This is a genomic window from Desulfothermus naphthae (assembly GCF_054657475.1).
Map to the genome: position 1 here is coordinate 576,716 of NZ_BAAHYQ010000001.1, position 57,244 is coordinate 633,959.

The window sequence follows — 57,244 nt, forward strand, 5'->3', positions numbered from 1 at the left end:
AGTTCTCTAGCCTTTTTTTGATCAAACACCCGCCCCCTTGGAGAGAGCAAGATTATCTTGCCTGGATCAGGTATGTTTTTAATGGACAGGTAAAGGGGCTCTACCATCATCACCATCCCAGCTCCGCCTCCATAGGGTCTGTCATCTACACTTCTATGTCCATCAGTGGCAAAATCCCTTGGATTTATAAAAGAAAAAGAAATTAATTTCTTTTCAATAGCTTTTTTTAAAAGACTTGTGTTTAAGGGGGATGTAAAAAACTCAGGAAAGATAGAAATGATATTAAAATGCATAAAATGGCAACCCAGGTGCAAGATGAATAGATTTTAATTTTAAGGATTAAAACCGTATAGTTCAAGGAGACCTGCTGGTGGGTCAATTATTATTTTTTCATTTTCCACATCTAACTTTAGTACGAATTCATCTATTGCTGGAAATAATATTTCATTTTCATCTTTGTCTTGAATCTCCCATATTTCCTGGGGATATCTTTTGACATCCTTTACAACACCCACAAACATACCGTCTGGTAAATACACATTACAGCCAATTATATCTGCAAAAAAGACTTCATCTTCTTCTTTAGGCACATCTTCTCTTAAAACAAGGAGTTTGGCCCCACGCCATTTTTCAGCTTCGTCCCTATTTCTAATGTCCTTAAGTTTTAAAAGGAGAAATTTTCCGTGTTCCCTGACCTTAAATATATAAAATTCCTGTGGCATTCTACCATCTATCTGGAGAAAAATCCTCCTTAACTTATTAAAAACTAAAGGGGAGTCAGTGTAGCTAGTTACACTGAGTTCCCCTTTTAGTCCATGGGGCTTTCTCACCCTACCCAGAACCAAATATCTGGATCTGGTTTGTTTTTTCATAACCTATTCCAATATTTCCAAAACCACTCTTTTTTGAACCTTTGTTGATACTGCACCTAAGATAGTTCTGATAGCTCTTGCAGTACGTCCCTGTCTTCCAATCACCTTGCCAAGGTCTTCCTTGGCCACGCGAAGTTCAATTACCGATGTCTGTTCCCCTTCAATTTCAGTAACTTGTACTGCGTCAGGGTTGTCAACCAAAGCCTTTGCAATGTACTCAACTAATTCTTTGAACATAACCTACCTCCACTCCTACTTCTCAAATTTAACAAAAGGATTACAAAAAACAACTAAACCAAAATTTGAAATTTTTAATTTTCCCTGTAAAAACCAACCTTTCTGAGTAATGATTTAACTGTTTCAGTGGGCTGTGCACCCTTGGAAAACCAGAACTTCACCTTTTCTAAATCAACTTTAATCTCTGCTGGATCTACCATTGGATTGTAATACCCAAGATACTCTAAAGCTCTACCTTCCCTCTTACGCAAACCATCAATAGCAACAATCCTGTAAAAGGGTCTTTTTTTTGACCCCATTCTCATTAACCTAATCTTCACTGCCATATCTATTCTACCCTCCAAAAAATAATGAATTTATAATATAATCATTTTCAAACCAAAAGGCAACACCAACAAACCCTCATTTTCTTATTTTTTCTTTCTGGCCTTTCTTTTTTGTTTTTTCTTTTTCTTTCTTTGCTTTTTCTTTTTTGTGAAAAAGCTCTTTGGCAAAGTATTTCCACCCTCAGCTCCAGGGAAGGGATTTCCAAATGGATTTGCGCCGATTCCTGGAATTAAACCTTTGTTTTTGGTCTTTCCAGTGAGTTTTTTCATCATCTTTTGCATCTGTGTGAAATTTTTCAAAAGCTTATTCACATCAGCCACAGAAGTTCCGCTTCCCTTGGCTATTCTCTCTTTCCTAGAATTATTTATAATTTTAGGATTTTTCCTCTCTTCAATGGTCATTGAGTTTATAATAGCCTCTACTTTCACAAGTTCCTTTTCAGGCATCTGGGCCTGTTTTAGCTGCTCCCTTACTTTACCCATACCAGGGATAAGTTTCATAATCCCTTCAAGGGAACCTAATTTTTTTATCCTCTTAAGCTGTGTTCTAAAATCTTCTAAATCAAATTTGGCCTGTAAAAATTTTTCTTCAAGGCCTTCAACATCTTCATCAGCAAAGGCCTTTTCTGCCTTTTCAATAAGGGTCAATACATCACCCATACCAAGGATCCTGGAAGCCACCCTATCAGGGTGAAATACCTCAAGATCCTTTAATTTCTCTCCAACTCCCACAAATTTTATTGGTTTATTTATAATGAATCTAATAGAAAGAGCAGCTCCACCCCTGGCATCTCCTTCAAGCTTAGTTAATATTACCCCACTAATATCCAATTTTTCATTAAAACTCTGGGCAATATTCACAGCATCCTGGCCAGTCATTGCATCAGCAACAAGCAAAATTTCCTGAGGTGATACTGCTGCCTTTATTCGCACAAGCTCATCCATTAAGGCTTCGTCAATATGGAGTCTTCCAGCAGTATCTATAATCACAACATCCAGAAAATTCTTACTGGCATGAGATACTCCCTCCTTTGCAATATCCACAGGGTCCATGTCTGAAGTGGATTCAAAACAAGGGACATCCACTTCTTTGGACAGCTTAAATAGCTGATCTATAGCCGCAGGTCTATACACATCTGCTGGAACTAAATATGGCTTCTTTTTTTGAGACTTTAAATAAAGGGCAAGCTTGGCAGCAGTTGTGGTCTTACCTGAGCCTTGGAGACCCACTAACATTATCACAGATGGGGTCTTGGTGAGATTAAGGGGCTCAGCAACTCCTCCAAGGAGTTCTATTAATTCCTCATGGACGATCTTTACTATTTGCTGGCCAGGTGTAAGGCTCTTTAATACTTCTTGACCAAGGGCTCTTTCTCTGACTTTTTCTATAAAGTCCTTAACAACCTTGTAATTAACATCAGCCTCTAAAAGTGCAAGCCGAACTTCCCGCAGACCCTCCTGGATATTTTTTTCATCCAGAGTGCCCTTACCCTTTAGTTTAGAAAAAATTCCATCAAGTCTCTCTGATAAGCTATCAAACATATTTTATCCACTTTTTTAATTCTATTATACAGAGGTGTAAGTGAAACTGCTTAGATTAAGTCTAAAAAAGGCTTATTAAATCAAATAAAAATACATGTCAAGGTAGTGTTCAGTTATATATAAATCAATATCTCCAATTGAACTAACTATATAAAAATATGAGGTCTTTTTAAAACCACTCTACAAAATGGTTCAAGTATTATCTTTGGTGCCTGTGTAAACAAAATTTTTTGAAATCATTTTAAAAAAAGACCCTTTATCTATGCCAACTGGATTTTTACACCTTGGACAAAGAATTTTCCCCTCTTTCTCATCCCATCCAAAGACCTTGGTTATCCTGTGTTTATGACATCTGAGTACCTCTCCTTTTCCGATTTTTTTGTATTTCCAGAGTTTTTTCTTACACCTGGCACATTTTATTGTAAGCATAGAGCATATTTTTACTTTTTTCTTAAAATTAAGGCAATAGGTATCAAAAACATTGTTATTGTACCAAGAAAAATAAAGGTGTCATTAAATGCCAACATGCCGGCCTGGCGCCTAACTTCCATATATATTAAGGCAAGGGGTTTTGAATCTGGTATAGGAAATTGCACAGGATAATGTAAAAAAGCAACAACTTTATGCCACAAGGTCCAAAACTCCTGTCTATAGGGCACAACCTTTTTAACTAGCAAGGTCTGATTAAACTGCTCACTTCTAGCCAGATAAGTAGTAGCAATGGCAGTTCCAAAACTCCCACCTAAATTTCTAAGCAGATTAAATATGCTGGATGCATTTCCAATTTTTTCCTTTGGAATATTTACATAGGTTGCAGCAGTAAGTGGTACAAAAAACATACCCATACCGCATGATTGCATAACCCTGGGCCAACAAAGTTCCCAGAAACCAGCGTTTAAGGTAAACCTCCCCATTAAAATAACTGAAAGAGATATTAAGGAAAGACCAAGCATAAGGATAATGTATGGTGGAACCCCTCTATTTAGCAGACGCCCCACTATAAAGATAACAATCATGGTAGCGAGTCCGCTAGGCCCTAGCACCAAACCCGCCCACATTGCAGTATAATTCATTAAATTTTGCAAAAATAATGGCAAAAGTACAATACTGCCAAAAAAACTCATAAATCCTGTAAATAAAATAAAATTTCCAGCCAAAAATACTTTATCTTTGAAAACAGAGATATCTAAAATTGGATCTTCACCATACAATTCCTGTACAATATATAGAAGAAAACTAATTAAAAATATAATGGTAAGAGTGATTATAAAATTTGATTCAAACCAATCTTCCCTCTGGCCTTTATCCAGAACTATCTGGAGACAACCAACCCATAAAAAAAGCAGAATAAGGGAAAAGTAATTAACTTTGCCCTTTTTTCTCTGTTTTATATATGGGGGATCAAAGATAAATAAAATGGTCATAAAGACAGATAAGATACCTATGGGTAAATTTATGTAAAATACCCATCTCCATGAGAGATTATCAGTTATCCAGCCACCAACCACCGGTCCAATTGTGGGTGCAAGGACCACGCCCATTCCAAATATAGCCATGGCCATGCCGTGCTCTTTTTTGGGAAAGCTCTCTAACAATATGGATTGGGAAATAGGCTGGAGCGCTCCTCCTCCAATTCCCTGAAGTATACGTGCAAGAACTAATATCTCCAATGATGGAGCACTTCCGCAAAGCATTGAAGCAAAGGTAAACAAGATTATTGATCCAATTAAATAGCGTTTTCTGCCAAGTATATTTGAGAGAAAACCAGTAATAGGAATTATTACTGCATTGGAAACAAGATAGGATGTGAGGACCCAGGTTGATTCATCTAAACCAGCATTTAATCCCCCTTGTATGTGGGGAAGAGATACATTCACCACGCTTGTATCCATTACTTCAATAAAGGTGGGCAAAATCACAGTTAATGCAATAATCCACTTGTTTACAGAGGGCGTGTCCTGTTCTCTTATAGTCTCCACGTAACTCACCTAAGGGTTTTTCCTGTTCTGTCCCTTATATCAACCTTTACTATCAATGATGACCCCAGCCTTAAAGGATTTTTTTTATAATTATAATCATCTAATTCAATTTTTACTGGAATCCTCTGAACCACCTTTATCCAGTTTCCAGAAGCATTTTCTGGGGGCAAAAGTGAAAAGACCTGACCAGTTCCTGCCCTTATACCAACAACATGACCGTAGAACCTTACATGAGGATACATGTCAGCCCTTATTTCAGCTTTTTGCCCTATCCTTAAGTTGGTGAGTTGGGTCTCTTTAAAATTTGCCTCAACATATACCTTATCAAGGGGGACGACAACCATCAGTACCTGACCAGGCAAAACCCTATTTCCCCTTTGTAGTTTAGAACCAGCCACATAGCCTGAAATAGGTGCTCTTATTTTACAATAACTGAGCTGCAACCTGGCCTCATTAAGGGCTGCCCTAACATAGCCCCTTTCCTTTTTCAAACTATTCAAAGACTCTGTTGCAGATAAAATCTTTAATTCATTTTTTCTTGCTATTGACATAGCAATTTTGGCGTTTTTTATCTTTTCACTGGACTGATGCTCCATTATCTTTAAAGAAGCAATTTTATGTGTTATGGACTCAATCTGAAACTTGATTTTATTATAGGCTGTCTCTATTTCATCAAACTTTTCTTTAGGTATCGTATGTTTTTTATATAGTCTTTTATATCTTTTATATTGTAATTTTGCCAGATAGAAATCCTGCTTTAAACTATTTTTCTGAGCTATTAATGACTTTATTTCTGTATTTATTCTATTTTTCTCATCAAGTGCCAGGCTCATATCATTTTGAGCCTTTTTTATATTCTTTTTTAAATTGTGTTTTAATATATCTAAATCAATTTCTGTACTTTTTATTTTGAAATCAAGAGATTCTAATTTATTTTGCAATTCTTCTACCTTTAATTTATATATTGCAGGGTCCAATAAAACTAAAATATCATCTTTTTTAACATAATCATCATTTTTAACATATACTTTCTCTATTGTTCCTGGAATTCTACTGCTGACATAGCTACTATCTGCATGAACATATGCATCATCAGTAGTTACAAAATTTTTCAAATAAAAAAACCAATAGAGAAAAAATATAAAGCCACATATAATTACAGATAAAATAATGATCTTAGTTCCCTTTTTTGCCCTCTCATTATTTCTATTTTCCATCTACTATTTCCTCCATCTATACTGAGATATTGCCTTTAATGCTTTGAGAAAATTTGGTATTTTCCTAAGATTTAATATTCGCCAATTGCCCTTTTTAAGGCAGCAAGAGCTATGTGATATCCGTAAAGTGCGCCATAATAGTTCAGCTCAGACTGAGTCAAATAGGTCCTTGCATCCAGGACATCTGTAGAAGTATTTACCTGTACCTTATAACCTTCATTTGTAACTCTATAATTTTCCCTTGCCTGGGAGAGTGATTTTTTTGCTGTTTCTACATTTATCTTTGCAACCATAAGGTCTTCGTAAGCCTTTTTTACCTGAACAGCTATCTGGTCTTTAAGGGCTTTTTTCCTCTCCTGTAATGACTCCGCTCTCCACCTGGCTTTTCTCACATCAAAAAATTTTTTTCCAGATTCAAAAAATTCCCATTTGGCCTTTATACCAATGCTTAAATTTTTCTCGTTTGTGAATTTATTTTTTGTTGCCCCTAAATCTTCGCCCTGTCTTTGATATTCACCAAAAATAGACACTGTTGGGAAAAACCTACTTTTAGCAAGCTTAATCCCCCACTTTGCCTGCTTAATTGCCCTGTCTATTGCAATTATCTCAGGCCTTTTTTTCATGGCCATTTTTATTAATTCATCAAGTCTCTGAGAGAAAAATGGCATTGTATCTATGTCTTGAATTTCATAGGAATAGTCCAGGATATTCTTGTTTAAAATCCTGTTTAAGTTTGATCTTGCAACAGACAAATCACTTTTTGCCCTCACTAATTTTTGTTTTGCAAAAGAGTAGGCCACTTCTGACTTCAAGAGGTCGTTTTGGGGAATTATCCCCTGTGAATAAAAACCTTTTGCATCATCTAAATGGCTTTTTAACTGTTTTACTTCTTCTTCCATTACCTCAACTTCTCTTTTGGCAAGCAATACATTAAAGTATGCCTGTTTTACCTCAAAGGCCACATCTAACTTTATGAGCTCTGCAGACAGTTTTTCCCTATCAAGTCCTAGTGTAGATATCTCATATTTTGATAAAAGTGCAAAACCAGTAAAAATAGGCTGGACTAATAAAATATTCCACGAGTATGTATTTCTATACCCTGTGACAAACTTTTTCTCTTGTGGTCCCATTTTAAAATAGACAAAGGGATCATCTCGAAGATGTAGATAATTATATTCTGCTGAGATTTTAGGCAGCATATTAGAAAATGCACTTCTTTTTTCTTCCAATGCCGCCATTTTATTAAATAAGGCTTCTTTTATTCTAGGGTTATTTTTTATTGCTAACTGGACAGCCTTATCCAGTGTAAGTAGTTGTCCAGGATGAGATATTTTTGTCCAAAAAAAGACATAGTACAATAAAATAATCAAAAGTGTTGTCTTTCTCATCTTACCTCCTGTTATAAGGGATTTTCTCTTTCAAAAAATTTTCTCTTGTTTTAAAATTTTATTCAGTTACGTATCAAATATTTCAAGATATGTTCATTTACCTGATGAACTTTTGAAGCAGGTATTTATTAACAAAATAAAGATAATCGTGTCTTACATCAAATTAGACTGATTGGCCAGTCCTGGATTTAGTGAATATTTTATTTATTATAAGGTCTAAAATTTGCCCATAAAGGGCCATTAAAAATTTTCAGTTTGTTATATTAACTGGACTTTTACTCTTAATACATATGGTATTAATATTTCTCCAGATGCTATTCATAAAATGACTAATGAACTTGGAACATACGCCTATCTTGAGGAGATTGCTCCTGATCCCAATGTTGTTCATTCTATTATTGATGAGATTTCTCAGGGCAAAAAACGCCGTCCTGTGCTTGTATTTACCGCTGACGGTGCAATGGCTCCCATAGGGACAAAAAAAGTAAACCACAATGTTGGAAAGAAAATAAAGGAGTTCGTATCTACCTTTTAGATGATGACCATATCGTACATCTTTTTAAGTTGGTATCAAATTTGTGATAAAAAACAATTTATTGAATATTTACAAGCTATTAAAGACCTAAATTTGTTTCCAAAAGATAAAGTCCGTATCTGTTGTCTCGGCGATGGGACAGAATGGATTTGGGACGCCTTTAACTCTGTGTTCCCAGATACACGTCAAATACTTGATTATTATCATTGTGCAAAACATTTACATGAATTTGTTACTTCCAAATTCGGAGATTCAGCAGCAGGCAAATCGTGGCTTGAAAATACTAAAAAAAGATTATTTTCTAATAAAATCACTCTAGTACTGACCGGATTAAGAAGGATGAAACTCTCAGGAAAGCAAGCAGAGGCTAGAGATAATCTCTATAACTATTTGTCAAAAAACAAAAAGCGTTTGGTTTATAGGAAGGCCCGGCGAAGTGGCTATCCTATAGACAGTGGAGCAATAGAAAGTGCCAACAAGTTTATAGGATATGTGCGATTAAAGCGTTCAGGTTCCTGTCGGGAAGATTGGGAGGCAAAACCATTATTATCTATCGTCAAGTAGCACTCCGATACTGGCAGATGCACCCGTTGTAGAACTTATATTGCCCTTAGGATGTCCACAAATCATATCAAATCATATTATAGTTTCTAGTCAATTTTCAAAAATATGTCCTCTTCATATTCTAAATTTTTTTTATTATATTTTTTATTCATAACATACCTAAATATTTTTTCTAAAGTCTTATACCCTATTCCCCGAACATTGGAAAGTTCTATTAACCTCTTAATATTTTTACTTTCTAATTCTGTCTTTATAATCTCAATAGAGCTTTTTGATATACCCGTTTTCTTATTATCTAATTCTCTTATTTCTTCTAAAATTTGCTCAACCTTTTTTCTAAAAAGTGATTTTAATTCATCGTAAAGATCATCTTTTTCATTTCTATCAAAATCCCAAATTTCTATTTTTATATCTCCATCTATCTTTTTTAAATAATACTCCATTATTTCTCGAGATTTTTTTTTCGAAATACCACCATTTGATGCACCTAAAAGTGGAAAGGCTATAGATTTTATTCCATTTTCTCTATATTTTTCGACAAAAGTTTCTAAACCTTGCCTTAAATATTTATCCTTCGATGGATATTTCCAATGGAATTTAGTTGGAAAATTTAATATCCATCTATCTTTTAATTTATAAAGCCATAGTATTCCAATTTTTATTTTATTATTTAAAACATATTCTTTATATTTGTGATACATTTCTGGATATCTTAATCGAAACTCATATGCAATACCTGCACCCATTACACCAACGCAATTAATGGTATTAACAATTGTTTTACATTTGGTTGTAAAAATATTTCCTTTTTTTAATTCCATAGATTATCCATTTAGTTAAAATAGTTATATTCATAATAAGAATCGAAATACATATCTTTGTCAATTTTAACTATAATATGTTGATAATCATATTTCTTAATAACTTTTTGAACAAAATTCATTATGTAAATATTTTTACACAAAATCATCTGTATATAATCCACATCTATATTTTGATACACTAATACTTCAGCACAACGAATTCGCTTACCATCATAAAATTTATGCCAGTATTTTGAATTTATACATTCCCAATTTAGTTTTTCTAATTGATTTATCGAATTATAAAAATTAGTTCTATCAGAGGCAGCATTTCCATCGGTAAATAAAGTATATCTTTTAAAAATCAATCCATTGTGTAAACACAATATAATTATATCATTTTGGATATTTTTTCTAACATACATCATTGGATTTCTTGGATTAAAATATAAAGGAACATAGTCATGTATGCTTTTCTTATAAATAGGATCACGTTTTTGCCTTCTCTTATTCACATCCTTGTTCGAAATATCTTTTTTGATTAAGTTGTTTTGATGAGCAAGGTTGTGAGATTGTAAACCATATCTTAAAATATTTTCTAAATTGTCTTTATGTGTCAAATGATATAAATAATAAATTCCAAATCTATTAAGTATATTAGTTTGATTTTTTTCTCTTTCAAGTTCTTTTTCTTTTATTTTACCAGTTTTCTCTAGTACAAGATTAGTTTCACTTTCACGATAAGTTGTTAACTTTATAGATTCATATTTAACATATTTTTGTCCTTCTTTATATTGTTTTCTATGTTTATATTTTTCTTTTATAAAAGATATTATATCTAATATTAATATAACAAAAAAGTATAATATAAATATGTAAATAAAAAAAATTTTCATTCAAATTTGTTATATATACATCTGTTATAATGAACAAACTCATTTAACTTATAAAGACAAGATAAATATCAATCAAATATGAATTTTTAAATATTATTTATTACATCAATCCATTTTTTCAATTCTTCTCTTACATCATCGGGAATATCTTTTCTGCTAATCCAGCCAAGAAAATCTTCCTTTATTTTATTTAGTAACACCGATTTTAATAAGTCTCTTTTTTCCTCCGGGAAAAGTGCCTTCAATCTACGTATAAGATCATCTTCCTGGGTTTCTTGTTGTTGCCCCGCTATTTCATCAAAAAAACGCTCAATTTCATCTTGATAATCAGGAAAACGCTTAATCAAATACTCTTCAAAAGATTTTGTGTTTCTATCTAACACAAAATCATCAAAATCAGCCATTTTTATTCCAAGGCTTCTAGTACATGCTGAACTAACAGTTTGTGGATCAATCCTTTCTTTCAAGGCTATCTTCTTTATTGCTTCGATTCTGGGGAATCTTTCCATTCGTATCAGTCGATACACCATTAATACATATTTAAGCGCTTTAGGTAATATATATTCCACAACTATACCCATGATTTTTAACGTTAAAGCTAAGTTGCCGCTATGAGCGCAGCGAAATAGCGGTCAGCTTCAGCGCCTTGTTAGAAATTTTCTATTTTCAATTTCATTTTTTATTGGGTATTTTAAATAAGTTTAAATTCTCTATAAAACGAAAATCTCTAATATTGTAAGTCCATAAACTAATATCATAACAAATAGCCGTAGAAGCTATTAAGGCATCTGGTATCTTCAGTGTATGACTTTTTGAATATTTTTCAATTAAATTTATTGCTATTTCTGTAATCTCTTCGTTTAAAGGCAATATGCTGAACTCACTTAATGCTTTTTTGATTTTGTTTAATTCTCTCTTGTTAAGTGCTCCATAATATAATTCCATTAGAGTAATAGCACTTACTGCAATATCTGCGTTTTCTAAGTTATTCAAAATATTTTTTGTAGTTTCATTGCCTTTTAAGTACTCTATAATTACATCTGTATCACATAAAATTTTTACATTCTCCATGCTTTTTCTCTTAATGTCTCTTTTGTAATATCCCTATCTTTCCAAATACCAAAAATTTCCTCTAATTTTTGTTCTTTTTTATATTTTTGAGATTTTTGAATTTTAACAAAAGGCAATTGTCTCAAAAAATTTATTAAAGCTCTTCCTTCTTTATTATTTTCAACTTCTAAAATAACTTGCATGCATCTCTCCCTATTTATCTTTTAATTTTTTCTAACGCAAAACTCAGTGGTGAGCAACCGCCGCAGGCGGGTTGCGACTCCACTGCAGACGTAATATGTTTTTCGTAAGATAGATAGAATATGTCTATTACACCATTTTACCTTCTTTTAAAGGTTTAATTTCTAATAAACCAACCAATTTCTCCCCGACCATTTTCTTACTTCTAAAACTCGGTTAATAATATTATCAATTTTATTTTCCCCATTAAACAACCTTTTTAAAAATTTTTTATAAATTTGAGTATGTTAAATCATTGTATAATTTCAGCCTTTCCTGCCTTTATCAAGACGAAAACTTGTCCAGGTGGCATAACTCCTCAATCCAAGAAAATGAATCCCTCTTTATCCGCTTTATAGAGCGTATTATCTCTTTTTTACAGAAATAAGAAATAATACATTAAATTTAAAAAATTAGCAATATTTTTAGTCTGTTAAAATAAAATACCCTCAACCACTTTTCCCGCTCCTAGCGGAGACACCCGATGAGACTTTGGTTATCATCCTCTTAAAATGCATCTTTATATGATTTCTTCGATAGAATTATTTTCTCCCACAATCACAACTGTTGGCTTGTGTGTTTCAATCTCATCTCCACTCAAATAAGTGTAAGCAGCTATAATTACTTTATCTCCAACAGACCCTTTTAAGGCTGCTGCACCATTTAGACAGATCTCACCTTCTTTGCCTTCTATTACATAAGTGGTAAGCCTGTTTCCATTTGTAGTATTATATACATCTACCTGTTCATAAACCTTTATTCCTGATGCCTTTAGTAATTTAGGACAAATACCTATTGACCCCCTATAATTGACATTGGCTTCTGTAATAGTGGCATTGTGGATTTTTGCCTGCAAAAAACATCTAAGTGCCATATTATTTTTTCACCTCCAACATAATATTATCAATCAATCTGGCTTTTCCCAGATAGATTGCAACAGCTAGTAATGCCCTATCTTTGATTTCTTGAACAGGCTTTAACTTCTCTGGATCCACTATTTCAATATAATCTATTTCGCCAGAAGGGATATTTTCCATATAACATTCAGTTAATTTAGAAATAATGGATTCACTATCTACAAGCCCTTTTTTTACCCATTTTTGGGCCTTTTGCAGTCCGTTATATATTTGTGCAGCCTCTTTTCGTTCTTTTTCTGTTAAATAAACATTTCTAGAACTCATGGCAAGCCCGTCTGGTTCCCTCACAATGGGCCTACCAACCACTTTTACTGGGATATTAAGGTCTTCTACCATTTTTTTAATAATAACAAGCTGTTGATAATCCTTTTCTCCAAAAACTGCAATATGGGGATTTATTATATTAAAGAGCTTTAAAACAATTGTACAAACACCCTGGAAATGACCGGGCCTGCTTTTCCCACAAAGATACTGGGATAATTTTGGAGAGTTTACCCAGGTACAGTGATCCTCTGTGTACATATCATTTTTTTCTGGGACAAATAGATAGTCCACCCCAACTTCTTCTGCAAGGTTTTTATCCCTATCAAAGTCCCTGGGATATCTGTTGAAATCTTCTTTTGGTCCAAATTGAGTGGGATTAACAAATAATGAAACAAAGACTATGTCTGAGTTTTCTCGTGCCCATCTCATGAGTGACAAGTGCCCTTCATGGAAATATCCCATTGTTGGAACCAAAGAGATCACTTTATCAGAGCATCTAAGTTGCATGGTAAGATCTTGTATTTGTTTTGGATCCTTTATAATTTCCATATAAAACCCCATGCGTTATTAGTGACTTTTGGAATATTACATTTATGTTATGGTTTTTAAGAGGTCAAGTAAGTTTTTTGCTGGATGTTGATTTTTTTTGGTCTAGTAGAAGAGAGCACCCTCTAAAGAAGAGAAAGGCGCAGCTATTCGCAAGCTAGTTATAGAAATTATAGGTATCCGTATAATTTTATATAATACTTAAGATATTGTTTTTCTCGAAAAAATCTTTTATCTATTCTTTTATAAAACTTTTCCTCTTTCTCGCTTTTAATCTTACTTTTATCTGTTTTTGAATTCTAGGGCATAATCTTTCAATTATATCGAATTCTGCGGGATACTATAAAAAATCTATTCATCCAATAATTGATTCTGTTCTGGATGAGTCGACCATGGATTTGTTGAGCGAACTTTTGAAGGGTAGGAGACTCAGAGACGTGAACAAAGGCATTATCTTTAGTGCGATAAGAGATGCCTCTTTTGTCAAGATGTAATTTGATGTGGTTATGACCGTTGAAATAGAACTCTCAAGGAAAGGGAATATAAGAGGAGATTTTAAGATAACAAGGTCCTTCCAATACAGCATCAAAAAAATACCTGCCTGCCAGTGCCTCGAGAATATGTGGGATTTAACTAAAGTAAGCAGGGCATAGAAATAGTGTTGTTTAAATGACAGAGTGTCGAGGCAGTTGGCAGGCGGGGATGTAATAGTGTTTTACAGGTTTTCTGCATTTATAGAGGTGATGAAAAGTCTTTTTAGTTTTATTGGAAGTTAATTCCCGAGAAGCAAAGGTAAAAACAGGTTCTTTGTCAGTGATAATACAGAAGACATGATTTTTAAATCGATTGTATTTAGAGTCAAATCTTTTGAACATACTCAAGCTTAGCACCGTTTTTCCTGCTATGGACGGAAGGCCACCACTGAATAGGGATGTCAAATTTATTAGCTTGTTTTGAGATATGAGAGTTAAATTGGCCTTCCCGCCAGTGAGTGCCCCACCAATAATATGAGGTATTTAACTAGACTAACCAGTGCAATATCAATAGGTCCTTAAAACACAGAATGTCAAGGCAATTGGCAGGCGGGTCAGTGAAAATGCGCATAACGCCATTAGAGCGTTTAACAAAACCCACAGATTTAAGGAAAGAAGCAACGCCTCCTTCATAGAAGAGGTCTAAAATGTAACCGCGAAGAATAACACGATCAAAAGATGTGGAAGAAAACTTGATATTTTTTTGAAAATTGAGCAATGAAGTTGTTGTTCACAGATAATTTTCCTGCTTATGGAGTGTTTGCTAATCACCTATTTAGGGAATTACCTGTGAACATTCAATTTTTTTTTCACACAAAGTTATGAGATTTATCAATAACTCAGAACTCATAATACAAACCAACATGCAGTTTTCGGAACTTTAGTTTGCTAAAAGAAAGGGTGGAGCGCGAGGAAAGAAAGTATCTTTGAGAAAACAAAAGCTAGCTTTTCAAAATTCTTGATGGCTTTGAAATTGTTTGAATTTAAAGTTCCTGTTTTCAGAAAATTTTATTTATGTTGTTCTCTTTATAAAACTTTGGATAAACCATTCTTCCTGAATATTTTAGATCGTATCCTTCAAAATTTTTCAAAAGATTTCTAAAATCTTTCTCATGTAGAAGACTTAACAGAGTTTGTATATGTTGATCAAAAAATCTATCTCTATCTATAATTGATAAAAAATGGGGACGAGCGAATAATGCTTAACCCACAAAGAAAAGGAACAATATCTACCCTCCCAACTTGAGGTGAAAATTTTATTCTGTTCACTGTCACTTCATAATATCCAGCACTTACAATTCAACTTGTTTTAATTTCTCCTCAAATTCCTGTATAGAATCTACTCTAATGGCCAGTTTAAGCAGGCTTTTTAAAAGCTCTCTATTTACAATTCCCTTCATTTTAACCGATAAATCTGGTTTAATAAGTCCAAATCTTTCTATCAAGGTCTCAATGACCATTTCTTGGGCCTCTAAATCATGCCTTCCATTCGTCCTTCCCTCTGTCCCTCTATCCGTCCTTCTATTCGCCCTTCCATACGACCTTGTTCTATCCATTTTTCAGCAAGTGTTGGCATAATATCTGCCCACTTTTCTATTTGTTTTATTGCCTTTTTTAAATCCTTTTCATCTATTTTGTCAGTTGCATTGGCTATATAGGAGAGAAGTGTTTCTAAATATTGAAGAGGTGTATTGCTCTCCCCAAGGTCTTATAAAGACTGAAAATTCGCTTTAGATGTTTGCCTGGTGCAGGTGTAGTAAGATATTTAAGAGCCATTAAAGTTGCTTATAATATCACCTTTCCTTTGATCTCTTCATCTGAGATAGTGGAGAGATCATAAAGTAAGTAATTAAATTCAGGTATATATATTTAGCTCTGTTTCTATTTCTCCAAAAAAATAAGAAAATCTTCAGCCTGTTCTTTATGAGAAAAGACTTCCTTTACAAAAGCATCATAGGGATTTTGAATATACCTTTTGTCCATAAATTTTTTGATAAAACACTTTTTATAAGGATGGCAAGAGGAGTTTTGTATGCTCCTTCAAATTTATTTCAAAAGGTGCGTCAGCAGAATAAATTTGTTCTCAAATCCCTGGTGGGTCTATGTAAGGTGGCATTACAAATGCCACCTTTTTATTTAATTTAAAGCCCAAAAGCTATTTGAAAAGTGAAAAGTGTGTGGTCTTTTAAAGAAGATGTCTCTTTTTCCTGATCTACAAAGGTTATTTCCGCACTAATTTTATTTGCATAGCCTTTTATGTAATAATTAAAACCAAATCCATATACCTGAGTATCTTTTTCCTTATCTACATCTATATAGCTATAATGACAAAAAGGTTGAATTTGGCCATGAATCTGTCCATAGCCTAATATTTGTGAGAAAAAATATCCAATTTTACCTGAATATATATCAATATCATCTCCCTGACCTGCATTTGTCCAGGTAATTGGATTTACTATATTATCCCCTCGAATATAGGAAAGTTGAAGAGTTAGAGCATCATCCTTTAAAGGATAATCAAAATGAACATCTCCTGTCCAGGCATAATAATCTTTTTCTTTTCCATTTAAGACAAGATCTTTTTGATAATCTCCTCCAAATCCTACTGCCAAAATTTTCTTTTTGCCAAGGTATGTTTCTGGATTAAACCAGCTCTTTTCAGGATCAAAAAAATTATAGGAAATTCTTCCAGCTAAACGAAGATTATCTTCAGGATTAATAGATTTTTCCTCGCTTCCATCTCCTATCATAAATCTATATTGTAATTTATCGTGAAGTATATTTCCCCACAAAGTTATACTATCATCTCTTCCCACATTTTGAGGATAAAATATTCCACTTCTAACTCCCCCTTGACCCCAATCCAGATCAAGAGTAAGCAAAGCCTTTGTAGAAGTTGTTCCATAATTTCTAGTAAAAGGGACATACATTCTTCCCATTTGTAACATAATATCATCGTTTAATATTTTTAACCTTACCCATGCATCCCTTATTGCTACGCCGGATCCAAGACCTTTACTGGGTTTATCTAAATCCTCTTGTCCCAGTCTATCAGCAGCAAAATGAAAAAAGAAATCAGCAAATGGAACCACCTGTCCTTTTACAGCTAGATATACCCGCCTAATCATAAAGTCATTTAAATCATCATCTTGTTTCCCATCATTGTCAGTATCATAATTTGAACAATATTGATACCAAAATTGACTCCATATTCCTAAACTTAATGAAACATTATTCTTTTTATAAACCTCTATTGCCCACACCTTAGAACCATAACCCAATACAAAAACTAAAAACAATAACAAAAAGACCCTTTTGAACATGATAAACCCCCTTTTAATTTATTTTTATTGACTCTTTTATGGCTTTTGGAATGTGCAGAATAATATCTGAAATTTGAGTAGCAGGAGTGGGATTTGCAAGAAATCCAGCTATCCTATTGGCTTTAGGAGCAAGGACACAAGACTTTTCTTCACTTAAACCTGAAGCAATAAGGGCAGATACTAAACCAGTTAGAGTATCTCCTGTTCCTCCAATTGCCTCCATTGCCTCATGCTTTGGAGAATCTATTGTGTAAAGTATCCCCTGTTTACTTGCCACGTAATCCACATCTCCTTTTACTAATAAAAATTTTGATGCGTTTTTGTGTTTATATGCTCTTTGAATAAGAGAAGGGATGTCGTTATTCCCTAGAATAAATCCTCTAGTATAAAATGGATGAGGAGCATCTTCATCAGCTAAAAACGCAAGTTCTCCTTTATCTGGAGTGAACAAGTCATACTCTTCTGATTCACCGCTCATCTTTGCCACATACATAAATCCCGCATCTGCTACCACTTTAGGTCGTGGCTTTGTCTTTTGAATTGAAAATAAAACTTTGTAGTGCAAATCAATATCAGGTTGAATATAATGAAACACAACACATTTAAAATTCATCTCAGAAATCTTTTTAGCCACATGCTCATATAAAACTTTACTCCCTTCTCCTGTTCCAATATCTCCAATTAAAAATGCATATACCTCAAATTTATCCAAAACCTCTTTGACTTTGAGAGAAGCGGCAATTAAAGCACCAACACCTCTTTCTACAAAAACATTCTTATCTTTGATATAAATCTTTTTGTTTTTATATTTTGCTATTCCTTCTGTAAGAGGGAAACTTTTATTAGGCACTGTCCCAACTATTGCGAGCATATCCGTATCACCTCCTCCAAAGCTTTTTGAAGGGCATAAGCACATAAAGTATGACCTATATCCTGGGGAGCAGGAGCTTCTTTTAAAGTTTTTCCCACCATTTTATGACCTAAATAGGGCACATCAGGACATCCACCACCTGATATATTTACAATTTTAAGAGTTCTTTTATCCACAGTAATCTTCATATTCGCTGCTCTAACCATTAAGTATTCTCCAAAGTCTTTCTTATGATAAAGACTAACGGGCTCTAGAAGTGGAGAATTAACAGGAACTACATCTATTGGCTCAATATCATTAGATTTTAAAATCCTTAATATCTGGAGTTTCTTCACAATTGGAAACACAATTACCAAATCGCATCCTTTTTGAATTTCAGCAGGAGGACCAGCTACTTTTAAATGAATAGAATGATCTTTTAAAACTTTTTCTGCACGAATCACCTCTGATGTATTCTCAAAAACAAGAAAACCTTTATCTGCAGTTAAAAATTCTTTTCTTTTTAAAATTTTCTTAAATATCCTGCCAAACATTGTCCAAAGTCTCATATTTTAATCTTTATGTATTATTATTTTGTAATCTGTACCTTGGGAAAGTATTTCCTTTACCTGCCATCCAGAAGATGTAACAGATCGAATAACATTTTCTTTAGCCGTGTCAGTATCAACTAAGATCTCTAACTTGCCTTTTCCTACCTTTTTAATAGCTTCCAATGTAAGAAGAACAGGCTGAGGACAAGAAAGTCCTCTTGCATCAACAACAGAAGAGTTCATAATTACACCTCCTTTTCATGGTAAAGCCAATAAATATACAGACCAAAAAACAAATTATAAGTGCTTCTATGCTGTGCGGGCCTATCCCTTTAGGTGAACTCGCAAGCCCAAAATTGTGAGAAATAGCTCCTCCTGCTATCATACCTAAAACAAATATAGCTGCATCAGCATCTCCTTCTCCTGCTAAAAATAGTTGTCTTCCTGGACATCCTCCGGCCAAGGCAAAGGCAAGGCCAGCTACAACCATTCCAGCAAAGTTCCAAAATTCCATTGAATGTGCCACAGGTTGATTTGAGAAACTAAAATGAAATTGGTTAAGTAAAAGGTTTGTAATGAAAGCAAAAAATAGAAGCGAAATTACTCCAAGAAAAAGATGAAAATGTTTAAATAGTATTAAATCTCTGAAAGCACCCATAGTACAAAAACGGCTCCTTTGAGCAATAAATCCAATAAATAATCCCATACCAAAAGATATAAGAAGAGGTGCATGCATTGAACCCGGTCCCTTTATACTGTAAAAAAGGATTTTATTTTTTATTTGTCCTGGTATTGGAGGAAAGATTATTCTTAAAATTAAAAGTCCTATTATTATAAGTGGAAAAATCCACCCTACAGAGTAGTGGGTAGGTAAACTGCGATCAAGTGTGTATCCTTTTTTAAAAAAGAAAGTCCCTATCCATATACCAACAACTAAACCCATAAGTCCAAATATTGCATTTGCGTCTCCACCTGCTAAACGCAAAAGGGCCCTCCAAGGACATCCTAAAAATACCAAAGCACCTATCATGGCAATTATGCCCAACACAAATCTTACTAAAGGAGCAGAACCAGTCCTTGAACGAAATTCCTTATAAATAAGAGATGCTACAAGGGATCCAAGGACAAATCCCAATATTTCAGGCCTTAAATATTGAACAACAGATGCCCTGTGAAATCCTAATGCACCAGCAATATCTCTTTCAAAACAAGCCACACATATGCCCATATTCCCAGGATTACCCAATTTTTGAAGCACAGGAGCTAATATTCCTATCAAAGCTCCAACAATAATTATCCCTTTTTTTGTGGCAAAAAAGTTTTTTAAACTCATAAGATATCCTCCTGAAATTTGTTTAAAATGGCTCTCTAGTTAAAATTTCTAATTTTTTAGAAATAGAGTTGAAACTTAGATTTTATTACACAAACAAAGATCTAATTGTAAAATAAAAAAGCTAAATATTTAAAAGATGATTTGATTGAGAATTCTAATAATTTGGCGGGGAAAAAATCTTGATTGAAAGGACCTTACATTGAAGGCATGAGCCTGTTTGAAAAAGAAACTTTTTAAAGAGACTCCATAAGAAGATTCAAAAAATGAGAGTATTCACTTAAAGATAAATAAAAATCTTTACTGATATTGGGCAAAAATTTCAGGATCAGTTAATGCATGCCATAATTTCATTGATGCATGAACTATTTCTTCCTTTTTAGATACAACTTTCGTTCTACCTGTCATTCGTCCAAGATAATGTCTGTATTGCTATTATCTCTTTCTATTTTGTCACTGTTTCTCTTTTCCCTATTACTTGACGCTCTCGCGACAATACTTTCTTAAGCAGAAGTGCGTAAAGATTTATAATAAATCTTGAATATTTTTTTAAAGGATGATATCCTGATGAAAGATTTTTTGGAGGAAGATATGATCAGGGTACAACTATCAGATGATCATAAAAAATTTTCGTCGTTAGTCCTCATCAAAAGATTCCGAAAAAGCGATGATGGTATTTTTAAATGCTGAGGAGAAATCTGCTCATGAGATAGCTAAGCTACTTAAGCGTCATCCTCACACTGTTTGAGATTGGATTAAGCGTTACATAGTCCATGCTTAAAAAATATATAATTTACTAAAAATACTTTACAAAATGTTTGGAATAATGTAATATAAATGACCAGAAAATCTTTAAAAGAGGTAAAAAATTGGTTGAAAAAAACAAAAAAATGGAAGGTAATTTATATGCAGACATGTATTCATAAGCGTAGAATACCCCATTTGATATGTGGAGATTTATTAGTTTTTATTAATCCTGATGATCCTTTGATAATTTTATCTAAAAAAATTGCATGGAAAGAATTTGATAAAGCATTTGCGAGTAAATATAGTAAGCGTGGTGGTCTTGTCAAATCTATTAGATTCATGGTTGGACTTTTAATGTTAAAACACTTGTATAATTTAAGTGATGCAAAAGTAGTGCAGATGTGGACACAGAATCCATATTTTCAAGTTTTTTGTGGAGAAAGTAGATTTAGATGGTCTCCTCCCTGTGCTCCATCAGAGCTTACACATTTCCGAAAACGCATAGGAGAAGATGGTGTAAAGAAAATATTTGAAATATTTGCTCAATTACATAAAAAGAGATAGTTGTAGATACTACAGTTCAAGAAAAAAATATTACATTTCCAACAGATACAAAGTTAATGTGTAAAATTATTTCCAAATGTAGAAAAATAGCTAAAGAAGAAGGAATAGTTTTATGTAGAAGTTTTAGAAGAGAGTTGCCTGAGTTGTTAAAAAAATAAGATTTAACAAGAGGTCAAAGGATAAGAAAAAAGTTAAAAAAGCCAGAAAAAGGATTAAGACTATAGCTGGGATATTGATTAGAGAAATAAAACGTAAATTGCCAGAAGATGTTTATCCCAAGTATGTAAAACAAATAGAACTATTTGAAAAAGTGCATTCTCAAAAGAAAAAAGATAAAAATAAAATTTATAGTCTTCATGAACCAGGAGTCTTTTGCATAAGCAAAGGTAAAGAACATAAGAAATATGAATTCGGTTCAAAGGTAGCTATAGCAATGACAAAAAATAGTGGAGTAATAATTGCCACAGTAAATTTTGAAAGAAATCAATATGATGGTCATACATTGCCAAAAGTGTCGTGTCAAACAGAGGAGATAGTAGGCAAAAGACCAGAGGTGGCCATTTGTGATAGGTATAAAGAAAAAATTAGACAGTTTAACTGTTAGTAGGAGAGTAATTGTATGTTTGAAGCATGGCACTTATGGATTATTGCAGGCATTTTTTTTTGGATCTTTGAAATATTTACATCAGGTTTTCTATCTGGAATTTTAGGCACTGCATGTTTCATTGTTATACCTTTTGCTTATGCTAATGTTTCTTTTGTTATACAATTGCTGGTTTTCACTGTTGCTACAGCACTTATGTCTTTGTGGGTTAGGCCCATCGTGACTAAACTTCTTTATCCCCAAAAAATCGAAAATAGTACAAATGTTGACGCACTTATGGGTATGTCAGGAATTGTTGTTGAGCCCATAGATAACGTTGCTGGAACAGGAAGAGTTAAAATAGGAGGTGAAATATGGCGTGCAATAACAAAAAATGATGACACAATTGATATTGGTCAGAAAGTAATTGTCTTATCAGTAGAAGGTTGTAAAGTTATAGTCACACAAAAAAATAAGGAGGAGGCATAATATGAATTTGTCCATCAGTATACCAATAGTAATTATTTTTTTGTTACTTTGTTTAGTTATTTTTTTTGCAATAAAAGGTTTTAAAATTATATCTCAATCAGAAACCATGGTTATTGAACGTTTAGGGCGTTATCACCGAACATTGTCTCCTGGAATTAATATTATATGGCCTTTTTTTGATAAGCCACGAACTATCGAATGGAGATTCATTAAAGAAGATATAGATGGAAAAACAATAATTCGCAGAATAACAACTGAAAAGATAGATTTGAGGGAAACTGTATATGATTTTCCCAAACAAAATGTAATTACGCGTGATAATGTGGCAATTGAGATAGACGCATTAATATATTTTCAAATTACTGATCCTAAACGAGCAGTATATGAAGTATCTAATCTCCCTGATGCAATTGAAAAATTGACACTAACTACCCTCCGTAATGTTATAGGTGAACTTGATCTTGATCAAACACTTTCATCACGAGACACCATTAACCAAAAATTACGTACTATACTAGATGAGGCTACTGACAAATGGGGAGTTAAAATTAATAGAGTGGAACTTAAAGATATTATTCCTCCTGAAGACATTAAAAATGCCATGGAAAAACAAATGAAGGCAGAACGTGATCGTCGTGCTGCCATATTAGAAGCTGAGGGGAAAAAACAGTCACAAATACTTGAGGCTGAAGGTATAAAACAAGCTGAAATTAATAAAGCTGAAGGAAAAAAACAAGCTTTAATATTAGAAGCTACTGGAGAAGCAGAGGCAAAAATTAAAATTGCTGAAGCAGAGGCAGAGATGGTAGAAAAGATATCTAAAGCAATAAAAGAAGTGGGAGGGGACCCTACACAATATTTAATAGCTCTTAAATACATTGAAACTATGCGTGAAATGGTAAGTGGAAAGGACAACAAAATTGTCTACTTACCTTATGAAGCCTCAGCATTGCTTGGTTCCGTGGGGACTTTGCGAGATATGTTTGTAAGCAAATAATCTATTGTGAAAAAAGCAAAATGGATAGAACATAATAAAACAAACAGGAGCGTTAAGTATTAATAACTGTATTTTATTTAGCCCTAGCTGGATAAATTTTAAAAGCGCTTGTTGGTTTAAAATTTATGTAGATTTTTTATAATAGGAGAAGAGGAGGAGGAAAGGAAAAATAATGAAAAAGTGTCTTGCCTCAGACCGAATTGGAACTTTCCTTAAAGTATGTTAGCAAAAATTAAACTTTGAGGAGGAGAGTTATGAGTAAGAAAAGAAGACATTACACCCCACAAGAAAAAGTGATGATTTTGAAGAAAAATCTACTGGAAAATGTGCCCCTATCAGATGTATGTGATGAATATAATATACATCCTACACTTTTTTATAGATGGCAGAAGGAATTTTTTGAAATAAGGAAGCATGGTCTTTGAAAAAGAAAAAAAGAGGTCATATTTCTAGATTAGAGAAGAAGATTGCTGCTTTAGAGGACAAACTTTCTCAGAAGAATGAAGTGTTGGCTGAGCTCATGGAAGAATATGTAAGTTTAAAATAAATTTTTGGGGGAATTTAAATGATATGTGGGTAGCACCCGATATTAGAGATAATGTGGTGGATTTTGTTAATTATTGGTCCCAAAAAACTGAAATCAAAATCAGTGATGCCAGGAGAATAGTAGGTGATTGTGTAGAATACTACAATTCTAAACGTCTTCATAGTGCCATAGGAATATAACGCCAAAAGTAAGAGAAATGCCCATAAAGTAGGCATTATTTGCCTGACACCTTTTCAATTCGTCTAGTTACCTGTGCGTGCGTATAGGGAATCCTATTGGAGTGTTATTTTATTGTTATCAATTTTTTGTAAACAACTCATACAATAATTTTCCTGATTATAGGTTACCACATGTGTTTTTAGGACTTGTTCTCCACATTTTGCACATTTCACATATAAACTAGGAAATTCAATAAAATGTTTATTTATTCTTATATCTTTAACTTTAAAGAGTTCGTTAAGCGGTGTGTTAAAGATATGTTTTATACGCTCATCCAATAACCTTTGAAACATCACTACCTCTTCAAAAACAATTTGATTTTTTGAAAGTTTTTCTTCTAGCATATTGAACTGGTCTTCATTTTTAAAATTTAGTGTTTTTAAACTGATCTTTATTCCCATTTTATGAGTGGGGAATACAACAGTATAATTATGCTTACCTAAATCAACTATGTATAAACGCTGATTTCCTAAAGTGGTTCCCAGAAGTATTTGAATAGCATCAATGGCTGAAGTAGAATTCTCTGCAATAATAGAGATGGAAGCAGGTTCTATGCTTTTTAATGGCGTTAATTCCTTAATAAGCTCACAAACCCTCACCCCTATAGCCAAATCTGGACAAAGATGGCCATGAAAATCAACTACCCTTTTTAGATACATATTTACTAACATTTTTCTTTCCTCCACTAAAGACCTCTTCAATTCTTCATCTTTCAGTATGCGAAAACTTAGTACCCAACTACCTTGATTAATAAAAACTTTTGGATTGAAATTATGATAATGAAAATATAAGAAAAAAATATCTTCTTCTGCGCATACTAGATATCCATTTGGAGGATGATCCCTTCTTATCTTAAAACGTCCTATAGTTTTCTCCACCACATATTTTTTATTTTGGAATACAAAAGAAATTGGCATTTGAAGAAAATTATCAAAATCCACTTTTACTTTTTGTTGAATATATTCAACTAAATCAAATTCTATTGACCTTAAAACTTCAGCAATATTCATCGCTCCCCCCTTTTTTTAATATATATTACGTTAAATTATTTTAATTATAAAGTCAATATATTTTTTTAAAAAAAATAACACAAAAAGATAAAGTTTTATAAATTGAGATGTGATTCCACCAACATCTTTTTCTTTTTTTCAAAAAAATATGAAATTATGGGTTTTAAGAGAGGCAAATATTTAAAGGATTTGTCAGGAAGCAGCTAGAGGATTGACTAAAAAAGAGGTTATTTGCCAGCAATTCTCGGTAAGTTTGAGAAGGCAGGGTTTATGGGGTAATACAAGAAAAATGATATTTATTTTTCGCAAAGTTGGAGAGTTATAGATTTTGGGAAGAAAAATATTTGACTAGGTTAGATGGCTCAGAGTATTTTAGTTCAGAAAAGATATGCTGTCCTGGGTGTCTTGTAAAGAGATCTAAGAGAGGTAAAGTTCGTTATTACCATCAGATTTTACAGGCAGCTTTAGTGCATCCAGACCATAGAGAGGTAATTGTTTTAGCGCTTGAACAAGTTAGGAATACAGATGGAACAGATAAGTAGGATTTTGAGATAAATGCAGGCAAAAGGATATTAATAAGATTAGACGAAATCATCCGAAATTAGGGATTATAATAGTGGGAGATAGTCTTTATTCAAAGCAGTCATTTATTGGGGAGCTTAAAGTAAAAATATGAGTTATATTCTAGTAGCCAAGCCTAAGGATCATAAGTTGATGATGGAATGGGTATTAGAACAATAGAGAATGGTGAATGTATCGAGAATGGAATACAAGGATAAGAAAGGCCGTAAGCATGTATATGAATGGATAAATGAGGTACCATTAAATGGCTATGATAATACAATTTGGGTAAATTATTTTGAATATAAGATTATAGGAGAATAGAAAATTAATTAACACAATAGTTGGACAACAGATATATCCCTTGATTGAAATAATATAGATCATTTAGTAAGGGGAGACAGATAGAGATGGAAGATAGAGAATGAGACCTTTAATACCTTAAAGAATCAAGGACATCACTTAGAACATAATTTTGGTCATGGTAAGAAGAATTTATCAATAATTTTTTTTTCTTTTAAATCTATTAGCATTTTTTGTGCATCAGATATTAAAATTAACAAATTTATTATATCAGAAATGTAGAGAGAAATTTAGTTCACGTAAGGAATACTGGAAGAATTTGCGGGTGACATTTCGGATTTTGTCATTTGAGAGTTGGGAGGAATATCTGAAGTTTTTTTACTCGCCTCCATAGTAAAAAATGTTTTGAGAGAATATTTTTTGAATTTATGTAAATAAGTTTGAGGGAGTAGTGTGTCCAAAAAGAGATTATAAGAGGATATTTTTACTAAAGAGAGGGGCTATTTATATAAATTTTCTTAAATTTTTAATAAAAGTAGTTTTTTGAATCTGAAAAAAGGATATAAAACATCTAAAATGGTCTAATTTGTCCCTCACCGAAAATTGCTCGAAATTACACAAAATTATTGGCACAACTAAAATCTCTTTAATTTCAGGCAAACTAATTTTGCATTCTAAAATGGGCATAAGGCATTCTCCTTCCCTTTTCATCTTCTAAAGTAACAAACATCACTCCTGTACCATTTTGGATTGGAGGTGTATGTACTAAAATTACCTGTCCCTCCTATTTTCACTTTTATATTACTTCTTAATTTTGAAAGAACATTTTCACCAACGCTAAATCCTATTGAGTTCAGAGTTCATCTGGAAGAGTAAAAAAAGAGTGCTTTCATTAGTTTTTGTAAAAGATGTAAAAGAGAGGAAGGAAGTTATATCAGAAGCATGGAATAGGTTATGTAAAAAAGTAAGCTTTGCTAAAAGCTGGATAGAAAAATTTTTAAAGGGCACCCCATATTATATGAAATTGTGCGGATAACTATAATCAAATTCAACTTTAATGGTTTAAGTATAACGGGAGGTCCCCTAGCGATGGTTTTTGAAAATTCCTGCAGCATATAAAACCATGAATAAATGGCATCATAGTCATTCTTAAAATGCAAGTCTAATATTTTATTGATCTTTGAACAAATATTCATCATAAGAATTTTTCCTTTCCATATATTAAAACACTAGTGCATTAAAAAAATTTCAAGTTTAATTCTTTTTAAAATAACCTTCTATCTTAATTATACATTCCTTAAATGCATTTACCACGACAGGACAGAATTGTGTACCACTATTGCTTAATATCTCTTGGACTACTATCTCAAATGGCATAGCTGGACGATAAGGCCTTGCTTGTAACATGGCAGATATTGCATCTGCCACTGCTACAATCCTTGCACCTAAAGGTATGTTCTTGCCTCTTAAACCTAAAGGATACCCCTGTCCATCAAATCTCTCATGATGATAAAGCACTATATCTATAAGTTCACTACTAAAACATTTCTTAAGAGGTAATATAATGTTTGCTCCAATAACAGGATGTGACTTAATTACTTTCCATTCGTGCCTATTTAATGGTTCAGACTTTTGTAAAATGTTATCTGGAATTCCAATTTTACCTATGTCATGTAGATGTCCTGCAATGTGGATCAGTTCGATCCGTTCCTTACTAAGCCCCATTTCACTTGCGATAATAGAGCTTATATCTGCAACTTCAATTGAATGATAATATGTATTTTTGTCTCTTGCATCTAGTGCCAGTCCTAGGGATTTAAAAAGAGGATGCAATATATTAGGTAAACATTTCTTTCTATTGTTACAACTACTTATTTTTACGGTATTAAACACTGGATTTGGGGTAAACACATATTCCTCCTAAATTTAATTGGTCTAAAATCTATTTATTAATATTTATTTTTTGTAGCTAAAACATAAATTTCTATTACTACAACCTACACACTCATTTAATATTTCTCTTTTTAAATCTCCAATTCCCAAAATTTCTGTACCCTTTATTTTGAGCAATAAATAGCAACTAAAGAAAAATATTCCTATTCCCACAATCCATATCATTGTCATGAGAGGATGTAATTTAAATGTAGCAATTTGATAAAAAATAGTGGATACTGACCATGCTAAAGTAACCGTATATATTACAATAAACATGGCCCATCTAAAATTAGCTTCCCTATAAATTGCAGCAACAGCTACAAGACATGGAATATAAAGGAGAACAAATAAAAGATATGCAAATGCCCCAATCTTACCATGAAAATGGTTACGCATAATCTCTAATGCAGTGGGCTCTACATCTTCAGGCGGCTCTTCTGCAGCAGAACCTATTCCAAAAGGATCTGTAATTGTTGATGCAAGTCCAGATAGATTCTCTGGAATTGATGCAAATGCATCTTTTATCCCTTGCAATAGACTAAAAGACTCTTCCTCTGTCTCGGTATTTGCCTTTAATTCTGCACCATAGAGGGAGTTAAGTGTACCTACAACTGCCTCTTTTGCAAATATACCTGTAAATAGTCCAACAGTGGCTGGCCAATTGTCCTTTTCTATCCCTAAGGGATGAAGGATTGGGGTAATGGACTTACCTATCTTTGCCAAAACTGATGATCCACTATCCTCATGCCCAAAGGTGCCATCAGTGCCAATAGAATTTAAAAAACTCAACACAACCACTATTGCAATAATGACCTTACCAGCCTTTATAAGAAATACCTTTAATCTATCATAGGTATGGAATAAGACCCCTTTAATAGTTGGCATGTGATAAGGGGGAAGCTCCATGACAAAAGGAGAAATCTCTCCTTTTAACACAGTGTTTTTTAATAAGATTCCTGTAAGAATAGCCATTAAAATTCCTATTAAATAAAGCAAAAATATTAAATTACTTGACCCTGTTCCAAAAAATGCTGCTCCAAATAGGGCATATACAGGAAGTCTTGCCCCACAAGACATAAATGGATTCATAGCAATGGTGAGAAGTCTATCTTTTTCATTTTCTAAAGTTCTGGTTGCCATAATAGCTGGGACATTGCAGCCAAACCCAACCAGCATGGGGATAAAGGCCTTTCCAGGTAATCCAATTGCCCTCATAAGCCTATCCATAACAAAGGCTGCTCTGGCCATATATCCTGAATCTTCTAAAATGGACAAACACAAGAACATAAATCCAATTGGAGGAATAAATGTAGCAACGGTCTGGATACCACCCCCAATTCCATTGCAAAGTATTGTAATAAGCCATTGAGGTGTCTTTAAATTTTCCAGAAAATGAGAAGGACCATCAACAAATAATGTGCCAAATAATATATCAAAAAAATCAATAAAAGAGCCACCAACATTAATAGTAAACATGAAGGTAATATACATTGCTAATAAAAATATAGGTATACCTAAATATCTATTTAACACTATTGAATCAATGGTATCTGTAATGGTCTTTCCAATCATTTTTGGCTTTTTAATTGCTTTTTTACACAAATCTTCTATTGCCATATATCGAGATGAGGCAACAAATGCATCACTGTCCATACCTGTTTTTTCTTTTATACTTTCCTTGACTTCATCTAATTCACTACCAAGATCATACTTAAAGCGAGATATAATTTCATCATATCCTTCTAATAATTTTAATATTATCCATTCTTTGTTAATGTTATTTACATCATTAGGTAAAGAACATTTCAGTTTTTCAATTGCCCATTTGATTGGAGGATTATAATTTATTTGAAAATTTTCTTTTTCCATGTTATTTGTCATTTCATCAATTTTTTCTTTCAATACATCAATACCTTCACCCTTTTTTGCTATTATCGGAACAACAGGACATTTTAATGTTTCACTTATAGTTTTGATATCAATAGAAATACCACTATCTTTTACAATATCCATCATGTTTAATGCAATAATTACAGGAGCACCCATCTCTAACAATTGATAGGTAAGATACAGATTTCTTTCCAAATTAGATGCATCCAATATATTTATTATAACATCTGCCTCTTGAGATAATACATAGTCCCTTGCGATCTTCTCATCTAATGAACTAGCAGATAAGGAATATATTCCTGGAAGATCTACTATATCTACTTTTTTTCCATTAAACAGATATGTACCTGTCTTTTTTTCTACAGTAACCCCTGGCCAATTCCCTACTTTAAGGTTTGCACCAGTAAGGTGATTAAACAGAGTAGTTTTGCCGCAATTTGGGTTCCCAATAAGTGCAATAGTAATGTTCTTCATTTTAATCCCTCCTCTCTACAAGCAGGATGTCTGCTTCTTGTTTTCTTAAAGACAAATTAAATCCTCTTACATTGATCTCTACAGGGTCTCCTAGGGGAGCAATGCGTACTATTTCAAATTCGGTCCCTACAGTCAGTCCCATAGAAAAAATTTTGTCTAGATACTGCTTTTTCCCTGAGCCATAGCCCACCACTTTGCCTTGCTCCCCAACCTTCATTTCACTTAATTTTAACTTCATAAACTTTCCTCCTAGTTTAATTAGATTTCTTTAATTAAATTAGATAAATCTAAGTTAAAAAGTAAAAAAATACATAATTTATTTTGTCACCTATTATTAACAGGACCATCTAAGTTAAGATTGTCTTAAATTATTTGATTAGTCTAATTAAATTAAATAAGATTAATTGTCAAGTTTTTTATATTGACTCACAAAAAAAATAAATATAAATGATTGAAAAATTTGAGTTTAAAAAATAAGGTTCGGATATTTTTTTGGCTTAAAAGGCGAGGTGACACTCAGTTACAGCCCACGGCTGTGATCACGAGAACTGGAAAATGCCTTGTGGATTAAAGGCCAGGAAAAGCGCAGTTTCTCCCGTCGAATTTTCCAAAAGGGCACCTTATCAACAGGGAGAAGGAGGATTATCCTTTGAGTCAGAAGACCTATCTGAACAAGAACTATCATTTACTATGAGGTAAAAGTTTATTATTAGGGAAAAAAACAGGAAATCTCTAAATGACTTATTTTATTTTAAACTATGAAAGAATATAGCTTTAAAATTTTAATTTTTATTATTGTAATTTTAGCAGCATTCTCAGTTTATGGTAAAAAAATAATAGGTCTGTCAGGTACAGTTATAACTCTCCCTTTTCACACAAAAAGGATAGTTTCCCTTGCACCAAGTATAACAGAATGTCTTTTTGAAATAGGGGCAGGAGATAGGATAGTAGGTGTTACTCAATTTTGCAATTATCCAGAACAAGTAAAAGACCTGCCAAAGGTAGGTTCTTATATATCTCCAAGTATTGAGAAGATAATTGCGCTAAAACCGGATTTGTGTATTGGCACTAAAGATGGCAATCCCAAAAGCATTATATTTAAACTTAAAAAACTTGGAATAAAAGTCTTTGTTGTAGATCCAAGAGATATGGAGTCTTTATTTTCTACAATGATTGTTCTTGGGGAAATCGTTGGATGTGAGAAACAGGCCAAAATAGTTGTAGAAAGATTAAAGAAAGAGGTGTTGTTAGTTCAAAAAAGAGCTTCCTTGTATATAAACCCCCCAACAGTATTTTTTCAAATAGGAGTGGATCCAATGGTTACAGTTGGTAAAAATACACTCATAAATAATTTAATAAAGATAGCCGGGGGTGTAAATATATTTGAAAATTTTAAAGGATATCCAAGGATATCTGTTGAACAGGTTATGGCATTAAATCCAGATATTATAATCATAACATCAATGGTACATTCAGAACACAATTTAAACAACCTAAAAAAATTCTGGGAAAAATACAAAGACATCAACGCAGTAAAATATTCAAATGTATATGTTGTAAATTCAGATTTTTTCAACCGTCCTTCACCTCGCGCCATTGAAGGGCTAAAACTTCTGTCTATGATTATAGAAAAATCATTTAAGAAAATTATGCCTAAAAAAAATTAACAAAACTACAAATTAAAATTTTGCAGTACAATATTTTTTAAATATTATAAAACAGGTATACAACAAATTTATATTTTTTTAGGAATAGTGGTTAAGAGAAAATGGAGTATATCAAAATTATGAATTTAAAAAAAATTGGGATTATAGTTATGTCGTTATTATTATATACATCTGTTTCATACTCTTATAAGGTAAATTTTTTCGATGATGCTAAAAATTTTATAGAATTAACTGAAAAGCCCAAAAGAATCGTGTCTCTTTCTCCATCTATTACTGAAATTTTGTATGAAATAGGAGAAAGAGAACATATTAAAGGAATAACATATTATGACGAGTATGAAATAGATGATGCATATATAGTGGGAGGTTTTTTATATCCCTCAGTAACAAAAATAAAAGAAATAAATCCTGATATAATTTTTTGTTCAAAAAAAAATATAGAAGCTATAAATGAATTAAAAAAAGATGGTGTAAAGATAGTTGTCTTCGAGCCAAAGGATATTAATTCTTTATATAAAACAATTAAAATTTTATCAAATATATTTGAGAAAAAAGATGATGGTTTAAAGTTAATTAATAAAATTAAACATCAATTAGACCATATTCAAAAAAAATTAAATCATATTAAAAAACAACAAAGATTACGGGTTATGAGGATAATGGGCAGGAATGTCTTAATGACCCCTACTGTAAACTCCTTTCAAAACCAACTCATCAGATTGGCAGGAGGTATTCCACCCTCCTTTCAGGGAGATGGTGCAATTGTTGAGGTAAGCAAAAAAGATTGGATAACCTTTAATCCTCAAGTTGTGTATTTTTGTGGCGGGGATAGTAAATTGATAAATAAGATAAAAAGTCTTCCAGAATGGAGTGCTGTATCGGCTATAAGAAATAATCGCATTTATTCATATCCATGTGCCTTGACCTGTCGTCTCTCTGCACATACTGGCTATTTTGTATCCTGGCTGGCATCTGATATATATTCTAAAGAATTTTTAGATGAGAGATATTGGGTAAACAAAGATAAAATAATATCAAAAAGAAAAATACCTGTATCTCTTGATTATATTAAAAATGTGTACTTCATAAAATCATCTATATTTGACTTTATAAATAAAACAATACTCATAACCTTTAAAGCACCAATGAACATAATATCTACATTAGAAGGCCCTAGATATAATATAATAAATATTGGCAATCATTATACACCTCCTCCTTGTTGGAGAATTACCCATCACCTGGGATTAAAAAAATCCAGAAACAGGATATATAAAGCTCTACAACTTAAAAAAGAGAATTCCAGTTTCTTGTTTACAGGAGCAGATATGGATAATCTGGCCATGATCAAAAAACAATACAAAGATTTACTCGTATATGTGTTTGCAACTGCAGGGGTTCAGACCAATGCTATGAGAATGTCTAAGGATGTAGGGAATTATTATGAAATTGACCCAGGTACAATCAATATGATAATAATGACAAATGTAAAACTCACTCCCCGGGCAATGACCAGAGCTATAATTACTGCAACAGAAGCAAAGAGTGCGCTATTAAGTGATCTTGATATAAGAAGTTCATATAATCCACAAAGATATCAGGCAACAGGCACAGGGACAGATAATATAATCATTGTTCAAGGAGATGGAAAATTTATTTTAGACAATGCTGGCGGACATTCAAAACTAGGAGAATTAATTGCAAAGGCTGTATATGATGCAGTAAAAATTGCTATAAAAAAGCAAAATAAACTAATAAAAAATAGATGCATCTTTAAAAAATTAAATGAAAGACACATATCTATATTTGACATTGTTAATAATAGTGAACTTATATCAAAAAACAAAAAGGAATTTTTTGTTAAACAATTAGAAAATCTTCTTTTAAATAAGAAATATGCATCTTTTATGGAAGAATTTTTTATCTTATCTGATGAATATGAAAAAGGCAATATAAAAGATATCTCTTCTATTTTTAGATTGGGAGAGCTTGTATTAAGTTCAATATCAGGAAAGGAAAATGTAAAAATAAAAACATTTATTAAAGATAATAATATCCCTGAAGTCCTAAAAATAGGACTAAACTCATTTCTAAGTGGAATAGAAGAATCAATGAAGAATCAATAAAAACACATTTTCATTCTAATTTATTAGTTTAATTTTATGGGGAAATTTATATTGCTCTTTAAAAACTTGGATACCTACGAAGGGATCTTGACAAAGGAAAGTTTATTTTTTTAAGATATCCTATATTAGAAAAAGATTGTATCTACCTTTGGAAGCCATTACATGGCGCGATTTTGTGAGCCTACTTAAGAATGAGAGAGTTTTGAATAAAGGATGTTTTAAAAAGAGGAGTCATAATGAACATATATTCTGTCCAATCTAGTGATATTTATTTTGGTATACCAACAAATAACAAAGACCCTTCTGAAAAAAGCCTAAATGTTCAAAATAAAATGGATAAAAAAAATAATGAAAATAGCCAGCCTCCCACCTCAAATAAACCCAATGAGGAAACCAAATCTTCAGAAAATAAAGATGGCAAATTAAGCCTCAGTAAAAACAACAAATCTGACCCAAAAAAAGAGCAAGAGATTCAAAAATTAAAAAGGATCGATGCCCATGTAAAGGCCCATGAACAGGCCCATATTGCTGCTGGTGGCCCTTATGTGAGAGGAGGTCCTCAATATTCTTATGTCATTGGTCCAGACGGAAATAGATACGCTGTTGCTGGAGAAGTAAAAATAGATGTTTCACCTGTACCAGGTAATCCAGATGCAACCATAAGAAAGGCACAGGTGATAAAAAGAGCAGCCCTTGCACCTTCTGATCCCTCCCCTCAAGACAGGGCCGTTGCTGCCAAGGCAGACCAAATGGCTTTAAAGGCCAAAATTGAAAAATACAGAAAACAGGTTGAAGAAATGAAAAAATTAGTGGAAAAAAATGACCACCCAGCGAATATGATTTCTCCCCCTTTTGACGAGAATTCATCTCCAAGTCTTACTGATATTATCCAGCCTGTGACATCAACTCTTAAAAAAAGTAACATTAAATTCAAATATGGTTCCAATAACTATATCCATTCCATTATCCATAAAATTGCCTAACCCAAAATTAAAATCTCGCCCTATTGTTGCCTTTTAAATCCCTTTAGCATCTTTACTCCATCCCAGGATATCCATATGCAATAGCTTCTTGATACTTAAAAAATGCCTGTTCTAAAAAATCTGGAGTTTTTGGAGTAAAGTTATATAAACTCTTTAATGCTGAAGAAATAGCAGACAGGACAAAAAGGAGGTCTCCAAAATCCACATCACCCATATGACCTATCCTTATTATCTTGCCCTTTAAATGGTCTTGTCCTCCAGCTATATATAAATTAAATTTTTTAGCCAAAAACTTAACAAACTCCTGCCCATCTACTCCTTGAGGAAGTTTTACACTGGTAAGTCCCCAGGTGTAATTTTTCTTTGCAAAACACTCGAGCCCTAAAGCACTTACTCCCCATCTGGTCATCTGGGTGAGTGCCCAATATTTTTTATAAGTCTCTTGTAATGGCTTTTTGAATAATATCTCCATTGAAGCCTTTAGACCATAAATAAGATTTACAGGGGATGTGTATAAATTCTGGCCTGTTTTAATCTTTTCCCTCTCTCCTAAAAGGTAAAAATAAAAATCCTCCCTTTTTACATTTTTTGCCTTTTCCCATGCCTTATTACTCAGACTGATTAATGACAATCCTGGAGGAACCATCAACCCCTTTTGGGAACCTGTTATAAGACAATCTATGTGATATTTATCCATTGGAAGAGGAGAGATGCCAACTGCTGAGATACCATCAACAACCAACAATATATTTTCATCTTTAGTTAATTTACCAATCTCTTCTACTGGATGTAATATTCCTGTTGAAGTCTCTGATGCCTGTACGAGTATTCCTGAGATGTCTTTATTCTTTTTTATTAATGTATGTAATTTATCTATATCTACAGCTTCTCCCCATGGAATTTCCATTAAAATAACGTCCAAACCCTTTATTTTTGCTATTTCATGCCACCTTTTACCAAACTTTCCCCCATGTATTACAATTACTTTTTCTCCTCTATTGAATAAATTATAGACAGCTGCCTGCATTGCACCTGTTCCAGATGAAGAGAGGATCAATACTTCATTCTTTGTTCCAAAAAGGAGTCTTAGTTTTTCCTGGAGCTTAATCATTATAGATTTAAATTCTTCTTTTCTGTGGTGTATAACATGCTTTGCCATTGCAAGTTCAATCTCTTGAGGGATCATAGTGGGGCCAGGTGTAAGTAGTCTATATTTGCAATACATTTTAACTCCTTGATTTTTTTAATGGGCCTCTGCCCAGTTTTCTCCAATGCCTATATCAACCACAAGGGGGACTTCTAATTCCCAAACTGATGACATAATTTCTTTAATAATAGTAGCAGCATCTTGACCATGACTTTTCTCACATTCAAATAAGAGTTCATCGTGGATCTGTAAAAGGAGCTTAATTCCCATATCTTTAAGGTCTTTGTTATTGGCAATCTTAATCATAGCAAGTTTTATAATATCTGCAGCACTACCCTGGATCTTTGTATTGATCGCTATCCTTTTTGCCTGGGATACTAGGTTGTTATTTCTGGAATTGATATTTGGCAGGTGCCTTTTTCTTCCACAAAGTGTGGTAACACAAAGATTCTTTTCTGCTTCAGCTTCTACCTGTTCAAAAAATCTTTTTACCCCTGTTAATTTGCTAAAATATTTTTTTATAAAATTTTTTGCCTCTGTTATAGAAATTCCAAGTTCATTTGAGAGTTTTTTAGGACCCATACCGTATATCAGGCCAAAATTTATTGTCTTTGCCCGCCTCCTCTCATCTCTTGTAACTTGTTCAGGAGATTTGTCAAAAAGGGCAGCAGCAGTAGAGGCATGTATATCCATGTTATTTAAAAATGCATTGACCAGATATGGATCCTTTGAGAAATGTGCAAGGACCCTGAGTTCAATTTGTGAATAGTCTGCAGAAATCATGACATTGCCATTTTCTGGAATAAAACAGGACCTCATCTTTGGGCCAAACTCGCCCTTTATGGGGATATTTTGCAAATTTGGATTTGATGAAGAAAGCCTTCCTGTTGCTGTGGCTAATTGATTAAAGGTGGTGTGTATCCTGGAATTTTTGTCTGCTAAATCAGGAAGGGGTATTAAATATGTTGATCTGAGTTTTTCTAATTTCCTGTATTTTAGGATATCCTCTATAATTGGATGCTGATTTTTAATTGATTCCAGGACCTCACTAGCGGTTGAAAAATCCCCTTTAGGGGTTTTTTTGCCTGGCTTAAGACCCATTTTTTTAAAGAGAATATGGGCAAGTTGTTTACTTGACCTTATGTTAAACTCTTCTTTTGCATAAAAATAAATTTTCTTTGTTAACTTTTCCAGCTCACTTTGCACTTCCTCTAAAAAATCCATAAACTTTTGTTTGTCTATCTTAACCCCATTTTTTTCCATGGAAATAAGGATTGGGACAAGGGGCCGTTCTATATCCTCATATAAATCAAATAAATCACTTTTTTCTAATAAATCAAAGATATATTCTCCAATATCAATTATCGCCCTACCACCAGGTCCTATATCTTTGTTTGGTAAAAATCTTGAGGCAAGACTTTTTAAGGAGTAGTCTCGTAGTTCTGGTTCTATTAAATATGCACCTAAGGATAAATCTAATAGATTGGTCAGAGAAATCTCATCTTTTTCAAGTTTATAAATAAGTTCTTTTATTGAAAGAACATATACCTTTTTGGCTTTATCTATTATTTTTAAGATATCTTCTTTGTGTTTAACAGGAGATTCATATTTTTTTGTTGAAACACTAAAAGATTTATTTATAGATACAGAAATAACATCTCCCTCTGCCAGTTGTTTAAACTCCTGTATCTGGATTTTTGTAGGATGTGTATTTAAGTCCTTTTTGTTTTGATCCTTGTTTTGTTTTAGATCTAATTCTTTTATAAGGCTATAAAATTCATATTTTTCAAAAAATGGCCTGAGTTTTTCAACATCTTTTTTCTTTACTTTATAAAAATTAAGGTCAGTTGAGATGGGTACGTTTTTTTTTAAGGTAGTGAGTTCTAAAAATCTCTCTACATTTTCTCTTTGATTTATCAGTTTTTTGTGTATTTTAGGAGGAAGTTTATCTAAATTATTAAATATTTCCTCTAGAGAGGAAAATCTTTTTAATATTGTGAGTCCTGTTTTTGGTCCTATGCCTGGTATTCCTTTTATATTATCGCTACTATCTCCAATAAAGGCTTGATATAATGGCCACAATTTAGGTGAAAATCCCTTTTGTTTAATAAATTCATCTGGAGTTAATATCTTATCCTGTTTTCCTGATGGGTCCCAGATAAATACATTGTGGTCTAAGAGCTGGAATAGATCTTTGTCTGATCCAACTATTATAACAGGCATTTGTTTTTTAAAGAATTCGCACATTGAAGCAATGTAGTCGTCAGCTTCAAAATTTTCTGCCACCACTGTATTTATTCCCAGTAGATTTGCTCCTTCAAGAATAGGAGGAATCTGCTGGATGAGGGGCTCAGGCATCTTGAGCCTATTGGCCTTATATTGGGTATCTATCTTGTTGCGAAAGGTTGGTCCTTTTCCGTCAATAACAAAGCATGCATATTGAGGTTCTTCCTGTTTTAAGACCTTTAAGAGTATTCGCAAAACAATAAACAATGCATTTGTAGGAAATCCCTCCTTGGTCTTTAAGTCTGATAAAGCATAAAAGGCACGATAAATGTAAGATGAGCCATCTATTAGATAGATGGGAGGTCTTGATAGTTTAAGTTTATTAGAGAGCTCTTTCATTTTTTTCTTTTTTCTTGAGTTTTTTCAGGATTGTACACCCTTCCATCCTATCCCACAAAAATTGTTGAGGGTGTTCATTTATTTTTTCCATATCTACTTCAGCCCTGGCCATTGCCTTATGTCCCCCAGCACTTCCAACGTCTCCGAAGAGTTTTTTGGCAAGATTCCCCATGTTGTGCTTTATCCCATCTCCCCTGAAAATCGCAATTAGTTTGCCATCAAAGATTCCAGTTACTATGTCCCAGGAAATATCATGGATCTTCATGAAAAAGTCTGCCAAGATAACCAGAATATCAGAAGAATCCACCTCACCCATAAACACAGTAAGTCCATCTCCAATCACTCGCACTTTTTTTAAGGCCTGGGAAAAATATTTAAGCCACTCTAATTTATATTCACTGCGCACTATTTTTCTTAAGAGATTCTGGTGGGCAAGCTTACTCAAATACCTGAATGCCCGCATATCAGCATCATGGAAATTGTTTTCAAAACTATGGGTATCTGTCTTTATTCCATAGAGCAGTGCAGTAGCCAAAAGTCGTCCAGGTCTAAGCTTTAAATTGTATAAAAACTCTGTGAGTATTGTACAATTTGCACCATATTCTGGCTGAATCTCTACAAAGTCTGCCTCCACAGGATTTTCCTTTGAGATTGGATGATGATCTATAACAATACTGAATTTAAAGTTTGAAAATTCAGGATTGTGATGGGGCTGAGAATCCACAAGTGCAAATTTGTCATATTGAACAGCAAGGGGCGGAGTTAATTTTTGGATAGGTATCTTTAGGTACTTTATCATGGCCAGATTATCTGGTCTGGTTACCTCATTTACCATTGCAATGCCCACATTCTCTACCTTTCTCACCAATATTTTTTTTAAGGCCATAGCTGATGCCATGGCGTCGGGGTCTGCAACGCATAAGATCAGCCATCTCTGTTTTTTATTTAAAAGCTCATGGAGTTGATCCAATTTTTGATTTAATTTCCTAAAATAAGACATAATTATAATCCTGGTTATCATCCCCTTTTAAAGGGTCACTACACAATGACATGAAAAAGTCAAGGGGTGTTAAAAAATAAGCAATTTTGAGTGAATTTGTAAAGCAAGAATTTATAATATCACCAAATCTTGACAAGGAACAAAATTATATCTCTTAAATATTTTCAATTTCTATATCCAGCTCACTCTCATCTTCAATAATCTCAAAAAAATTCAAAAGGTTCACCAAAGAAAGAGTTTTCTTTACTGCTCCTGATGGATTTAATAAATATAATTTTTTGTTTTTTGTTTTGTTTACATTATTTAAATGTACCAAAAATCCTATACCAGAGCTATCCATAAAAGAAATATCTGATAGATCAAAGACCAAAGACTTCTCATTGTCACATTCATTAATAAATTTTGAAATTTCTTCTTTTAATTCTTCTACAACATCCAGGGTCAATTCTCCTGAATATTTTATAATGTTATACTTTTTTTCTTTTTTGAAATTTAAAGTTCCCATACTGGATCTCCTGGCTTAATCTATGTTGTTGAAATTTTATGCAAATTATTATTTTTGAACCTTATCCATAAGGCACTTCTATCATCTCTATACATTGGAGGAAGTTCTAATTGATTATTTAAATAACCTTCCAGCATATCAAGATAAAATTCTTTTTCTCTTGTAAAAATCTCCTCTAAAAATTTTTTGAAATTATTAAATCCCCAGATATTATTTCTATCCAAGTTCCATTCATAATATCCATCAGTTATAAGTAAAATACCTTTGCAATCTTGAATTGATATTTTTTTTATATGAAATTCTTGAGCAAAGAATCCAAGAATACTATAATCTGCCTCTAATAAAATTATATCACCTTTTTTTGTTACCAACATCCCCGGACAATGGCCCGCATTAATATATAAGAGCTCTCTATTCTTCACATCAATATCAGCAGCAAATAGAGTAACAAAGTCTATATCCTCCCCCATCACCTCTATGAGCTCATTATTTATAGTACTAAGTAGTTCATCTAAGGGCATAACTATTTTCTTGGACACGCGAACTAATGCCCTGACCATTGACATTATAAATGCAGCCTTTGAACCATGGCCTGATACATCCGCTATAACAGCACGTAAAATATTTTCTTTTACAGGGAAGAAATCAAAATAATCTCCACTTGCCCTATCAGATGGTTCATAAAAAAAATCAATAAACACTCCAGGGAATTCAAGTGTTGATTTAGGCAAGAGTTTTTTTTGTAAGATACTTACTGTTTCAATTTCTTTTGATAGTCTATTATATGCAATTGTTAATTGCTTATACAAAATCGTGTGTCTCTTTGCCACATTTAATCTTGAAATTATCTCCTCTTCTCCATAAGAGAAAGGTTTGATTAAAAAATCATCTGCTCCCTGGTTTAAGATTTCTTCTTTTAGTTCAAACTCAGACTTATCCAGTATAACTAAAATATATACATCAGAATCATTTGCTTGATTTCTAATATAATTAATAACTTCAACAGAAAATTTATATGAGTCAACTACAATTATATCTGGCCTTACTTTATAATAATCTTCTAAAAAATTATCATCACTTTCACTGTATTTAATTTCTACTGAACCTGCTTCAAAAAATACCTTGTTTAAGGCGTGGGCTAATAATTCATCCTTATTAGAACAAAGTATCTTTATTAAAAAAGAACTTCTCATAATTACATAAAGTCACTGTCTAGAATTAAAGTTACTGGTCCAGAGTTACACAAATTAATGTCCATATTTGCGCCAAAAATGCCCTGTTTAACCCTTCCTGGCATTATCTCATCTAAATCTTTTATAAATGCATTATAAAGTTCTTTTGCCTCTTTATAAGGGGCTGAATTTGTAAAAGATGGTCTTTTTCCCTTTTTCATATCACCATACAGAGTAAATTGGGAAACAACCAATATTTCTCCATCTACATCCATCAAACTAAGATTAAATTTACCATCATCATCTGAAAATATCCTGAGCTCTGGAATCTTTTTTATAATTTTATACCATAAAGAGGATTTATAGATCTCTTTGTCCTTATTTGAAAATCCAACTAGCAAAAAAAGTCCTTTTTCAATTCTTGCTACAGACCTTTTTTCAACCATTACTTCTGCAAATTTGACCCTTTGAATTACTATTCTCATAGCTCGTTTTCACCCTCCATGTAAAAGGCCCAGCTGCCAATATTCTCAGCAACACCCACCTGTTCAACCTCAACGTTTCTATATGGCTCAAGTTTTTTTTCCATCTCCTTGTAGATATACTTAGAAAGATTCTCAGAAGAAGGATTGATCTTATCAAAAGGAGGAACATTATTCAAATGAACATGGTCTAGTGGTTCAATGATTTCATTTAGCATCTTTTTAAGTATTTTAAAATCTATTAAGTATTCAACATCTTTGTCTAACTCATTGCCCTTTACAACTACTTCCACAACAAAATTGTGGCCATGGAGATTTTCACATTTTCCATTATAATTTCTTAATTGGTGGGATGAACTAAAATGAGTTGATATCTTCAGCTTGAAGATTGATTTTTTTTTCATAACAAAGGCTCCCAGTTCAATGTGTAATCCATGTGTTATTTTTCCACTGGCTTATTTCTTTATCAAATTTATCTGTTAATGCAATACAAAATTCTGGACCTAATTTTATTTCACAGATGGCATTATCACACAATACCTTTAAATGAATGGGATTAGGCCCTGGGTTATTTTTAATTATGTTTTTTAAACTATCAATATTAGTATTGGTTAATAATGATTTTTCTACTTCAATTATAAAAGGTGTGTCCTCGTCTATTCTAACTTGATCTAACAGATTTACATCAAGACACACAAAATTAACCTTCTTATAATTATCCTCTTCTGAGGATGGATGTTCTATCTCTTTTAGGTCTGTCTTCACCTTGCACAAAAGGGGAATATCTCCCTCTAAATAATTTTTTATCTTCTGATACATATCGGGAAACAATACCATCTCAGCAATCCCTGATAGGTCTTCTACCTGGCAAAAGGCCATTTTATCGCCCTTTTTGGTCAACTTTTCTTTAACTGCAGTAACTATAACTGCAATATTTGTTTCACTATTATTTGGAAGTTCCAAACATCTTTTAATTGGAGTTGTGTGAAGTAAGTTAATTTTATTTTTATATTTTAACAGGGGATGGGAAGATACGTAAAATCCTAGAGCCTCTTTTTCATACCTCAATTTTTCCTCCTCTTCCCACTCCTCTCTATTTAGCTCCTCAATTTCTTCCTCATCTTGTAAGGATTCATCTAAGATTCCCTTAGTACATAGAGACAGGGTGGGCACAACAATACCTGGTCTTTTTTTCTTTCTGGCCTTTTTTTGCAACTTACCTACTATTTTATCCAGACTTTCAAACATACCCCGCCTGGTATAACCAAATCCGTCAAAGGCTCCGCTTTTAATTAAATACTCCAATACCCTTTTTGTTATTTTTCTTAAAGAGACCCTGTTGCAAAAATCTTTTAAAGATCTATATGGACCATTTCTATTGCGTTCTGCTATAATCTCCTTAACTGCATTTATTCCAACATTTTTGATTGCACATAGTCCAAACAAGATTGAGTTCTCTTTAACTGAGAAGTATTCAGAACTTTTATTTATATCTGGTTTTAGGACTTCAATTCCCATTTCCCTGCAGGCATTTATATGAGTTATAACTTTATCAGGATTTCCTACTTCAGATGTGAGCAAGGCTGCCATAAACTCTACAGGATAATGGGCCTTCATGTACGCAGTTTGATAAGAAATTAAGGCATAGGCAGCACTATGGGATTTGTTAAATCCATATCCTGCAAATTTTTCCATTAAATCAAATATATAATTGGCAACATCCTCATCTACTCCATTTTGTTTTGCACCTTTTAAGAATTTGTTCCTCTGCTCTGCCATTACCTCAGGAATCTTTTTTCCCATTGCCCTCCTTAAAATATCACCATCTCCAAGGGTGTAATTGGCAAGGTCAGATGCAATCCTCATGACCTGCTCTTGATACAATATCACCCCATAGGTCTCTTTTAAGATTGGCTCTAATTTTGGATGGGGATAGGTTACTTCAACCCTTCCATGTTTCCTCTCAATAAAATCATCCACCATCCCACTATCCAAAGGACCAGGTCTATACAAAGCCAAAAGCGCAATTAGGTCTTCAAAACAAGTAGGTTTTAGTCTGATTAAAACATCTCTCATGCCTGAGCTCTCTAACTGAAACACACCATCTGTTTCACCCTTACATAATAGTTCAAAGGTCTCTTTATCATCTAAAGGAATATCTTCTAAATCTATATCAATCCCTCTGTTTTCTTTTACAAGCCTAACTGCGTCACTAAGAACAGTTAAGGTCTTAAGCCCCAGAAAATCAAATTTAATAAGGCCAACCTTTTCAACCATTTTCATATCATACTGGGTAACTACTTCACCCCTTTTTCCGAGATATAATGGAAGATACTCTATCATTGGTTTGTCAGAGATAACTATCCCAGCAGCGTGGGTTGATGCATGTCTACACAACCCTTCCAATCTTCTGGATACTTCTATCAATTCCTTTACCTTTGGATCTGTTTCTACCTTATTTTTTAATTCAGGCTCCATTTCTATGGCCTTATCAATAGTGATTTTTGGGTCATTTGGTATGAGTTTGGCTATATTGTCTGTTTCCTGATAGCTCATGCCAAGTGCCCTGCCAACGTCTTTTACTGCTGCCTTTGCCTTCATGGTACCAAAGGTGGTTATCTGGGCTACATTAGTCTTGCCGTATTTTTTTGTTACATACTTTATTACCTCTTCCCTTCTATTATAGCAAAAATCAACATCAATATCTGGAAGGCTCTCTCTCTCCACATTTAAGAATCTCTCAAAAAGCAAATTATATCTTATTGGGTCTAAATTGGTAATTTTCAGGGCATAGGCAACAAGCGACCCTGCTGCAGATCCCCTTCCTGGTCCAACTGGTATCCCCTTAGACTTTGCCCATGTGATAAAGTCTTGAACAATTAAAAAATATCCAGGGAAGCCCTTTTTACATATAACCTCTATTTCCTTTTCTAAGCGATCGTAATATTCCTTTTCATTAACAGGATATTTAAGTTGTTTAAGCCTTTGTTTTAAACCCTCTCTTGCCAATCTCTTAAATTCTTCTTCCAAACTTCTACCACCTTTTGGGACATAGACAGGAAAATGAGGCTCACCAAGCTTTAATTCTAAATTGCATTCCCTGGCAATTTTTACGCTGTTTTCTAAAGCTTCAGGCACATGAGAAAATTCTTTCAACATTTCCTCTGGAGATTTAAAATATAGGTCTTGAGAACCAAAACGCATTCTTTTTGCATCGTCAAACCGAGAGTTGGTTTGAATACACAATAAGATATCATGGGCATGGGCATCATCTCTGGTTAAATAATGACAATCATTTGTTGCAACTAAAGGCAGTTTAGTTGCTTTTGATAGTTCAATTAATTTGTCGTTTAATTCTTTCTGCTCTTCAAGACCATTTGCCATTAGCTCAAGGTAAAACCTGCCATTAAATAAATCAGAGTATTTTTTTGCAACAGAAATAGCTCTGTCCATCCCTTGTCTCATCAAGACATAGGGTATTTCTCCTTTTAAGCAGGCAGAGAGTGCAATTAACCCTTCATTATATTTTTCAAGTAATTCAAAATCTATCCTGGGTTTATAGTAAAATCCTTCTAAATATCCAAGACTTACTAATTTAATCAGGTTGTGATAACCGACCTTATCTTTTGCCAAAAGCACAAGGTGATATCCAGCATCACCAATAGATCCACCCCCTTTCTTTTTTCTGTGTTCAGGAGCTACATAGACCTCACATCCTATGATGGGTTTAAGGCCATATTTTTTTGCAGTTAAATAAAATTCAAGGCATCCAAACATTGCTCCATGGTCAGTAATAGTAACTGTATCCATGCCAAACTCTAATGCCTTGTCACATAAATCTTTTATTCTAATAGCGCCATCTAAAAGAGAATATTCTGTATGGCAATGTAGGTGCACAAAGTCCATCATAAGCTCCTTTTTATTAAAATAAAAAGGGCAGGATGGCCTGCCCTGTTTTCCAGATTATGAAAAATATCTTTTATAACATTGTTGCAACCTTTTTTGTGAGTCTTACAAGCTGATTTGAAAAACCAGATTCATTGTCATACCAGATAATGAGTTTGGCAAGTTTTCCATCTATAACTTCAGTAAGTAGCCCATCTACAATGCCTGCATAGGGAGTTGATACATAATCTACAGATACAAGTGGAATTTCAGTATAATCCATAATTCCCTTTAATTCATTTTCTGATGCCTTTTTAAGAGCATTATTTAAATCTTCTTTAGTGACCTCTTTTTCTAATTCAACAGTCAAATCTACTAAGGATACATTTGGGGTTGGAACCCTTATTGCCATACCATTTAATTTACCTTTTAAAGCTGGAATAACTTCAGTTACTGCCTTTGCTGCGCCTGTTGTGGTTGGGATCATGGACATGGCAGCTGCCCTGGCACGCCTTAAGTCCTTATGAGAGCCATCTAAGATCCTCTGGCTCATTGTGTATGAATGAACAGTGGTCATAAGGCCGCGGACAATTCCAAAATTTTCATGAATAACCTTGGTTGGTGGTGCCATACAATTGGTTGTACATGAGGCATTGGAGATTATGTTATGGTCAGGTTTTAGTTCTGAATCATTAACTCCCATAACTATTGTAATATCAGGATTTTTACCTGGAGCACCAATCAAGACCTTTTTTGCACCGCATGATAGGTGTTTTTCACAGGACTCCCTGTCCCTGAACTTTCCTGTGGTCTCAAGCACAATATCAACTCCTAGATCGCCCCATTCCCACTCCCCTGGACCTTTTCTTGTGACCTTTATCTGCTTTCCATTTAATAAAAATCCCTCATCATTTGGCACAACTTCACCTTCAAATTTCCTGTGCACAGAATCATATTTGAGTAAATGGGCTAAAGTATTGTTGTCTGCACGGGCGTTTACTGCAACTATTTCAACATCCTGATCATTTGCCAGCAGCCTGGTCACATAACGCCCTATTCTACCAAAACCATTTAAACCTATCTTTACAGCCATCTTAAGTCCTCCTTTTTAAATTTTTAAAATATGTCATTTAATCACAAAACACAATAAATCCTATTCAAAAAAATTCAATACAAAAATTTCTGCAAAAAAAAGCTTTACCCTCAACGCCTTATAGATTAGTCAAAAAAACAAAAATAATCTGTATCTTGTCTTCCATTGTATCCAAACTAACTATCCTAAACCAACACAGATTTCAAGTATGGCAAAAAATAGATTAAGGGCAGACCAACTCCTGGTTGAAAGGAAACTTTCAGAAAGTAGAGAAAAGGCAAAAAGGCTAATTATGGCTGGCCTTGCATTTATTGAAAAAAAAGGAGAATTAGAAAAAATTAAAAAGCCAGGACAATTAATTGAAATTACAGAAAAAATAATTATAAAAGAACAAAATAGATTTGTCAGCAGGGGTGGATTTAAACTACTTAGTGCTATAAAAGGGTTTCAAATAGATTTTAAAGACAAAATTGTTCTTGATGTTGGAGCCTCTACTGGTGGATTTACTGACTGCTCTCTAAAATATGGTGCAAAAAAAGTATATGCTGTTGATGTAGGGTATGGCCAGCTCCACTATAAATTGAGAAAGGATCCAAGGGTGATAAATATTGAAAAAACAAATATTAGATATATAGACCCAAATTTAATCCCAGAACAGGTAGATATTGTAACAATTGATTGTTCTTTTATCTCTCTGACAAAAGTAATTCCACCATCCCTTCAATTTTTAAAACCTCAAGGAGAACTTATTTGTCTTATAAAACCACAATTTGAACTCAGTAAAAAAGAGATTGGAAAAGGCGTTGTAAGGGATTACATGCTACAGCAAAAGGCAATTAATAAAGTAGTTGAATTTGCAAAAAACCACTTAGAAATGATATTTCTAGGTGTAGTTCCTTCAAAGATTAAAGGTCCAAAGGGAAATCAGGAATATCTTGCTTATTTTAAAAAGAGATAATATTTCCAAGTTCATGTAATTGAATTTTTATTTTTTTGAATTCACAATCAGGTTTGAGAGTTGGGAATGAATGATTCCATTTGATGCTAATATATTGGGGGAATATAGAGAAATGGGATTTTCAAAATAATCAGTAACCATTCCTCCAGCTTCTTTTACAATAAGCAGGCCAGCTGCAATATCCCAGGGCTTTAATCCCTGTTCAAAGAATCCTTCAAATCTACCGCAGGCCACATATGCAAGGTCTATTGCTGCGGCCCCCATTCTTCTAAGTCCCTGACAGGAGATGAGAACAGACTTAATTGGAGGAATGACCTCATCTATTTTGTCTTTTATATTGTATGGAAATCCAGTGGCTATTAAGGAATTTTTTAATTCTTTTTCTCTGGATACAGTAATTTTTTTTGAGTTTAAATATGCCCCTCCCCCTTTATAAGCTGAAAACACCTCACCAATTATGGGTAGATTAATAACTCCTAAAACAACTTCTCCCTCCCACCACAGGGCTACTGAGGTGGCAACTATGGGGAGTGAGTGGGCAAAATTTGTAGTGCCATCTAAAGGGTCTACTATCCATATAGGTTGGGTCCCTAATTTTGTGGATGAGGCAGATTCTTCTGCAAGAAAATCTACATCTACTATTTTTCTAAGTTCTTTTTTTAATTTGTTTTCCACTGCTACATCTATTTCTGTGACAAGGTCAATATCTCCCTTATGTCTTATATCTAACTCTTTGCCAAAAGAACTTTTTATAAATTTTCCTGCAGAAACAACAACTTCTATAGTCCTTTGTAAAATAGATTTTAATTTGTTTGCATCCATAATTATTTTTCTCTATTTTTTACCTAATTGATGAAGACCTGTGCATAGGCTTTTTCATTTTCCATTGCTATACCTGTGCCTCTAACAACGGTTGTTAAGGGATCCTCATCAACAACAACGTTGATATTGGCCCTTTTCATTATTAATTTATCAAGGCGTCTTAAGAGTGCTCCACCGCCAGCTAATAAAATTCCGTTTTGAGCTACATCTGCTACAAGCTGGGGAGATGTCTTCTCAAGTGCCCTGATAACCGAATCCACAATTATGTCCACTGGTTCCTTTATACAATGGGCTATTTCCTCTTCTGTTAATTCAATCATGGAAGGAGCACCATTCATAATATTTTTTCCTGTGACCTTCATAACCTTCATCTCTTTTGAGGGTTCATAAAAGGCACATCCTAGGTTTATTTTGATCTGTTCTGCTAGATTTTCTCCTATTAAGACTTGATATTTTTCTTTTAAATATCTCTGAATTGCCTCATTTAATTCATCTCCAGCCACCCTAACAGATTCTGCATATGCCACTGCAGATAGGGAAATAACAGCCACTTCAGTAGTACCTCCACCAATATCAACAACCATATTTCCCTTTGGCTTTTCAATTGGAAGTTGAGCGCCTATTGCAGCAGCCATTGGTTCTTCTATTAGTTTTACTTCTCTGGCCCCTGCTTGCTGAGCCGATTCTATAACAGCTCGCATTTCTACCTGTGTGATCCCTGTGGGCACGCAGATTACCATTTTAGGCTTAACCAATTGAAGACCTTTAATCACCTTTTTTATAAAATAGGAAATCATTATCTTGGTTACCTCAAAATCTGCAATAACCCCATCCTTTAAAGGTCTTACTGCCTTTATCCTCTCAGGGGTCCTGCCCAAAAATTCCTTTGCCTCATAGCCTACAGCCAGCACTTTTGCAGTCCTTGCATCAAGTGCCACTACTGAGGGCTCATTAAGCACAATTCCATCTTTTGCAGTATACAAAAGGGTGTTGGCTGTCCCTAAATCCATGGCCAGATCTTTGCCAAAAAAATTGATAATTTTTTTTAAAAACATAACTACCTACCCTTTTTTCGTCCCCTCAATTTATTTTTGAGATAGAGATTTTCCAGAAAAAGAGACAAATGATCAATTAGGAGCTGAAAAAATTCAGACAAAGATTGTGTAATGACCCTTTTTTCCCGATCTAAAAAAATCAGCACCCCTCTAGTCTTTAAATTAACTATTATGGGCAAACATACTATTGTATTGAATTTTTCCCCTTTAAGAGGACTACCCACAAGGGCACCAACTGGCCGCTGGTTTAGATCGTCGCTTAAAATAATTGCTTTGTGATTTTTAAAAACCCAGCCAATAAGCCCGCCATTTATACGGAATTTCCTCCCTTGATATCCTTCTAAGCCAGTTATAATATTATTCATCTTTTCCAGATAATACCCTTCTCCCCTCTCATCTCTTGTTGCAAAAATACAATATAAAAATCCTGTATATAAACACAATATCTTTAACAAATTATCTAAATATTCATCCCATTTGGGATATTTTTGTTTTAAACTGGAGATAAGTTTTAGACAATTATAAAATTTTTCTGTTTCTGAATAATTAATAAATCTATCCCGTTGTTCCAAAAAAACAGAAACCAATTCAGCAAATTGACCAAGTATTTTTTGATCCTTTGGAGAAAATGTGTATGTCTTTTTGCTATCAACACAAAGAACTCCTCTTTTATTTGCCAGGGGAGTACTCATAAAGGACTTTATTGTCTTGTCCTCTCCATTCAAATAATAACAGAGCCTTCTTTTTTCCCTGGAAAAATCATTAATAACCAGGGCCTTTTTATTTTTTAAAATCCAGCCCAGGATACCCCTTCCTTCCTCTACCACTGATGTCTTATCTACCTTGTCTCCCAGGCTAAAATAGGAAACCATTTTATAATGAGAACTATCATCCTTTAAATAGAGAACACTTGTATACCCATCAAATACATTGCTTACACATTTTAGCAAACATTCATAAAAAGATGAAGGGTTCATTATTTCTTAAACCTTCTCTGGAAATAAAACTCAATACTTCTATTATAGGTCTTTTCCTCCTCTTCTGTAAAATAACAGGCAGGAAGTTCTCCTCTTTCTCTATGATATCTAATACATTCGCAGCAAATTCCACGTCTTGGGCAGGAGGAGTAAGTGCAGTTGCATGACTCTAAGTTTAGTTTGTATCTGGGGCACTTTTCTTTTTTTTCCATGTTTCATTCTCCTTTTTTCTTAAGTAATTAGTCAAAATAGAACTCTCCCCTACTTCATTGTTATAAAAGGTAATAAAATTTTTAAGGGATTAACCAAGCAGGGTCAAGGTGAAAATCCTGCTGTTGCCTTTACTTGAAATTGGAGGTTTTGCCTTTGTGTTTTAAGTTTAGACAACATGAATATCCCATAAGTTGCAAATAAGTTGGGAAAAAATTTAACTACCTTTCCTTCTTCTTCCTGATGGTATGTACTGATGTGTATTTCTCTCTCAATCTTGAAACCAAATATTCTACAAAACCTCTTAAAGTCTGTAATACCAATCCTCCTGATATTTGGAGTGTCAAACCACTCATAAGGAAGCTCTCTGGAAATTGGGGCACGACCTTTTAAAAAGAAAAAGATCCTGTTTTTGTAATAACTATAATTTGGAAAACTCACAATTCCCTTTCTTCCTACTCGGAGCATCTGTGATATGAGCCAGGCTGGACGAGTCACCTGTTGTAAGGTTCTAGATAAGATCACATAATCAAAGGTTTGATCACCATAATCTAATATTTCCTCATTTATATCACCCTGGATCACATTGACACCTTTTAAAATCCCAATTGTCACTTTTTCTTCGTCTTTCTCTATCCCAGTGCCCTTGACATTTTTTTTATGTATCAAATATTCCAGTAATACACCAGTATCACATCCTAAATCCAGCACTCTACTTCCTGGCTTAACCCATGTGGCTATAGTTTTTAAGTCAAATCTCATTTTTGACTATCCATTTTTAAGTTAAATTTCAGAAAAGAGATTTTCTAAAAATGCCTTTACCAAACTGGATAATTTTGGATTGGGAACTAAAAATGAATCGTGTCCATAGTCTATCTGGATTTCACAAAAGTTTACTTCGAGTCCATTTTTCTTCATGGCCTTTACCATTTCTTTTGACTGATAAGTGGGATATAGCCAGTCAGAACTAAAGGAAACAACTAGAAATTTTGCCTTTGCCTTTGAAAGGGCAAGGACAAGGGACCCATTTCCATGTGATTCTGCAAGATTAAAATAATCTGTTGCACGGGTTAGATATAAAAATGAATTTGCATCAAATCTATTTACAAATTTTTCTCCTTGATATTTAAGATAATTGGATATCTGAAAATTGGTTTCAAATATAGTGGTTGAATTAAGTCCTTTTTGAATATTTCTATTAAATTTCTTTTTCAGTGCTGCCTCTGATAAATAAGTAACATGTCCTATCATTCTGGCAACTGCCTGTCCGTGCACAGGAGGAATTCCATTATAATAATCACCATTATTCCAATTAGGATCGTTCATAATTGCCTGTCTGGCCACTTCATTAAAGGCTATGGCCATTGCTGAATGTCGTGAAGTAGTGGCAATCAAAATCGCTCCATTGACCATTTCAGGATATCTCACACTCCACTCAAGGGCCTGCATGCCCCCCATTGAACCGCCAATTACTGCAAGGAGTTTCTCTATTTTCAGGTGCTCAATAAGTCTTTTTTGCGCCCTGACCATATCTCCTATAGTTACTAAAGGAAACCTCAGTCCATATGGCCTATTTGTCTTTGGATCGATTGAATTAGGGCCTGTTGAGCCCATACAACCACCAATTACATTGGAACACACCACAAAAAATTTATTTGTATCAATGGCCTTTGATGGGCCAATCATATTTTCCCACCATCCAGGTCTCTGGCTATTTTCTATGTAATACCCTGCAGCATGAGAATCACCTGTTAACGCGTGCAACACAAGTATGCAATTGGTCTTGTCCCTATTTAAAGTCCCATAGGTTTCATAGGCAAGGGTAATAGGTCCTAATTTCTGGCCACTTTCAAAGACAAACTCATTGGGTGGTTCTGCAAAAGTAAAAAATTGCTTTTTAACTAATCCAACAGAATTTTTATCTCCTTGCATGCCACCCTACCACCTTTGAGCAATAACCTTGGCTTGATTTTTTAAATATTTTGTGCCAAAGAGAATTGCTTTTAAATCTTTCTCTGTCAAGGGGGTTGGTTGTTTAACATCTGGAATAAAAATAAGGTTCTAAGTTCAATGTTCAAAGTTTGATTGATTGTTAACAATATGAAATAATAAAAAAATAAAAGCATTCAGCAAAATATAAAAACAAGGAGAAAAGTGTATGAAACTTTCAGATAAAATCCAAATGATAAAAGATAAATTAAAAGATGAACTCTGCATTTTAGCCCATCACTATCAAAGGGATGATATTGTAAAGCATGCAAATTTTATTGGAGATTCTTTAGAATTGGCAAGAAAAGTACCTTCACTTGAGGCAAAATACATAATCATGTGTGGGGTTTATTTTATGGCCGAGTCCACTGCTATTTTGGCCAATGAGTCTCAACGGGTTTTTATTCCTGTAAAAAATGCTGGATGCACCCTTGCAGACCTTGCTCCTGCAAAATTAATTGAGATTACTTTAACTGAATTAAATAAAAATAGAAAGATCATACCAATTGCATATGTAAATACTTCAGCAAAAGTTAAGGCTATTTGTGGAAAATTTGGAGGAAGTGTCTGTACCTCGGCAAATTCAGTAACTATGTTAAAGTGGGCAATGGAAAATAGCGACGGAGTACTTTTTCTACCAGACAGAAATCTGGCACTCAATACTGCAAAGGCCTTGGGAATTGATGATGAGGAGATATCTTATTTAGATGGGGATATTTCCAACAAAAAATACAAATTGTATGTGTGGCCAGGACATTGCGATGTGCATCTAAACTTTAGAAAAGAGCATATTCATGATTGTAAAAAACATAAGCCAGATGCAAAAATTATTGTCCACCCAGAGTGCATCCCAGAAGTAGTAAATGAAGCTGATGCATGGGGGTCGACTTCAAAAATTATAAAATATGTCCAATCTCAGCCACAAGGAACCAAGATAATTATTGGGACTGAAATACATATGGTGAACCGCTTAAAAGAACAACATAAAGATAAGCAAATATTTCCACTGTTTACATCTTCCTGCAAATATATGGAGATGATAAATGAATCCAATCTTTTGTCATTATTAGAAAACTTAGACACCTATAAACAGGTAGAAGTTAATAGTGAGACTAAGGAGCTGGCAAAAATTGCTATCTCAAAGATGCTTGATGTATGTAGATAAAATGTTTGCGAAACTGATATCCATAAAAATAAAATATTTTTTAACTTGTATGTTTTGTTTTTTTTTGTTAGATAAGCTGACGGCTTTTGATTTGAATGAAGGGGTTTACTGATATTTTTATTAAAATTTTAGTTTCTGGTAAACCTAGTTGAACAACAAAGGGGCACTTATATGAAACAAAAAATATCCTTAAAATTGATTTTTTTCTTTGGTCTTTTTTGGATTTATAGTTTATTATGTTTTGCACAGGAAGACATGAAGTTTATAAAATCTCCAGCCTTTAAGACCTATCAAAGACCCCCTGCTGTATTTGTTCACGACAAACACAATGAAAAGGCTGAACTATATGACTGTTCTATTTGTCATCATGTATATGAAAATGGAAAAGTGGTTGAGGGGGCAATGAGCGTGGGTCAAAGTTGTTCTGACTGCCACAAAGTAAAAAAGAGTACAGCGGATATGACACCCCTAATGGAGGCATACCACAAACAGTGTATTACCTGTCATAAAAAAAGGGAAAAAGGTCCCCTTGCCTGTGGTGAATGTCATGTCAAAAAATAAATTGCTTTTATTTATTCTCATTATTGTAATATTTTTCCCAATAAATGCATTTGCATGGGGACCAGCGTCACATATATCTATTGGTCTCTATGTATTTGATAATTTGAATTTACTCATATCCCAGGTGACAGATGTTATTTTAAAGTATCCTTATTATTTTTTATATGGTTGTATAAGTCCTGATGTATTAATTGGAAAGGGGAAAAAAATATCAAAGGCCCCAACACACAATTGGAATACAGGATTTAGTCTCCTAAAATCAAATGACATGCGTGTTAAATCATATTCTTTAGGGTATTTATCTCATCTGGCATCTGATGTAATAGCACATAATTATTTTGTCCCAAATATGTTACAATTATTTAAATTAAATCGGGGAAAAATCTTTCATGTTTTAATTGAAGGTTTAATAGATAGGTCTTTGAATAGGGAGCTTATTATTTTAAAAGACCTTCTGAAACGAGATTTTAAAGATGTAGATCTATTGCTCAGAAAGACAATAAAAAATAAAAAGACAACTTTTAAGATAAAGAAGGTGCTATTTAAAAAAGGTATATCTCTAAATCTTTTTAGATCTACCTCTAAAGAAATAAATGGGGGTATGATTGAAAAAAAGCTCCATAGCTCATGGGATTATGTCACAGATATGTTAGATATGTCTAAAAAATTAACAATAGAAATTTTAAATAAACAAGAAAAATCAAATCTTATTAACTATGATCCAATGGGATTCAAACATTTAAAAGTAGCAAAACTAAGCAACAAATTTTCTTTTAAAAATAAACACAAGGGAGTGGTACCATTCTTTGTTCCGTCAATGTATATTTTAAACCTTTAAACCTAAAAAAGTGGGTAAGGCCATGAGCAAGTTGAAAAAAATTTTAGAAAAAGGTCATTTTGCCTTTACTGGAGAACTTGGCCCTCCAAGGGGAGTTAATGTAGAAGCGGTCAAAAAAAAGGCTTCATATCTAAAAGGGGTGGTCGATGCAGTCAATATAACTGACAACCAGACAGCAGTTGTTAGGTTGTCCAGTTGGGCTACATCACTTTTGGTATTACAAGAAGGTCTTGAGCCTGTATACCAGATGGTTTGCCGGGATAGGAACAGACTTGCAATGCAGGCAGACATACTTGGTGCTTATGCACATGGTATAAGGAATATTTTGTGTCTTTCTGGAGATCATCAACAGTTTGGTGATCATCCCTTTGCAAAGGGGGTATTTGACATTGATTCTATCCAACTAATAGGTACAGTAAAAAAAATGAGGGATGAGGAAAAATTCTTATCTGGCGCAGACTTAGATGGTGCACCCAAAGAAATGTTTATAGGTGCTGCAGCAAATCCCTTTGCTGAGCCCTTAGAGTGGAGAATTCATAGACTTGCAAAAAAAATTGAAGCTGGTGCCCAGTTTATTCAGACCCAGTGTATCTATAATATGAAGAGAATGAGAGAATGGGTAAAACAGGCAAATGATATGGGACTTACAGAAAAGGTCTATATCCTTGCTGGAATAACTCCAATGAAGAGCGTTGGTATGGCCAAGTACATGCAGACAAAGGTCCCTGGCATGGATGTCCCAGACGAGATAATCAAAAGACTAAAAGGAGTTCCTAAAAAAGAGCAGTCAAAGGAAGGGATTAAGATTGCTGTTGAGATGATAGAAGAATTTAAAGAGATGAAGGGAATTGCAGGAGTACACCTAATGGCCATTGAATGGGAACACAGAGTTCCTGAAATAGCTGAAATGGCAAATCTCCTTCCAAGACCCGAGGTATAGAAGAAGGATTATAACCAACGCTTATAATTGATATGAGTGTGGGAAAATATCCCAGAAGCTCTAATATATTTTCTTAAATATACATTTTTGCAAAAATTTCTTGTTAGAGGGAGGCAAGACAATTTGGTCTTGACCTCCTCTTTTAATTTTATTCAAATCAAGGCCAAATCATCAAACAGGAGTTTTATCCATGGAACACTCAATTCTTAAAGAGCGGGAAAATAAATTTTTATTTAATACCTATGCAAGATATCCCATTGAGATAAAAATGGGAGATGGCACAAAATTATATGATTTTAATGGAAAAGAATATACTGACCTTTTGGCTGGAATTGCAGTATGTAATCTTGGACATGCAAATATGGAAATTGCAAAGGCAATTTCAGAGCAGGCCAAAAGACTGGTGCACGTTAGTAACCTCTTTTATACAAAAGAACAAATAGAATTGGCAGAAAAGTTAATTAATACAACACCTCACATGTCCAAGGTGTTTTTTTGTAATTCAGGCGCAGAAGCAAATGAAGCATGTATAAAACTTGCCCGCAGATATTTTAAAAAAATAAAAAATCAAGATAAATTTGAGATAATAACCCTTGAAGGGTCTTTTCATGGTCGCACCTTTGCAACTATGAGTGCTACAGGACAGGAAAAAATTAAGGAAGGTTTTGAGCCCCTTGTCCCTGGATTTGTCCATGCAAAGCCAAATGATTTAAAAGATATTGAAAAAAAAATTAATAATAAGACTGCTGCAATCATGATTGA

The 57,244-nt window shown here is 33.6% G+C and carries 63 protein-coding genes (2 of these 63 cut by a window edge); 21 read left to right on the forward strand and 42 right to left on the reverse strand.

The features are described from left to right. From trmD to ACYQ1E_RS02755, 9 genes are all read right to left on the reverse strand, one after another. On the reverse strand, positions 1-293 hold the beginning of the coding sequence (trmD, locus tag ACYQ1E_RS02715; protein ID WP_459875144.1) for a tRNA (guanosine(37)-N1)-methyltransferase TrmD. It extends 985 nt beyond the left edge of the window; the window shows 293 of its 1,278 coding nt (coding positions 1-293); the start codon lies at positions 291-293; its stop codon lies beyond the left edge, outside the window. A 39-nt stretch (positions 294-332) separates the two neighbouring features. Then, positions 333-872, reverse strand: a complete 540-nt coding sequence (gene rimM / locus ACYQ1E_RS02720; RefSeq protein WP_459875145.1) for a ribosome maturation factor RimM — start codon at positions 870-872, stop codon at positions 333-335. A gap of 3 nt (positions 873-875) precedes the next feature. After that, entirely contained in the window at positions 876-1,109 is a 234-nt protein-coding gene (locus ACYQ1E_RS02725) for a KH domain-containing protein (protein WP_459875146.1), read from the reverse strand. Positions 1,110-1,183: 74 nt separating this feature from the next. Next, a complete protein-coding gene (rpsP, locus tag ACYQ1E_RS02730; protein WP_459875147.1) occupies positions 1,184-1,435 on the reverse strand; it encodes a 30S ribosomal protein S16 in 252 nt (83 codons plus the stop codon). An 84-nt stretch (positions 1,436-1,519) separates the two neighbouring features. Next, positions 1,520-2,977, reverse strand: a complete 1,458-nt coding sequence (gene ffh / locus ACYQ1E_RS02735) for a signal recognition particle protein (RefSeq protein WP_459875148.1) — start codon at positions 2,975-2,977, stop codon at positions 1,520-1,522. Between the two features lie 192 nt (positions 2,978-3,169). After that, positions 3,170-3,406, reverse strand: coding sequence for a hypothetical protein (locus tag ACYQ1E_RS02740; protein ID WP_459875149.1), 237 nt, complete (start codon positions 3,404-3,406; stop codon positions 3,170-3,172). An 11-nt stretch (positions 3,407-3,417) separates the two neighbouring features. Next, positions 3,418-4,956, reverse strand: a complete 1,539-nt coding sequence (locus ACYQ1E_RS02745) for a DHA2 family efflux MFS transporter permease subunit (RefSeq protein WP_459875150.1) — start codon at positions 4,954-4,956, stop codon at positions 3,418-3,420. Between the two features lie 5 nt (positions 4,957-4,961). Then, entirely contained in the window at positions 4,962-6,173 is a 1,212-nt protein-coding gene (locus ACYQ1E_RS02750; protein ID WP_459875151.1) for an efflux RND transporter periplasmic adaptor subunit, read from the reverse strand. A 71-nt stretch (positions 6,174-6,244) separates the two neighbouring features. Continuing rightward, positions 6,245-7,561, reverse strand: coding sequence for a TolC family protein (locus tag ACYQ1E_RS02755; protein WP_459875152.1), 1,317 nt, complete (start codon positions 7,559-7,561; stop codon positions 6,245-6,247). Positions 7,562-7,886: 325 nt separating this feature from the next. Between ACYQ1E_RS02755 and ACYQ1E_RS02760 the strand changes: the two genes are divergently transcribed. After that, positions 7,887-8,096 (forward strand): hypothetical protein, encoded by a 210-nt coding sequence (locus ACYQ1E_RS02760; protein WP_459875153.1) that lies wholly within the window; start codon positions 7,887-7,889, stop codon positions 8,094-8,096. Then, complete coding sequence (locus tag ACYQ1E_RS02765) at positions 8,097-8,660, forward strand: hypothetical protein (RefSeq protein WP_459875154.1); 564 nt, start codon at positions 8,097-8,099, stop codon at positions 8,658-8,660. A gap of 86 nt (positions 8,661-8,746) precedes the next feature. Here ACYQ1E_RS02765 and ACYQ1E_RS02770 read toward each other — a convergent pair whose 3' ends face one another. The 13 genes from ACYQ1E_RS02770 to yedE all read right to left on the reverse strand — a co-directional run bounded on the left by ACYQ1E_RS02770 (position 8,747) and on the right by yedE (position 19,966). Further along, positions 8,747-9,481 (reverse strand): macro domain-containing protein, encoded by a 735-nt coding sequence (locus ACYQ1E_RS02770; RefSeq protein ID WP_459875156.1) that lies wholly within the window; start codon positions 9,479-9,481, stop codon positions 8,747-8,749. An 11-nt stretch (positions 9,482-9,492) separates the two neighbouring features. Further along, positions 9,493-10,359, reverse strand: a complete 867-nt coding sequence (locus tag ACYQ1E_RS02775) for a DUF4433 domain-containing protein (protein WP_459875157.1) — start codon at positions 10,357-10,359, stop codon at positions 9,493-9,495. 86 nt (positions 10,360-10,445) lie between these two features. Beyond that, positions 10,446-10,868, reverse strand: coding sequence for a hypothetical protein (locus tag ACYQ1E_RS02780; protein ID WP_459875158.1), 423 nt, complete (start codon positions 10,866-10,868; stop codon positions 10,446-10,448). A 163-nt stretch (positions 10,869-11,031) separates the two neighbouring features. Beyond that, positions 11,032-11,430 carry a type II toxin-antitoxin system VapC family toxin gene (locus ACYQ1E_RS02785; protein WP_459875159.1) on the reverse strand — a complete coding sequence of 133 codons (399 nt, stop codon included), beginning with the start codon at positions 11,428-11,430 and terminating at the stop codon, positions 11,032-11,034. After that, positions 11,418-11,612, reverse strand: coding sequence for a hypothetical protein (locus ACYQ1E_RS02790; RefSeq protein WP_459875160.1), 195 nt, complete (start codon positions 11,610-11,612; stop codon positions 11,418-11,420). The genes ACYQ1E_RS02785 and ACYQ1E_RS02790 overlap by 13 nt, the downstream gene beginning before the upstream one ends. Positions 11,613-12,169: 557 nt before the next feature. Then, positions 12,170-12,523: an aspartate 1-decarboxylase gene (gene panD / locus ACYQ1E_RS02795; protein WP_459875161.1), complete on the reverse strand. Its 354-nt coding sequence runs from the start codon at positions 12,521-12,523 to the stop codon at positions 12,170-12,172. A 1-nt stretch (position 12,524) separates the two neighbouring features. Beyond that, positions 12,525-13,379, reverse strand: coding sequence for a pantoate--beta-alanine ligase (gene panC / locus ACYQ1E_RS02800; RefSeq protein ID WP_459875162.1), 855 nt, complete (start codon positions 13,377-13,379; stop codon positions 12,525-12,527). Between the two features lie 1,822 nt (positions 13,380-15,201). Then, on the reverse strand, positions 15,202-15,369 hold the full coding sequence (locus tag ACYQ1E_RS02805) for a hypothetical protein (protein WP_459875163.1): 168 nt from the start codon (positions 15,367-15,369) through the stop codon (positions 15,202-15,204). A gap of 681 nt (positions 15,370-16,050) precedes the next feature. After that, a complete protein-coding gene (locus tag ACYQ1E_RS02810; protein WP_459875164.1) occupies positions 16,051-17,232 on the reverse strand; it encodes a porin in 1,182 nt (393 codons plus the stop codon). Between the two features lie 13 nt (positions 17,233-17,245). Continuing rightward, entirely contained in the window at positions 17,246-18,103 is an 858-nt protein-coding gene (locus ACYQ1E_RS02815; RefSeq protein WP_459875165.1) for an NAD(P)H-hydrate dehydratase, read from the reverse strand. Further along, the gene (locus ACYQ1E_RS02820; protein ID WP_459875166.1) at positions 18,091-18,651 is read right to left on the reverse strand and encodes a putative Se/S carrier protein; all 561 of its coding nucleotides are present in this window, start codon (positions 18,649-18,651) and stop codon (positions 18,091-18,093) included. Before ACYQ1E_RS02820 ends, ACYQ1E_RS02815 begins: the two co-directional genes overlap by 13 nt. A 3-nt stretch (positions 18,652-18,654) precedes the next feature. Next, the gene (locus ACYQ1E_RS02825; RefSeq protein ID WP_459875167.1) at positions 18,655-18,876 is read right to left on the reverse strand and encodes a sulfurtransferase TusA family protein; all 222 of its coding nucleotides are present in this window, start codon (positions 18,874-18,876) and stop codon (positions 18,655-18,657) included. Next, positions 18,857-19,966, reverse strand: a complete 1,110-nt coding sequence (gene yedE, locus ACYQ1E_RS02830) for a YedE family putative selenium transporter (RefSeq protein WP_459875168.1) — start codon at positions 19,964-19,966, stop codon at positions 18,857-18,859. The genes ACYQ1E_RS02825 and yedE overlap by 20 nt, the downstream gene beginning before the upstream one ends. 834 nt (positions 19,967-20,800) lie before the next feature. Between yedE and ACYQ1E_RS02835 the strand changes: the two genes are divergently transcribed. The 7 genes from ACYQ1E_RS02835 to ACYQ1E_RS02865 all read left to right on the forward strand — a co-directional run bounded on the left by ACYQ1E_RS02835 (position 20,801) and on the right by ACYQ1E_RS02865 (position 24,069). Beyond that, positions 20,801-21,274, forward strand: a complete 474-nt coding sequence (locus ACYQ1E_RS02835; RefSeq protein WP_459875169.1) for a transposase — start codon at positions 20,801-20,803, stop codon at positions 21,272-21,274. A gap of 232 nt (positions 21,275-21,506) precedes the next feature. After that, positions 21,507-21,878, forward strand: a complete 372-nt coding sequence (locus tag ACYQ1E_RS02840; protein ID WP_459875170.1) for a hypothetical protein — start codon at positions 21,507-21,509, stop codon at positions 21,876-21,878. 15 nt (positions 21,879-21,893) lie between these two features. Beyond that, a complete protein-coding gene (locus ACYQ1E_RS02845; RefSeq protein ID WP_459875172.1) occupies positions 21,894-22,346 on the forward strand; it encodes an NfeD family protein in 453 nt (150 codons plus the stop codon). A gap of 1 nt (position 22,347) precedes the next feature. Then, on the forward strand, positions 22,348-23,343 hold the full coding sequence (locus ACYQ1E_RS02850; RefSeq protein ID WP_459875173.1) for an SPFH domain-containing protein: 996 nt from the start codon (positions 22,348-22,350) through the stop codon (positions 23,341-23,343). A gap of 254 nt (positions 23,344-23,597) precedes the next feature. Then, positions 23,598-23,768 (forward strand): transposase, encoded by a 171-nt coding sequence (locus ACYQ1E_RS02855; protein WP_459875174.1) that lies wholly within the window; start codon positions 23,598-23,600, stop codon positions 23,766-23,768. Then, on the forward strand, positions 23,765-23,890 hold the full coding sequence (locus ACYQ1E_RS02860) for a hypothetical protein (RefSeq protein ID WP_459875175.1): 126 nt from the start codon (positions 23,765-23,767) through the stop codon (positions 23,888-23,890). The genes ACYQ1E_RS02855 and ACYQ1E_RS02860 overlap by 4 nt, the downstream gene beginning before the upstream one ends. A 23-nt stretch (positions 23,891-23,913) precedes the next feature. Beyond that, complete coding sequence (locus ACYQ1E_RS02865) at positions 23,914-24,069, forward strand: hypothetical protein (protein ID WP_459875176.1); 156 nt, start codon at positions 23,914-23,916, stop codon at positions 24,067-24,069. 93 nt (positions 24,070-24,162) lie between these two features. On the opposite strand, the gene ACYQ1E_RS02870 is transcribed toward ACYQ1E_RS02865, so the two are convergent. Then, the gene (locus ACYQ1E_RS02870) at positions 24,163-25,119 is read right to left on the reverse strand and encodes an FmdE family protein (protein WP_459875177.1); all 957 of its coding nucleotides are present in this window, start codon (positions 25,117-25,119) and stop codon (positions 24,163-24,165) included. Positions 25,120-25,463: 344 nt separating this feature from the next. On the opposite strand from ACYQ1E_RS02870, the gene ACYQ1E_RS02875 reads away from it, so the two are divergent. Next, positions 25,464-25,661 (forward strand): hypothetical protein, encoded by a 198-nt coding sequence (locus ACYQ1E_RS02875; protein WP_459875178.1) that lies wholly within the window; start codon positions 25,464-25,466, stop codon positions 25,659-25,661. 220 nt (positions 25,662-25,881) lie between these two features. Next, positions 25,882-26,004 (forward strand): hypothetical protein, encoded by a 123-nt coding sequence (locus ACYQ1E_RS02880; RefSeq protein ID WP_459875179.1) that lies wholly within the window; start codon positions 25,882-25,884, stop codon positions 26,002-26,004. 483 nt (positions 26,005-26,487) lie between these two features. Here the strand turns inward: ACYQ1E_RS02880 and ACYQ1E_RS02885 are convergent, their stop codons facing one another. Then, positions 26,488-26,670 carry a hypothetical protein gene (locus ACYQ1E_RS02885; RefSeq protein ID WP_459875180.1) on the reverse strand — a complete coding sequence of 61 codons (183 nt, stop codon included), beginning with the start codon at positions 26,668-26,670 and terminating at the stop codon, positions 26,488-26,490. Between the two features lie 196 nt (positions 26,671-26,866). Between ACYQ1E_RS02885 and ACYQ1E_RS02890 the strand changes: the two genes are divergently transcribed. Next, positions 26,867-27,019: a hypothetical protein gene (locus ACYQ1E_RS02890; protein WP_459875181.1), complete on the forward strand. Its 153-nt coding sequence runs from the start codon at positions 26,867-26,869 to the stop codon at positions 27,017-27,019. A 218-nt stretch (positions 27,020-27,237) separates the two neighbouring features. Here ACYQ1E_RS02890 and ACYQ1E_RS02895 read toward each other — a convergent pair whose 3' ends face one another. From ACYQ1E_RS02895 to ACYQ1E_RS02905, 3 genes are read right to left on the reverse strand one after another with little or no spacing between them, the layout of a single operon-like run. Beyond that, positions 27,238-27,894: an HD-GYP domain-containing protein gene (locus ACYQ1E_RS02895; protein WP_459875182.1), complete on the reverse strand. Its 657-nt coding sequence runs from the start codon at positions 27,892-27,894 to the stop codon at positions 27,238-27,240. A 45-nt stretch (positions 27,895-27,939) separates the two neighbouring features. Further along, positions 27,940-30,282 (reverse strand): Fe(2+) transporter permease subunit FeoB, encoded by a 2,343-nt coding sequence (gene feoB / locus ACYQ1E_RS02900; protein ID WP_459875183.1) that lies wholly within the window; start codon positions 30,280-30,282, stop codon positions 27,940-27,942. Position 30,283: 1 nt separating this feature from the next. Next, positions 30,284-30,520: a FeoA family protein gene (locus ACYQ1E_RS02905; protein WP_459875184.1), complete on the reverse strand. Its 237-nt coding sequence runs from the start codon at positions 30,518-30,520 to the stop codon at positions 30,284-30,286. A gap of 520 nt (positions 30,521-31,040) precedes the next feature. Here ACYQ1E_RS02905 and ACYQ1E_RS02910 point away from each other — a divergent pair. From ACYQ1E_RS02910 to ACYQ1E_RS02920, 3 genes are all read left to right on the forward strand, one after another. Next, positions 31,041-31,949 carry an ABC transporter substrate-binding protein gene (locus tag ACYQ1E_RS02910; RefSeq protein WP_459875185.1) on the forward strand — a complete coding sequence of 303 codons (909 nt, stop codon included), beginning with the start codon at positions 31,041-31,043 and terminating at the stop codon, positions 31,947-31,949. A 119-nt stretch (positions 31,950-32,068) separates the two neighbouring features. Then, positions 32,069-34,075: an adenosylcobinamide amidohydrolase gene (locus tag ACYQ1E_RS02915; RefSeq protein ID WP_459875186.1), complete on the forward strand. Its 2,007-nt coding sequence runs from the start codon at positions 32,069-32,071 to the stop codon at positions 34,073-34,075. A 236-nt stretch (positions 34,076-34,311) separates the two neighbouring features. Continuing rightward, positions 34,312-35,058 carry a putative metalloprotease CJM1_0395 family protein gene (locus ACYQ1E_RS02920; RefSeq protein WP_459875187.1) on the forward strand — a complete coding sequence of 249 codons (747 nt, stop codon included), beginning with the start codon at positions 34,312-34,314 and terminating at the stop codon, positions 35,056-35,058. Positions 35,059-35,110: 52 nt separating this feature from the next. Here ACYQ1E_RS02920 and ACYQ1E_RS02925 read toward each other — a convergent pair whose 3' ends face one another. The 9 genes from ACYQ1E_RS02925 to gap form a co-directional block, all read right to left on the reverse strand. Further along, the gene (locus tag ACYQ1E_RS02925) at positions 35,111-36,283 is read right to left on the reverse strand and encodes a pyridoxal-phosphate-dependent aminotransferase family protein (protein WP_459875188.1); all 1,173 of its coding nucleotides are present in this window, start codon (positions 36,281-36,283) and stop codon (positions 35,111-35,113) included. 18 nt (positions 36,284-36,301) lie between these two features. Next, positions 36,302-38,830: a DNA polymerase I gene (gene polA, locus ACYQ1E_RS02930; RefSeq protein WP_459875189.1), complete on the reverse strand. Its 2,529-nt coding sequence runs from the start codon at positions 38,828-38,830 to the stop codon at positions 36,302-36,304. Continuing rightward, a complete protein-coding gene (locus tag ACYQ1E_RS02935) occupies positions 38,814-39,830 on the reverse strand; it encodes a DHH family phosphoesterase (RefSeq protein WP_459875190.1) in 1,017 nt (338 codons plus the stop codon). Before ACYQ1E_RS02935 ends, polA begins: the two co-directional genes overlap by 17 nt. A 154-nt stretch (positions 39,831-39,984) precedes the next feature. Beyond that, positions 39,985-40,335, reverse strand: a complete 351-nt coding sequence (locus ACYQ1E_RS02940; protein ID WP_459875191.1) for an STAS domain-containing protein — start codon at positions 40,333-40,335, stop codon at positions 39,985-39,987. Between the two features lie 20 nt (positions 40,336-40,355). After that, positions 40,356-41,528, reverse strand: a complete 1,173-nt coding sequence (locus tag ACYQ1E_RS02945; protein WP_459875192.1) for a SpoIIE family protein phosphatase — start codon at positions 41,526-41,528, stop codon at positions 40,356-40,358. Positions 41,529-41,530: 2 nt separating this feature from the next. Beyond that, entirely contained in the window at positions 41,531-41,992 is a 462-nt protein-coding gene (dtd, locus tag ACYQ1E_RS02950) for a D-aminoacyl-tRNA deacylase (RefSeq protein WP_459875193.1), read from the reverse strand. After that, the gene (gene queD / locus ACYQ1E_RS02955; RefSeq protein WP_459875194.1) at positions 41,989-42,393 is read right to left on the reverse strand and encodes a 6-carboxytetrahydropterin synthase QueD; all 405 of its coding nucleotides are present in this window, start codon (positions 42,391-42,393) and stop codon (positions 41,989-41,991) included. Before queD ends, dtd begins: the two co-directional genes overlap by 4 nt. Positions 42,394-42,409: 16 nt before the next feature. Next, positions 42,410-45,898, reverse strand: a complete 3,489-nt coding sequence (dnaE, locus tag ACYQ1E_RS02960) for a DNA polymerase III subunit alpha (protein WP_459875195.1) — start codon at positions 45,896-45,898, stop codon at positions 42,410-42,412. 70 nt (positions 45,899-45,968) lie between these two features. Further along, positions 45,969-46,967: a type I glyceraldehyde-3-phosphate dehydrogenase gene (gene gap, locus ACYQ1E_RS02965; protein ID WP_459875196.1), complete on the reverse strand. Its 999-nt coding sequence runs from the start codon at positions 46,965-46,967 to the stop codon at positions 45,969-45,971. A 208-nt stretch (positions 46,968-47,175) separates the two neighbouring features. Here gap and ACYQ1E_RS02970 point away from each other — a divergent pair, with 208 nt between their 5' ends. After that, positions 47,176-47,925, forward strand: coding sequence for a TlyA family RNA methyltransferase (locus ACYQ1E_RS02970; protein WP_459875197.1), 750 nt, complete (start codon positions 47,176-47,178; stop codon positions 47,923-47,925). Between the two features lie 27 nt (positions 47,926-47,952). Here ACYQ1E_RS02970 and ACYQ1E_RS02975 read toward each other — a convergent pair whose 3' ends face one another. The 6 genes from ACYQ1E_RS02975 to metX form a co-directional block, all read right to left on the reverse strand. After that, positions 47,953-48,747, reverse strand: coding sequence for an inositol monophosphatase family protein (locus tag ACYQ1E_RS02975; protein ID WP_459875198.1), 795 nt, complete (start codon positions 48,745-48,747; stop codon positions 47,953-47,955). Between the two features lie 23 nt (positions 48,748-48,770). Continuing rightward, a complete protein-coding gene (gene mreB, locus ACYQ1E_RS02980) occupies positions 48,771-49,802 on the reverse strand; it encodes a rod shape-determining protein (RefSeq protein ID WP_459875199.1) in 1,032 nt (343 codons plus the stop codon). A 2-nt stretch (positions 49,803-49,804) separates the two neighbouring features. Then, complete coding sequence (locus ACYQ1E_RS02985) at positions 49,805-50,779, reverse strand: GAF domain-containing protein (protein ID WP_459875200.1); 975 nt, start codon at positions 50,777-50,779, stop codon at positions 49,805-49,807. Further along, entirely contained in the window at positions 50,779-50,991 is a 213-nt protein-coding gene (locus ACYQ1E_RS02990; RefSeq protein WP_459875201.1) for a DUF6485 family protein, read from the reverse strand. The genes ACYQ1E_RS02985 and ACYQ1E_RS02990 overlap by 1 nt, the downstream gene beginning before the upstream one ends. A gap of 103 nt (positions 50,992-51,094) precedes the next feature. After that, entirely contained in the window at positions 51,095-51,751 is a 657-nt protein-coding gene (gene metW, locus ACYQ1E_RS02995; RefSeq protein ID WP_459875202.1) for a methionine biosynthesis protein MetW, read from the reverse strand. Between the two features lie 21 nt (positions 51,752-51,772). Beyond that, the gene (gene metX, locus ACYQ1E_RS03000; protein ID WP_459875203.1) at positions 51,773-52,921 is read right to left on the reverse strand and encodes a homoserine O-acetyltransferase MetX; all 1,149 of its coding nucleotides are present in this window, start codon (positions 52,919-52,921) and stop codon (positions 51,773-51,775) included. A 226-nt stretch (positions 52,922-53,147) separates the two neighbouring features. Here metX and nadA point away from each other — a divergent pair, with 226 nt between their 5' ends. The 5 genes from nadA to ACYQ1E_RS03025 form a co-directional block, all read left to right on the forward strand. Continuing rightward, positions 53,148-54,143, forward strand: a complete 996-nt coding sequence (gene nadA / locus ACYQ1E_RS03005; protein ID WP_459875204.1) for a quinolinate synthase NadA — start codon at positions 53,148-53,150, stop codon at positions 54,141-54,143. A gap of 171 nt (positions 54,144-54,314) precedes the next feature. After that, the gene (gene tmcA / locus ACYQ1E_RS03010) at positions 54,315-54,704 is read left to right on the forward strand and encodes an acidic tetraheme cytochrome c3 TmcA (RefSeq protein ID WP_459875205.1); all 390 of its coding nucleotides are present in this window, start codon (positions 54,315-54,317) and stop codon (positions 54,702-54,704) included. After that, positions 54,691-55,542, forward strand: a complete 852-nt coding sequence (locus ACYQ1E_RS03015) for a zinc dependent phospholipase C family protein (protein WP_459875206.1) — start codon at positions 54,691-54,693, stop codon at positions 55,540-55,542. The genes tmcA and ACYQ1E_RS03015 overlap by 14 nt, the downstream gene beginning before the upstream one ends. A 22-nt stretch (positions 55,543-55,564) precedes the next feature. Continuing rightward, positions 55,565-56,482, forward strand: a complete 918-nt coding sequence (locus ACYQ1E_RS03020; RefSeq protein WP_459875208.1) for a methylenetetrahydrofolate reductase — start codon at positions 55,565-55,567, stop codon at positions 56,480-56,482. 190 nt (positions 56,483-56,672) lie between these two features. Next, on the forward strand, positions 56,673-57,244 hold the 5' portion of the coding sequence (locus ACYQ1E_RS03025) for an aspartate aminotransferase family protein (RefSeq protein ID WP_459875210.1). 631 nt of this gene lie beyond the right edge of the window; 572 of the gene's 1,203 nt are visible here — the first part of the coding sequence; the start codon lies at positions 56,673-56,675; the stop codon falls past the right edge of the window.

What these genes read in the sequence shown, in the direction of transcription:
- ACYQ1E_RS02775 (WP_459875157.1), bottom strand. Translation starts at nt 10,359, where the DNA reads ATGAAAATTTTTTTTATTTACATATTTATATTATACTTTTTTGTTATA.
- ACYQ1E_RS02750 (WP_459875151.1), bottom strand. Translation starts at nt 6,173, where the DNA reads ATGGAAAATAGAAATAATGAGAGGGCAAAAAAGGGAACTAAGATCATT.
- ffh (WP_459875148.1), bottom strand. Translation starts at nt 2,977, where the DNA reads ATGTTTGATAGCTTATCAGAGAGACTTGATGGAATTTTTTCTAAACTA.
- ACYQ1E_RS02850 (WP_459875173.1), top strand. Translation starts at nt 22,348, where the DNA reads ATGAATTTGTCCATCAGTATACCAATAGTAATTATTTTTTTGTTACTT.
- ACYQ1E_RS02810 (WP_459875164.1), bottom strand. Translation starts at nt 17,232, where the DNA reads ATGTTCAAAAGGGTCTTTTTGTTATTGTTTTTAGTTTTTGTATTGGGT.
- ACYQ1E_RS02885 (WP_459875180.1), bottom strand. Translation starts at nt 26,670, where the DNA reads ATGCCCATTTTAGAATGCAAAATTAGTTTGCCTGAAATTAAAGAGATT.
- metX (WP_459875203.1), bottom strand. Translation starts at nt 52,921, where the DNA reads ATGCAAGGAGATAAAAATTCTGTTGGATTAGTTAAAAAGCAATTTTTT.
- ACYQ1E_RS02990 (WP_459875201.1), bottom strand. Translation starts at nt 50,991, where the DNA reads ATGGAAAAAAAAGAAAAGTGCCCCAGATACAAACTAAACTTAGAGTCA.
- ACYQ1E_RS02740 (WP_459875149.1), bottom strand. Translation starts at nt 3,406, where the DNA reads ATGCTTACAATAAAATGTGCCAGGTGTAAGAAAAAACTCTGGAAATAC.
- rimM (WP_459875145.1), bottom strand. Translation starts at nt 872, where the DNA reads ATGAAAAAACAAACCAGATCCAGATATTTGGTTCTGGGTAGGGTGAGA.
- ACYQ1E_RS02925 (WP_459875188.1), bottom strand. Translation starts at nt 36,283, where the DNA reads ATGTATTGCAAATATAGACTACTTACACCTGGCCCCACTATGATCCCT.
- ACYQ1E_RS02760 (WP_459875153.1), top strand. Translation starts at nt 7,887, where the DNA reads ATGACTAATGAACTTGGAACATACGCCTATCTTGAGGAGATTGCTCCT.
- ACYQ1E_RS02920 (WP_459875187.1), top strand. Translation starts at nt 34,312, where the DNA reads ATGAACATATATTCTGTCCAATCTAGTGATATTTATTTTGGTATACCA.
- mreB (WP_459875199.1), bottom strand. Translation starts at nt 49,802, where the DNA reads ATGTTTTTAAAAAAAATTATCAATTTTTTTGGCAAAGATCTGGCCATG.
- ACYQ1E_RS02815 (WP_459875165.1), bottom strand. Translation starts at nt 18,103, where the DNA reads ATGCTCGCAATAGTTGGGACAGTGCCTAATAAAAGTTTCCCTCTTACA.
- metW (WP_459875202.1), bottom strand. Translation starts at nt 51,751, where the DNA reads ATGAGATTTGACTTAAAAACTATAGCCACATGGGTTAAGCCAGGAAGT.
- ACYQ1E_RS02765 (WP_459875154.1), top strand. Translation starts at nt 8,097, where the DNA reads ATGATGACCATATCGTACATCTTTTTAAGTTGGTATCAAATTTGTGAT.
- ACYQ1E_RS02935 (WP_459875190.1), bottom strand. Translation starts at nt 39,830, where the DNA reads ATGTCTTATTTTAGGAAATTAAATCAAAAATTGGATCAACTCCATGAG.
- ACYQ1E_RS02770 (WP_459875156.1), bottom strand. Translation starts at nt 9,481, where the DNA reads ATGGAATTAAAAAAAGGAAATATTTTTACAACCAAATGTAAAACAATT.
- gap (WP_459875196.1), bottom strand. Translation starts at nt 46,967, where the DNA reads ATGGCTGTAAAGATAGGTTTAAATGGTTTTGGTAGAATAGGGCGTTAT.
- panD (WP_459875161.1), bottom strand. Translation starts at nt 12,523, where the DNA reads ATGGCACTTAGATGTTTTTTGCAGGCAAAAATCCACAATGCCACTATT.
- ACYQ1E_RS02905 (WP_459875184.1), bottom strand. Translation starts at nt 30,520, where the DNA reads ATGAAGTTAAAATTAAGTGAAATGAAGGTTGGGGAGCAAGGCAAAGTG.
- ACYQ1E_RS02915 (WP_459875186.1), top strand. Translation starts at nt 32,069, where the DNA reads ATGAATTTAAAAAAAATTGGGATTATAGTTATGTCGTTATTATTATAT.
- ACYQ1E_RS02820 (WP_459875166.1), bottom strand. Translation starts at nt 18,651, where the DNA reads ATGAGACTTTGGACAATGTTTGGCAGGATATTTAAGAAAATTTTAAAA.
- ACYQ1E_RS03020 (WP_459875208.1), top strand. Translation starts at nt 55,565, where the DNA reads ATGAGCAAGTTGAAAAAAATTTTAGAAAAAGGTCATTTTGCCTTTACT.
- queD (WP_459875194.1), bottom strand. Translation starts at nt 42,393, where the DNA reads ATGAAAAAAAAATCAATCTTCAAGCTGAAGATATCAACTCATTTTAGT.
- ACYQ1E_RS02780 (WP_459875158.1), bottom strand. Translation starts at nt 10,868, where the DNA reads ATGGAAAGATTCCCCAGAATCGAAGCAATAAAGAAGATAGCCTTGAAA.
- nadA (WP_459875204.1), top strand. Translation starts at nt 53,148, where the DNA reads ATGAAACTTTCAGATAAAATCCAAATGATAAAAGATAAATTAAAAGAT.
- ACYQ1E_RS02940 (WP_459875191.1), bottom strand. Translation starts at nt 40,335, where the DNA reads ATGGGAACTTTAAATTTCAAAAAAGAAAAAAAGTATAACATTATAAAA.
- ACYQ1E_RS02825 (WP_459875167.1), bottom strand. Translation starts at nt 18,876, where the DNA reads ATGAACTCTTCTGTTGTTGATGCAAGAGGACTTTCTTGTCCTCAGCCT.
- ACYQ1E_RS02945 (WP_459875192.1), bottom strand. Translation starts at nt 41,528, where the DNA reads ATGAGAAGTTCTTTTTTAATAAAGATACTTTGTTCTAATAAGGATGAA.
- ACYQ1E_RS02855 (WP_459875174.1), top strand. Translation starts at nt 23,598, where the DNA reads ATGAGTAAGAAAAGAAGACATTACACCCCACAAGAAAAAGTGATGATT.
- ACYQ1E_RS03015 (WP_459875206.1), top strand. Translation starts at nt 54,691, where the DNA reads ATGTCAAAAAATAAATTGCTTTTATTTATTCTCATTATTGTAATATTT.
- ACYQ1E_RS02970 (WP_459875197.1), top strand. Translation starts at nt 47,176, where the DNA reads ATGGCAAAAAATAGATTAAGGGCAGACCAACTCCTGGTTGAAAGGAAA.
- dnaE (WP_459875195.1), bottom strand. Translation starts at nt 45,898, where the DNA reads ATGATGGACTTTGTGCACCTACATTGCCATACAGAATATTCTCTTTTA.
- ACYQ1E_RS02725 (WP_459875146.1), bottom strand. Translation starts at nt 1,109, where the DNA reads ATGTTCAAAGAATTAGTTGAGTACATTGCAAAGGCTTTGGTTGACAAC.
- ACYQ1E_RS02835 (WP_459875169.1), top strand. Translation starts at nt 20,801, where the DNA reads ATGACCAGAAAATCTTTAAAAGAGGTAAAAAATTGGTTGAAAAAAACA.
- yedE (WP_459875168.1), bottom strand. Translation starts at nt 19,966, where the DNA reads ATGAGTTTAAAAAACTTTTTTGCCACAAAAAAAGGGATAATTATTGTT.
- ACYQ1E_RS02880 (WP_459875179.1), top strand. Translation starts at nt 25,882, where the DNA reads ATGGAATACAAGGATAAGAAAGGCCGTAAGCATGTATATGAATGGATA.
- ACYQ1E_RS02985 (WP_459875200.1), bottom strand. Translation starts at nt 50,779, where the DNA reads ATGAACCCTTCATCTTTTTATGAATGTTTGCTAAAATGTGTAAGCAAT.
- ACYQ1E_RS02790 (WP_459875160.1), bottom strand. Translation starts at nt 11,612, where the DNA reads ATGCAAGTTATTTTAGAAGTTGAAAATAATAAAGAAGGAAGAGCTTTA.
- ACYQ1E_RS02785 (WP_459875159.1), bottom strand. Translation starts at nt 11,430, where the DNA reads ATGGAGAATGTAAAAATTTTATGTGATACAGATGTAATTATAGAGTAC.
- ACYQ1E_RS02870 (WP_459875177.1), bottom strand. Translation starts at nt 25,119, where the DNA reads ATGAATATTGCTGAAGTTTTAAGGTCAATAGAATTTGATTTAGTTGAA.
- panC (WP_459875162.1), bottom strand. Translation starts at nt 13,379, where the DNA reads ATGGAAATTATAAAGGATCCAAAACAAATACAAGATCTTACCATGCAA.
- feoB (WP_459875183.1), bottom strand. Translation starts at nt 30,282, where the DNA reads ATGAAGAACATTACTATTGCACTTATTGGGAACCCAAATTGCGGCAAA.
- ACYQ1E_RS02755 (WP_459875152.1), bottom strand. Translation starts at nt 7,561, where the DNA reads ATGAGAAAGACAACACTTTTGATTATTTTATTGTACTATGTCTTTTTT.
- ACYQ1E_RS02865 (WP_459875176.1), top strand. Translation starts at nt 23,914, where the DNA reads ATGTGGGTAGCACCCGATATTAGAGATAATGTGGTGGATTTTGTTAAT.
- dtd (WP_459875193.1), bottom strand. Translation starts at nt 41,992, where the DNA reads ATGAGAATAGTAATTCAAAGGGTCAAATTTGCAGAAGTAATGGTTGAA.
- ACYQ1E_RS02805 (WP_459875163.1), bottom strand. Translation starts at nt 15,369, where the DNA reads ATGGTCATTGAGACCTTGATAGAAAGATTTGGACTTATTAAACCAGAT.
- tmcA (WP_459875205.1), top strand. Translation starts at nt 54,315, where the DNA reads ATGAAACAAAAAATATCCTTAAAATTGATTTTTTTCTTTGGTCTTTTT.
- ACYQ1E_RS02975 (WP_459875198.1), bottom strand. Translation starts at nt 48,747, where the DNA reads ATGGATGCAAACAAATTAAAATCTATTTTACAAAGGACTATAGAAGTT.
- polA (WP_459875189.1), bottom strand. Translation starts at nt 38,830, where the DNA reads ATGAAAGAGCTCTCTAATAAACTTAAACTATCAAGACCTCCCATCTAT.
- ACYQ1E_RS02910 (WP_459875185.1), top strand. Translation starts at nt 31,041, where the DNA reads ATGAAAGAATATAGCTTTAAAATTTTAATTTTTATTATTGTAATTTTA.
- rpsP (WP_459875147.1), bottom strand. Translation starts at nt 1,435, where the DNA reads ATGGCAGTGAAGATTAGGTTAATGAGAATGGGGTCAAAAAAAAGACCC.
- ACYQ1E_RS02845 (WP_459875172.1), top strand. Translation starts at nt 21,894, where the DNA reads ATGTTTGAAGCATGGCACTTATGGATTATTGCAGGCATTTTTTTTTGG.